Source organism: Cryomorphaceae bacterium 1068, assembly GCA_027214385.1.
In the GTDB taxonomy this organism is placed as follows: Bacteria; Bacteroidota; Bacteroidia; order Flavobacteriales_D; family Cryomorphaceae; genus JAKVAV01.
The window spans coordinates 1-54933 of the sequence record JAPVXR010000005.1; the positions used below are offsets into that span (position 1 = coordinate 1).

The window sequence follows — 54933 nt, forward strand, 5'->3', positions numbered from 1 at the left end:
CTTCTTACCTTCAGATGGAGTCAAAGAATTACTAGACAATGAAATAGAAAAAAGAAATACGCTTGCCATCAAAACCTAAACTGCATTAAAACGCATTTTACATTCAACGTTAGCCTGACTGTCTCCAATCAGCTCAGCCCTTCAATCTACCCCCTGCGAGCTACGAACCACGCCCTACAAAATACACCTTGGCTGAATACTGAATAACACCTGCCACCGACCACTGCCCACCCACCTGATTTCAATACAACCGAATTTCCATTAAATTTGGATATGATCAACCGGACACAATCGGTTTAATGCCAAATAAGCGCCACTAAGCCGAGCGTTCTCACGGGAGGCAACGAACTTTATTCAATCGCGAGCCACAACTAACTAAAATGCGAATAGCTTTAGCCATACTGATCGGAATACACGGAATAATCCATCTATTCGGATTTTTCAAAGCGTTTGGCATCGGCGATTTTAATGCCATTCTACTGCCCGTTTCAAAAACGTATGGCCTACTGTGGCTCCTTGCATTTTTGCTTTTTGCCGGTACGATCTTTTCGATGCTTTTCCATTCCGGCTATTGGTGGTACATCGGTTTTTTAGCCGTGATACTATCGCAGGTATTGATTTTCAGTTTTTGGTCTGACGCAAAATTCGGTTCACCGGCAAACGTGATTATTCTGTTGGCGATCATCATAGGGTATTCTGGTTTCAACTTCGATCAGAAAATTGAACGAGAAAGAATAAGCCTCTTTGAAAATGCTCAACTCCCGAGCCAAAGCATCGCCACCGAAGAAGAATTGATTGGTTTGCCATCAATCGTTCAAACATGGCTGACCAATAGCGGCGCAGTGGGCAAACAGGCCATAGCCAATGTGCATTTAGTTCAAGAACTACGGCTAAGATTGAAACCCGAGCAAACAAGTTGGAACGAGGGCATAGCAGAGCAATATTTTACCACTCAACCACCGGCATTCAATTGGAGTATCCGCACTCAAATGAACGCCATATTAAGCGTAGTAGGCAGAGACAAATTTGAAAAGGGCAAAGGTGAAATGAGCATAAAGCTTTTTTCACTTATACCCGTGGCAAATGCAAAAAATGACCAAAAGGTAGACCAAGCCACTTTGCAACGCTACTTGGCCGAAATCGTTTGGTTTCCTACAGCGGCTTTGAGCCAATATATAGAATGGGAGCGTATAGATGCCTATACCGCCAGAGCCACTATGAAGTACAATGGAACCGAAGGTTCTGGCGATTTTTACTTTAGTAAAGACGGAACCTTTGAGAAATTCGTGGCCATGCGTTACCGAGATTCTAATGATGCCGAGCCTACCGAATGGTCTGTTATGGCGACCAAAACCGAAGAAAGGAATGGGATAAAAATACCCGTTGAGTGTGAGGCCGCTTGGACCATAGACGATGGCAAACGGACTTGGTTAAAATTGAAAGTCACCGACATTCACTACAACGTAAAAGAAATGCCGGTACCCGATCAGGGAGATAACGAATAAGCCAATCATCAGCACTCCTAAGCGTCTACCAGCCCATGGCCGTTTCCCTTGTTTTCAATAGAATCAAAATTCTCCACCCTAAGCCCCACACCCTAAAAATCACGCCCTACACACTACCCACTACCCACCACTAAATACGCACTACGCCCTACGCCCTACGCTCTACGCACTACGAAATACGCACTACGAAATACGCACTACACACTACGCCCTACGCCCTACGCCCTACGAAATACGCCCTACGAAATACGCCCTAACTTAATACCACCAACCATCGACTATCGACCATCGACCACAAAACCATCTACCACAGACCAACAAAAAACCCCGACATCTTTCCGACATCGGGGTTTCAATCATACATGCTACACATATCTCCGTTTTGTTTTAATAATAAACCGTGTACTTAAGGGGATACATGTTACCAACTCACCGCTGGCAGAGGAGTGGTTAGGCCGCCATTACCAGGGCTACATCGCTGTAGGCGCTCGTCATATCGCCACTGATGGCCATTACACGAAACCAGTACATCGTGCCGCGCGTCAGGTTTTGCACCGTACCGCTGCTCTTTGACGTTACCAAGGCTACCGTCCATTGGGGCTCGGCCACCGCAGGATCGGCAGTGCTTACCTCTACCTGGTAGGCCTTGCTGTAGCTTACGGCTTTCCAGTTTAAGATTACCTCACCTTCCTTCTTGCTGCGCTCGGCCAAGAAGTCGATGGGTTGACCCAAACTCGTAGCAGGCTCACGCTGCTTGCGCACTTCAAATCCCGAGCTCTCGATCACCTCACCATCGCCATTGGCTACAAAGGCTACATATTGCCCCAATTGGCGCATCATGGCTGTAAAAGCCCGCTGCCCGTTGTTGCGGCTGTTTATCGCGCGTCTGTCGCCGAAGGCAGCCGCCTCTACGCGGTCTTCAAAAGCGTCAAGCGCGGTTTGCAAATCTGCCAGCGACGGTACAGGATCAGGAAAGCTGGCATTTCCCGTCATGTTTGCAATGATCAGACGGCCCTTGGCGAGCAAGTCTGTCGGTTTTAGGCCCGTGAGGCCCAGTTTGATTTGATTTTCCATAGTATTTAAATTTTATGGATAAATGGCTGTCCACTTTGGCGCAGCTCACAGACCTATACTAAACTGCAAAAAGAAAGTTTCAAGAAAATAGAAAATTAACATATATAAACAGACGACACGAAGCGGGGGCTGCGGCCTTAAACTATTGAAGATGAGAGAATCAGAAGGCCTTGGTCGCTATTCGAAAGATAAGAAAAAGATCCAAAAAAAGAAGACGACCAAGTGGGGCAATGATGGTCTTCACACGACGAAAGAAGACCATCACACGACGGAAGATAGGCATCAAGTGGGGCAATGAGGGTCTTCACACGACGAAAGAAGACGATCACACAACTGATGATAGGCATCAAGTGGGGCAATGAGGGTCTTCATACGACGGAAGAACACCTTCACACGAGGAAAGAACCCCTTCATGGCACGCGTTAATGCCATCAAGTGGGGAGACGGTCTGTGGTCGATAGTCGATTGACTAAGTTACAGGCCTGGTGAAACGAGCAGCACGGGAGATTTCAACTTTTATCAACAGGGTAGAGGAGGTGAAAGGGGAATTTGTATTTTGTGGGGGAATTAAGGTTAACCAAATGGAGAGACAGCCCATAGATTAGAGAATAGCTCAACCTAGTAGATAGGTCTGGGAGCACTCTGTCTTCTTGGTTGACGGGAAAAAATAAAACGACTATGAAAAAGTTACTTCTGATAATGCTCATCTCGATACCTGCGCTGGTCGTGGGGCAGGAAACGGTGAAGTATGATTATATGACAATCGTTCAGCGGGGTGACATCATCGCGATTAGTGAAGGGGAGAACTATGAAATCATCAAGATTAAAAAAGAAAAGGAAGGCGCTGATGATTATCGGCCTATTTTAAAGATGGCAGAAGCGTTTGAATTGGAGAGTTGGCAAGTTTATGAAGTAGATATGGGGGAAGCATACGGTTATGTCAGATTAGCTTTTATAATGAGGCGGGAGAAGGGATACGCAGGTAATGAAGATAAATAGAAGTGCCGCAGGGTTGCAAACCCGGCGGAGCAGATTTTTGAGTGAAAAATCGATTTCTAAAGCCTCACGTTTCTTAGCTTAGCGTTGTGCTTCACGCGAAAATGAAAAATCTTCACCTATTCATATATACGACTTTGTTAATGACATGCTTTCAGTCATGTAAAACTTTTGACGCTACAGTTGAAAGCAATGACACATGTCGAGTTCATGAATGTAAAATGAAAGTTGCTCGGACTCCGATAAAATACGGACGAGGTCCGATGAAAACTAAAATTGAATCTGACTTTTTCGATTACCCCAATACGAAGACCGACCACTATGGCGGATGCATTATAGATAAGGATCGACCTAAAATTTACAAATATTACTATTGCCAAGAATGCCAACAATTAGCGAAAAGAGAAAGAAAAAAGCACGAAGCACAACAATCGCTATAAAAACATGCCCTTCGGGCCACGTTTCATAGCGGGAATATTACCCAGCGGAGCAGATTTACCGGGCAAAGCATGGCATTAAAAACAGAATAAAATGAGTTCAACTGTCCCCACCTTTCGACAAGTCGCTTGGATCTCACTGTTCCCTCATCTGCTGGTCATGGGAATATTTATGTTGATCTGGTATCAGTTTGATACGTCCGCTTTTATTCTCTACGGAGCAGCCACTTACTTGATCCTTTCGCAATTCTTAAGACAGACCATTGCTAAGGAACATAGAAAAGGAATGGCCAGTGTGAAACGCGAAGATTTTAAAAATGCCATTCCACACTTTGAGCAGAGTTACGCCTTTTTTAAAAAGTATGACTGGGTAGACAAGTATAGATTTCTAACTTTATTGAGTTCTGGCAAGATATCGTACAAAGAAATGGCATTGAACAACATCGCGTTTTGTTATGGGCAAATGGGAAACGGAAAAGCCTCGAAAGAATACTACGAAAGAACGTTGAAAGAATTTCCCGAAAGTGGAATAGCCAAAGCCGCATTAAGGCTTTTGAACTCAATGTCCAATGAATAAATGTGCTCCGCTCCTCGGGGTATGTCACCCAGCTGAACTAAAACAAATACCGTAGTTTACATACCTAGCGGGCAAATATTTATAATTCAATAAAAATGAAAGAAGTCTTTTTTTTAATCCTTTTTGGCCTTATTTGCATGAGTGGTTTCTCGCAAGTGGTATTCGACTTTGACAAAGATGAGGCCCTATTTGAGAGAGTCATTGTAGTAGATACAATCTCCAAAGACGATCAATACAAGAGGGCTCGATTATGGATGGCTGAAAATTTGAAATCCTCAGATGAGCAAATACTGGCCGATGAGGAAAACCACGAGTTCATAATTGGAACGGGAAATGTCTTTCTCCCCGATCAGACGCTTCTAAGAGAAAAGGTCGTGAACTTCAAAATGTCCATTTACTTTCGGGAAGGCAGGTATAAGGTAATTTTCAGCGAATTGGTTTATTCATGGGTAGCGGTCAGTATGGACATGACAACGCGCACTCCTGGTATGCTAGAGCTCAATGAAAACTACAAGAAGCTTTATTCGAAGAAGAAAATTAAAAAAACAAAAGTGGAAGAAGAGATCGATACCGCTTTTGAAAACTTGCTGGATGATTTGAATGACGCAATTACAGGCGGTTCAGAAAATCATTCAGATGACTGGTAGTAAAACGGAAAATCAGTGTTACCCTTTCCTCGCTCCACAAGGCAGCAATCAGGGGAGAAGGGCTTTTTCCGCGTTTTAGCAACCAAAAAACTACGATAATGCACGCAAAGTGAAATTTTTAATATGACAGGACATATTTTCTTTTACTTGGGACTTTCACTAATGGTGATACACGAGATGGATGCAATTCGATGTAAAGAGTGGCGAATATTTCCGGGCTTATCAATGCTGAGTGACAAAATTGGACATATAGTCTTCCTCTTTTTACACATTCCCCTTTTTTACTTTGTGTTTTGGAAGCTATCGCAGAGTCAAGATGTTGAAGCATTTATCTATGGATTCAACATATTTATGATTGTGCATTTAGCTCTTCATATACTTTTTCTAAAACACAAGAACAACGAATTCAAGGATTGGATTTCTTGGTCTATAATTATTGGAGCGGGTCTATGCGGAACTCTAGACCTGTTGATTTAACCGCTACGCAGGGTATCGCACCCGCTCCGCTGGGTTTGCAACCCCCAGCTCCGCAGGATTTGCAATCCTGCGGCACTAACCTAAGTACCTCAACTCTCTGCACCAAACGAAGCCGCAATTCACCACGAAATGAAAAACCCCGAAGCAATCGCCGAAATACGAGAGTATCCACCAACGCAAATCTTGTTTCGCGTCGTATGCGTGGCTTGGATGGCTTTCGCGATGTACAAGTTCAGCATCAATCCCGTCTTCTTCGGGCTCAGTATTCTGGCCGCCCTTACTGTCTTTTTACTCATTACCCGAATGGCGATAACCGTTACGGAAAATGCGGTGAGAATCGAACACCAAAGAATACTGCCATTCCTCTCCTTAGTGCTGGTATACCCGCTGGATGAAATAGAAGAGATACAGCTCGATATGGCCGATATGAGCATAGCTCCGCGCGTGCCTACGGATATCTCCGTTCTCTTTCCAAATGCGCGGGTTATCAGGCCCGAGTCACTCAATATCAAACGAAAAGATACACCATGGAAGAAGTTCAGACTCGTCGGTACCAATGAACAATACAAAGACTTGGTCGGAATCGTACAGTCTATGATGGCTAGTCGGGATAGTAGATAAGCACCCGCTCCGCGAGGTATGCCACCCGTGCCGTGAGATTGTCAACTCGGCGGAACAGTTAAATTGTGCATGGCATCCTTCGAACCAATTTTTCTATAAATTTGAAGGGTATAATGTGGCAAAAGCAAAAGTAAAATGAGAAAAATAATGACTGGTAAGATTAAATTTCAAATTGTGTTTTTCTGTCTTGGTGCAATACTTCTTGGGGGTTGTTCAAAAGATGAAGATGACGACAATGTTGGTAGCGGTACTTGCAGTGATGGTATTCAGAATCAAAATGAAACCGACGTAGATTGTGGCGGTATATGCAGTCCGTGCAGTATGGTGCAACCCAACACGCTAAATGTAAGCAGTCAATCATTTTCTTTTGGTTCATCAAGTGGTTCGCGATCCGTATCCATAACCTCAAACGTTGATTGGTCAGTTTCCACTTCTTCATTTTGGATTAGCGCCTCTCCATCCAGCGGCAGCGACAATGGATCTATATCAGTTTCGGTAAGTTCCAATTCATCGACTAGTTCACGCAGCGGTGTCGTGACTGTATCAGGTGGTGGATTGACAAGAAATATTTCTATTTCTCAGTCGGGTGAAGATGATCCGGAGCCCACTCAATACGGTACCATATCATTTTATCGGGCAGTTGGAAACGGACCGTTTGAGTTTTACTTCGAAGGTGACTACTTAGGTACAATATACAGCACCTACTATACGAGCAATCCAGGCTGTTTTCCGAGCGGAGCAATGTACAACACGGATCTTTTGCCTTATGGGAACTATTCTTATAATGCCTACATTTTAAATGGGCTGGGGGAGATAGTATACAATTATAGCGGAAGTGTATACTTGGATAATCCATGTGAGACCGTTGGAGTAGGGCCGTGATAAGATCATCTGCTCTTTATTCCCCGCTCCACAGGGCATGCCACCCTGGGGAACTAATAAAAACCGCAGGGTATCATACACGGCGGAGCAGGTAAGACTTTTGAAAGTGGATCAACATCTTTTCTTTGGCAGGAAATTGCATCTTGCAGGGCAGTGATTAAATTAAAATGAAAACAAGACTTGTATTATTTGCCTGCTGCTTCTTCCATTTCTCAGAAATTTACAGCCAAGATGTTGAATTCCGCAGCATTATTGAAACCTGCGCACAATCAATGAATGAATTTTGGGCTGATAATGATATTGATAGGCATATCACGTATAGCGACAGCTCGAGGATCATTGGCTTTGACGAAGGGTCTGAGAAGTATGTTTTACGCGATATTGATCACGATGCCGTTTGGACTATTCAGTTTACCGAAGATTCGAGGGACTCGCTCTACTTAACCTTTGATAATGAAGGAACATGGCGGCACGTATTCCGACTTATCAATGAAGATGACAGTTGGACAGTAGTCGAACACCTGATGACTATTGCGAAAGATAAACCCGATTCAAGAGATGCTGAACGTTTCCAGGAGTTATTAGATTCTCATGAAAGCGAGAAGGCAAGAGGAAATAAGAAAAACTAAGCCCCGCAACGAAGGGTGTGCCACCCAGCGGCACTATACGCTCACTTCGGAGCCAGAAATTTAATTCGCCACCTCTGTCGTTAAATGTCAATTTATGTCGTCCTACGTATAAAAATACACCAATGAAACGCCATATAGCATTCTTCATTTTCCTGTTTTCATATTCTATCGCTACCGCTCAAGAAGTAGATTTGACCGACGAGTTTCTCCAATTGGAGGAATACCTAACGGTTATGGACTCCTTAAACGAAAGCGTTTCACAAGCTCCGGTCAAATGGCATTTATTGCACTTGCTACAAGTCATCAATGGAACGATGGCTACAGCGACCCACTCAGATCCGGATGGGTTTGAGTCAAAATCGAGTTTCGAATGGTTTTATGTTTCGACAACCGGAAAAATTCCAAGAGGAGTAGGGAAAGCTCCCGATGCGGTAAACCCAAGTTTTGACATTAGCGAAGACGACATTAGAATCGAATTGGAAGCCGCTAAGCTGAGCTTGATGCAATGGAGTGATTTGGATGACGACAACTATTTTAGACATCCCGTATTTCTTGACCTGAATAAACGTAAGCTAAAGAAGTTCCTCAAGATTCACACGCGCCATCACTTGCATATAGTGGAAGATATAGTCGAGCTTTAAAAGGAGATTGCGTTATAGGAACATATTTCATTTAGATTATGTCACCGCTGCACAGGGTACGCCACCCTGTGCTAAGTTGCAACTCATCCATGCTTCGGTTTTCACTACCGAATTTTATAGCCCTTGGCAGGTTTTGCTTACTTTTGGGATGCGAACGTAAAACCCGTAGGGCAAAATAGGCAACGCTGCGGTGCAGAGGGACAAAAATTCGACCTGAACAATCCCAAAAATAAAGTAAGGCATTTGAGCAAATTAAATTTAGTATGAAAAGAGTATTGAGACTGGCGGTCATTGTAATCGGACTTTCAACATTTTCTAGTTGTGCCATACACACCGGATATATGAACAACTCGGCATCATTGAGTCAGGCTAATTTTAGCTATACGCAAACAAGTATCTCCGGCACTGCATCTACTTTAAAGGTTTTTGGATTTGGTGGGCTTGCAAAATCGGCACTTGTGGATGACGCGAAGAAAGATATGTTGGAAAACCATCCTCTTCAATCCAATCAAGCGCTTGCCAATATTACGGTAAATTGGAAAACGGGATTCTTTATTTTTGCACAGAATCATCAATGCACGATTACTGCTGATATTGTTGAATTCAACTAATGGGAGATTGATGAAAAGAGCCGTTCTCATATTTTTGATTTTCGTTCCATTCGTGTCTTGAAAGAAGGACGACGGATGTGTGGATGAGCGTAAAAAGGGAGATTACTATTGTTTGACCGTTTACGACCCCGTATGTGGCTGCGATGGCAAGACCTATGGAAACTCTTGCGAAGCCGAAAGAGAGGGTGTGACTTCTTGGACAGAAGGCACCTGTGATTAAAGCCACACGATGCGAAGCGATTTACCGGTAGGCTAATCAATAAGGCCATGTCGGGAGCTATGCGCAAGTTCTCCGCTCCCGAGATTTTACCTTCGGTGTTATTGTTCGTTATTACTGCTTTTCAGACAGTTAGGATCTGCCTCGCCTTGGCAGCTTTTCCGAAGGGATAGGTTTAGAATTTATGTAGAAGATTGCCATGCAAGAGGATTCTAGCGTCGTATAGCAGCACTTCACCACTCTCAATTCATCTCTTCCAGTAGTTTATTGATCAGGGTGTGCGTATTCTCCAATTCCCAATCGTATTGATCGGTATCTTCTTCAATTGCCTTTTTGAATAGTTTGAAGGCTTTCAGTCTGAGTTTGGCATACTTGAGCAGAAGTGCGTTCTGTTGTATCAAATCATCAGGTAGGTCGGCCATCTCATTTGTCTTTTCTATGATTTGGATATTCTCTTCCCATTTGGGAATGATTTTTCTGTCCAGTTCGCGCAGCAGGGTATTGCTTTGTTTGGTGCCCAAATGCTCATAGAAAATCATTGTTTCCGTCTCGTTCTGAAAGAAGGTCTCCATCTCGGCATCGTATTGGTCGTAAGCTTCCGCCTCAGGCGATAAGAAGGCATAGCTCAAAAGGCCTATTGCCATTACTGCTAGCGAGATAAGTCCGATGCCTGCCGCTTTCCATGTCGAGTAGAATTGGTTTTCATGCTCCTTGTGCTGAGTCAATACCTTGCCCTGAATCTTCTCCACGATCAAATAGATAATGAGGGTGTAGACGGCAGGGATAATTTGATTGGGCACCTTATCAATGATGGATTCGGGAAGCGAGAAAATGACAATGAAGATGACCGCCGTAGCAACGAATCCAAGAATGAATGCACTTCGGCCCTTATCCGGTTGGTCCAATGAGCGGTAATTCTCTCTGATCAGGTATCCCGATGCCATAGGCCCGCCGAGGAAAGTAGCGATTCCGATGGATTTTTGAGAATAGAACTTAAGCTCCTTGGTGTCGTTTTCGTTTTCTGCCATTTCTGCGTTTTTGATGTTGCTCAGGACGTCAATTCTCTGTTTGTCTCAATTCTTCCCAAAAATAGCCAACCTTCCGCTTTTTGCAAGAGTTCTTCCAAGATCTGGACATACACTACAGCCGATTTCCTTGCTTCGCTGCCTGAGACCTCTTAGCTTAGCAAGAGCTATTATAAAGTTTAAAACACACCTATCTCAACATTCGCTATCATGGATAAACAAATAAAAAGAAAAGCACTCATCCTCTTGGCGATCGGCCTATTGATCATCGCAGCTTCGCAAGTCGTATCTCATTACATCGTACTTCCCGATTTCGCCAATGGCGTCTTGATAGGAACGGGCGTTGGCTTGTTGCTGATCGCTTTGATCTTTGGAAGTTTCAGAATGGCGAAATAGTGAATCCGCTCCGTATAGAGGCAGGCGCATCGCACACATTGAGAGACACAGATCTTAGTGGCTCCGGATTCTTATAGAAGAATGTTCTTCAAGAGGATTCGGGATGCGAACGTCAAACCCTCCGAGCTCATATTTTTGATTTCGCCCGGCAGGCTATCCCTTCGTTGAAGCAGATGCCGCCGAGATCAATCCAAGCTGGATTTGCTCAAAGAAATCTCCTGCGTATCGGGAGATTTTAGGTCTTGTTCAATATTGAAAGGGATACCGAGTTTTTTGCTTGCCCAACCCTCGCTGGTGTACATCAAGAAAGTAGAATCATCAGTGCGAACGACATCAAGCAATTGTGCAAAAGCTGCCACTCTGGGCGAATCCATCAAAAGTGCTACACGGCCTGTAGTTGTCAGCTCCTTGTTATCGGCTAAAGCTTTAGCAATTTGCTTTGTTTCTTTTACTTCCATTAACAGGGTTACACCCCTCAGGTCAACCAAAATGTCTAGGGCAGGATGGTAATCAGGGTCTTGCCATATCTTCTCTGCCCCGTTCATCCACAATGAGAAGGTGAATTCTCCCGTAAATTGTTGAATCATGAGGTTTCTCTCCTTTATAATCACATACCGCATTTCCATGGCTTGTTTTAAAACGGGCGCAAAGCTAATGGAATTTGGTAGGCGTGCATAACAACCCCGTGGCTTTTAACATAACTTGTTAATTTCCCTCTCTATGCCGGGTATGCCCCCTGTACATGAGTCACATCATTGTTAGGAGGGTATAGTCTCAATATAGTTGAGAGATAATAAGGTCACCCGCTCTTATTTCAGATGGAAGATGGAGTGCCCTTCATCATGGCACGGCCTTCTGTTCCACCGCGTACGTTTTGCGCAAGCATACCTTCTTAAAGCAGCAGAATCCCTATTTTGTGGGGAGTATAAAAACTGATCAAAATAGATTTATGGCTAAGTATTGTCTGTGGTCATGTGCAGGTATGTACCTTTATTTGAAATAAGCATAGATTTTGAAATCAAAAAACAAAAAGTATTTGGGCTTGGCAATGGCACTTGGCGTGGCCATTGGTGGTATTGTTTCGTTTGTTACAGAAGGTGGTGCCTGGATTGCGATAGGCCTGGCATTGGGAGCAGTTATAGGTGCTCGGATGGATGCCCGTGAACGAACCGGTGAGAACAACCCAAGCAATTGAAAACCCTCTCCGATAGGCTTTTCTCCGGAAAGAAGTCTCAACCAAAAAACCAAAATCCATGAAGCTCAAAGCAAGTGCTTCCATTCAAATTCAAAAGCCCGTAGAAGAAGTCTACGAAGGGATCGTAAACCCCGACGCGATGACGAAGTATTTTATTTCGGAGAGCAACGGCCGACTTGACTCGGGAGAGGACTTGCTGTGGAAGTTTCCCGAATTTCCCGACAGGTATCCCATCACAAGTACCAAGGTTGAAGCCAATCGCACGGTCTCCTTCGTTTGGGACCCTGAAACCGTGGTCACCATTGCGCTGGAAGCTCTGCCCGGCAGGAGCACCGTGGTGCGCGTAAAGGAAAGCGGCAAGGAACTGAATGAGGCAAACCTCAAGTGGGTGATTGAAAACTCGGGCGGATGGTCCAACTTTCTGGCCTGTCTGAAAGCCTATTTGGAGTATGGCATCCAATTGCGAAAAGGGGCGTATGATTTTATGTGCGTGAAATAAGTGAGCTCGCTTCCACTTTAACGTCGCCCGTATTCACTTATGCCAAATAAGTGTATATTGAAGGAGTATAAAGCACTAGATCTCACTCTCAAATATCTTCGCCATGACGGAAACATTGGACAACAAAGAGCAGACGAACACGGCCCGAAGCAATCAATCGCTGGAGGTAAGGGATAAGCTATACTTCGGCATGGTTTGGTGGGGCGTGCAATCCTGGTCCCTTGTAAACGGCTTTAAAGCCGACGGCTTCAGTCGGAAATACAAAGAAGCAAGAAAAGCCATGCGTACGGGAATGACTATATACGCGATTGGTGCGGTGGTGTTTATTTTGGTGCTCCTGCAGCAGGGGTAGGAGGTATCCCATTTGTGCACTAAAGCTGCTCCTTAAGTTTTTTGAAAACCATTTTACCTATGTCGTTTGAGTAAATTCGAAAGAGGATGAAAGTCTCGGATAAATCGGTGCGAGTTATAAATGTGGTATTAATCTTCTGCATTCTGTTTATAACGGCCGGGCGCATTTTGGAGGCAAAGGATATAAGCCTGTTGCTGTATCAGGTTTTTCATGAAATGCTGTACATTCCCATCGTCTTTATACTCCCTTTTTTCTGTTTACTCCTCTTTATAGCATTGCTCTTTAAGCGCCCAAAGTCGCGCCCTGTCTATCTCTGTTTGGTGCTGAGTTTTGCCATTTGTGCGCTGTTCGCCCTCAAATTGTATTACTTGGTTTACGAAGAGGCATTGCTCTTTTAGTTAGGTGATAGAGTTGCCAAAGGATTGATCGCAGAGCTTTCTTTTATAATCCCAACCTTTATTACCTTGCGCATGCTCAAAAGCAATACATCTTATGAAAAGAATTCTCCTCGGGCTATTGGCCCTTACGCTCACCTTTGCCGCAAAGGCACAAGAAGATGAAAAACCAACCGGCCCTTGGGATGCCAAAAACTTTGAAGGACTGAAGATGCGCAGTGTCGGTCCCGCCTTTATGTCGGGTCGAATAGCCGATATTGCTATTCATCCACAAGACGAAAGCACGTGGTATGTGGCCGTAGGTTCAGGTGGCGTTTGGAAAACCGAGAATGCGGGGATCACCTTTACACCCATCTTTGATGGAGAGGCAGTTTACTCTACTGGTTGCATCACTATCGATCCCAATAATCCGTCTACCCTATGGCTCGGTACGGGCGAGAATGTAGGTGGCCGTCACGTCAGTTACGGCGACGGAATCTACCGCAGTACCGATGGTGGAAAGAAGTGGAAGAATATGGGACTGCCGGATTCTGAGCACATTTCCAAAATAATTGTTCACCCGAGCAATAGCGATGTGGTGATGGTAGCCGTGCAAGGCCCGCTATGGAGTAGCGGCGGCGAGCGCGGTTTTTATAAAACTACCGATGGCGGCGAGTCTTGGACGCGCACTCTCGGAAATGGCGAGTGGACAGGCGTAACCGATATTGCTGTAGATCCGCGAAACCCTCAAGTGGTGTATGCCGCCACATGGGACAGGCACCGCACCATAGCTGCTTATTTGGGCGGTGGACCAGGCACCGGTCTGCACCGCAGTACTGACGGCGGCGATACGTGGGAAGAGCTGAAAGGCGGATTGCCCGAAGGCAATATGGGAAAGATCGGCTTGGCCATCTCTCCGCAAAATCCGGATGTGCTTTATGCTGCCATCGAGCTTAATCAGCGTGAAGGGGCCGTGTACAAATCAACCGATAGAGGTAGCACTTGGACCAAACAAAGCGATACGGTATCGGGAGCTACGGGGCCGCATTATTACCAAGAGCTCTATGCGAGTCCGCACAAGGAAGACCGCATCTACTTGATGGATGTTCGAGTGCAAATTTCAGAAGATGGCGGGAAGACCTTTCGGCGAATGAATGAAAAAAACAAGCACTCCGATAATCACGCAATGGCTTTTAAGATGAGCGATCCCGACTACTTGCTCTTTGGAACCGACGGTGGGCTTTACGAATCGTTTGACTTGGGCGAAAACTGGCGCTTCTTCTCCAATCTGCCTCTCACGCAGTTTTACAAATTGGCGGTAGACGATGCAGAGCCGTTTTACAATATTTACGGAGGTACGCAAGACAACAATACCCAAGGAGGCCCTTCGCGCACAGACGATTACCAAGGCATTCAAAACAGCGATTGGAAAGTGGTGCTCTTCGGCGATGGACACCAGCCTGCCACAGAGCCGGGCAATCCCGATGTCGTTTATGCGCAATGGCAGCAAGGAAATCTGGCCCGAGTTGATATGACTACGGGAGAAATAGTGGGCATTCAGCCCCGAGCGGGCGAAGGAGAGCCACATGAGCGCTTCAACTGGGACTCACCCATTCTGGTTAGTTCGCACAAGCCCACGCGCATCTACCATGGCTCATACCGGCTATGGAAGTCCGATGACCGCGGCGACAATTGGACCGCCATCAGCGGCGATCTAACCCGAGATCAAAATCGACTAGAACTTGAGATTATGGGCCGCAAGCAGAGTTACGACAATGCATGGGACCTCTATGCCATGTCGACTTTCAACACCATCACTTCGATAGCTGAGTCGCCACATGACGAGAATGTGATCTACATCGGCACGGATGATGGCCTGATGCACCGTACCGACGATATGGGCGCCAATTGGACCAAAATGGAAGTGAGCAGCATAGCAGATGTGCCCGCAACGGCTTACGTCAACGATATTAAGGTAGATCTCCATGACCCCAATACGGTATATGTAGCGCTCGATAACCACAAACATGGAGACTTGAAGCCCTACCTTTTCAAAAGTACCAATAAGGGTAAGTCGTGGACGAGCCTTACCGCCGATCTTCCTGAGAAGACGACGGTTTGGAGAATCGTACAAGACCACGAGCAGGAGAATTTGCTCTTTATCGCCACAGAGTTTGGCATCTACTTTTCAGTAAATGGCGGTGCTAAATGGACCATGATCAAAGGTGGAGTGCCCACCATCTCCTTTCGGGATATCACGATACAGCGACGCGAGAACGATCTCGTAGCTGCCAGTTTTGGTCGTAGCTTTTACGTCTTTGATGATATGAGCGTTTTCCGCGAACTCACCGAAGAAGGGATGAAAGAAGAAGCGCAGCTATTTCCCACCCGCAAAGCTTGGTGGTACATCCCGCGTCCCGATCTTGAATTTGAAAAAGGAAGGGGCTCACAAGGAGCTTCGCACTATATCGCTGACAATCCGCCCTTCGGAGCGGTATTCACTTACCACCTCGCCGAAGGCTATAAAACAGCCAAAGCCGAGCGAATGGAGGCGGAGAAAGAATTGGACAAAGAAGGGGAGGACATCCCATTTCCGGGATACGATCAGCTGGATGCTGAAACCAATGAGATGCCTGTGAGAATTTGGCTCGAAGTAGCCGATGCTCAAGGAAATCTCGTTCGCAGAGTCAATGCTCCCACTGAAAAAGGATTTCACCGAGTAGCCTGGGACTTGAGGCTTCCACCAAGTCAGGTGGTTTCGAAGGGCCAAGAAAAGATCGGCGACGATTCGGGATTCATGGCAATGCCCGGCACCTACCAAGTGCGAATTGTGAAGGAGACAGCAGAAGGCCTTATCGCTTTGACCGAATACCGCAGCTTTGAGGTAGTTCCTCTCCACAAGCAGGGCACATTGAAGAATCCTTTGGCGGATCAAATGGATGAGTTCTGGCGCGAATTCGAGAAAATCGGCACGAGCAATTCCGTAATGAACAAGCGCAAGAATACCTTGGGAGAGCAAATCAAAGCGATGGGAGTGGCCCTGGCATACGTGCGTAAAGGCAATGAGGACTTAATGGCTGAATACCGAAGCCTCCGTGACGATTTCTACGCTTTCAAAAACCGAGTTGATGGCAGCCCGTCGATCAATAAGATAGGAGAGAAGGCACCCCCGACTGTGAACGAACGGATGTGGGAGATTTACATAGCTGTAGGCTATTCTACTTATGGACCTACCGGAGCTGCAGAGCAAACCATGTCTATCTTGAAAAAAGAGATGGCGGAGCTCATGCCACAACTTGAAGACCTTGAGGCCAAAGCCGCAGCCATGAACTATAAGCTGGTAGCAGCGGGAGGACCTCCCGTGGAAGGATTTTAAGTAGAGATAACAAAATCTGAAATTACAAGACAAAAAAAGAGGCTCAATTAAGAGCCTCTTTTCACCATCAACTCGAATCCAAACGGATTCTTCAAAGCACTTCAACCTAACAAATTGAATGAGTGTGCTTAGCTTATTCAGCCATTGCTATGGCAATCTTGTTTTTTAATACTCTCGATACACCTGACTTATTGAAGTATTGGTCGAGCGTGTAGGTGTACTCCTTACAACGATTTTCTGTCAAACACTTTCTCTCAATCACTTGTGAGCCATCTTCGCTTAGGTAAAGTTCTACAATGCTCTTGGGGTTATTAATGGTATCAACTAATTTCATATATCTTTAAATTTTGGCTTACTAAAATAGATGAGGATATTTCTAGGAGCCACCTTTTAAAGAGAATTGCATTTATAATTGAAAGAATTGTAGATTTGGAATTCAAATTATGTAAATGTGCTAGAATATGCCTAAAAAGATTGACCATATAGATTCCGAGATCATTCTCAAACTAATTGACAATGCGCGAAAACCTTTTACCGAGATAGCGAAGGAGCTTATCGTATCTACGGGTACCGTGCATCAACGGGTTAAGAAGTTGGAAAACAAGGGGATTATCAACGGCTATTCCATTTCGATCAATTACCACAAATTCGGGTATACTCTTACCGTTTATGCGGGCATCTTCGTATCGACAGGCTATAGTGCCATGCAGATCATCGACGAGTTGAATGCTATTCCTGAAGTAACCGTAGCGGATTTAGCCGCTGGAACGTACAGCATCTTTTGCAAATTGAGGTGCAAGGATACCCTTCACGCGAAGGAAGTCCTATTCAGAATGCAGGATATAGAAGGGGTGAAGGGAACCGAAACCATGATCATGCTCGAAGAGCGCCTGAATGACAATAAGCGATTACTTCGTTCTATCATCGGCGATATGAAAGAAGAGATGCGATCTTAAGCTTCTCCGAGCTTTCCTTTGAGCTCTTCCACTCGATTGATCTCCGTTTGAAGATCTCTCATCAGCTTCGTTTCTTTTTCTCGAGTTTTGCGCTTGTGCTCATCAAACTCTCCTTGCAGCTGACTGAAGTCTTTCTTGGCTCCTTTAGTAGTCTTGTTTGCCGATGAGAATCGGAAATACAAAATCAACACAGCCAAAATCAGCACAAATATGATCACCCAACTAAAGGTAATGTACCCGCCTTTGGTCATATCTATTCCCAAGAAGCTCATGTGCTCTATTTGATAAGCTTGATTAGAAAGGCTGCTGTCTCTGTCGGCCAAGTTGGTCTCCAGTGTCGAAACAGTCTTTTTCAAGGAGCTTACTTCTTTATCTAGACCATTGATCTCAGCACTGTTTTCGTTCAGAGTATCCTCTACTGCCGACCAAAATCCGTCGAGCATCATCTTATCAACTACCTTATACTGCTGGTAGCTATTCGATTTCTTTTTAAGATCGATGAATTGATTTTCGAGCGTATTGGGCTTTTCAGATTCTTCATCTGCTTGAGCAAAGCCTGCAAAGGGAAGTGTAGCAAGTACTGCAATAAAAATTAACCGGCGATAAAGCATGTTTTGTTCTTTTATTCTGAGCGTAGTATAACGAGCAAAGGTAAACGACTTTTTGGCTCAAGCTGCGCTTTTACCTTGTTGATTTGTTCACAATACGAAGTAAGGACTATCAAGTTGTCAATTCAATGATTTTCTTCAATTATCGAAGTCATATAGAAATTGCTGATGCTACATAGATGAGGCTTTAGTCAATTATATATGTAGGTACATTAAATTTGTACTCACATTCGATTCCACATAATTAACCTAGAAGATAAGATCATGAAAACAGTTATTCACAAAGCCAACACCAGAGGACATGCCGACCATGGTTGGCTCAATACACATCATAGTTTCAGTTTTGCCAGCTACTTCGATCCCGAGCGTGTTCATTTCGGGATGCTAAGGGTACTGAATGATGATATCGTGACAGGAGGGAAAGGCTTTGGCACACATCCTCATGAAAATATGGAGATCATCAGTATTCCGCTAGAGGGAGATTTGGAGCACAAGGATAGCATGGGCACCAGCGGAGTCATCCGTAAAAATGATGTTCAGCTGATGTCAGCCGGAACGGGTGTTTTTCACAGCGAGTACAACAAGAACGCCGACGAACCGGTTAACTTCTTACAACTTTGGATTTTTCCTAAGTACAAGGACATCGCGCCGCGGTACGATCAAAAATCTTTTGTTCCGAGTGAGAGGAAGAATCAATTTCAAGAAATCGTTTCTCCCTTGGAATCATCTGGAACAGGAGTTAAGATCAACCAGAATGCCTACTTGCACATGGCTGATTTGACTGAAGGAACAGACCTGACTTACCAAGTGAAAGGTGAAGGAAACGGAGTCTATGTATTTGTATTGAAGGGGGACGTTACCATAGCAGGTGAACCACTTCAAAAACGCGATGGAATGGGCATTTCTGATATTGGCAGCTTTACGCTTGAAGCCAATACAAATGCAGAGTTACTACTAATCGAAGTACCAATGAACTAGGAAATCATGGAATTAAAAAAGATCACTCAAACACTACCGGCTTTTGAATTGGATATGGGCGGAATGCCGGTCTTTCAGCCCTTTCCCACAAATCGATTGGAGCAAATCGATCCGTTTTTACTTTTTCACCATAGTCATATTAAAGTGGAAGAAGGAGTAAACCCGCTTCATGCAGGGGTAGGGCCTCACCCTCACCGTGGATTCATGCCTGTGACCTACGTTATCGAGGGTGAACTTCATCACAGAGATTCATTCGGAAACTCTTCAGTAGTTAGGCCGGGCGGCGCTCAATGGTTGAGTGCCGGAAGAGGAATCGTTCACAGCGAGCGACCTTCGGCTGCGCTTGCAGCGACAGGAGGCACGGCAGAAGTGATCCAGCTTTGGATCAATTTGCCAAAAGCTAATAAAATGGAAACGCCCAGCTATTTGGGTATCCAACCCGAGGAAATGACATCTGTGCCCATCTCGGATGGTATGACCTTGGATGTGATATCGGGAGAGTATGATGGAAACAAGGGTAAAGCCAAATCCCCTTTTTCCGTTTTTCTGGCAGCTCTTAAATCCGAAGGAAAACAGAACGGAAAGCTGACCCTTCCCGAAGGAATGGACGGTGGTTTCTATGTGATAAGAGGCAAAGGAACGGTGAAAGGTCATGGCTTAATTGAAGAGAAAAGCTTTTACCGAACGAGCAAGGAAGGCGATGGATTGGAATTCGAATTGGAAGCAGGATCTTTAATTCTGATTCTTTTGGGACAACCGCTAAACGAGCCTTTGGCGACTTACGGCCCCTTTGTAATGAACACTCAAACAGAAATAATGGAGTCTATCCGAGACTACAACCAAGGTAGAATGGGGATTTTAATAGAAGAATAATATGGAAACGACAGTAGAAAGATTGACAGGAGAAGAATTGATTTCAGCCTTGAATTGGCGATATGCGACCAAGAAGTTTGACCCTGAGAGAAACCTCGATGATCAGCAGGTAGATGTACTTCTTGAATCGCTTCGGCTCAGTGCCTCTAGTATGGGCCTACAGCCATATGAGTTTATCCACGTGAAAAATCCGGAGATACGAGAACAATTGAAAGAACATTCACACGGTCAAACTCAAATTACGGATGCGTCTGAACTGATTGTATTTGCTGCAAAAACAAAAATAGGTGAGGAACATATTGAAGACTATGCCCGATTGGAAGGCGAACTCAGAGATCGATCAGAAGATCAGATTCAACGAAAAATTGCCGGAACGCTGGACTATGTAAACCGCATGGATAAAGAGCAGTTGTTCAATTGGAACAGCAGGCAAGTCTATATAGCTATGGGTACTTTACTAAGCGCCGCAGCCTTGATGGGAATTGACGCCTGCCCGATGGAAGGCATCAAAGGTGAGGACTACGATAGGATTCTTCAATTAGAAGCGCTAAATTTACGAAGCCTTGCGGTGGTGACATTGGGTTACAGAAGCAGTGATGATTCGTATGCATCTCAACCAAAATTTCGTTTTCCGCGAGGTCGAATCATTAAGACCATTTGAGAACATGTCTGAAACTGAATACGAGTTTGAACACGACAAAGAGCGTCAAACCTTTGGCGTCAAAGTAAAAAGAGATTGGGTAGAGTTGGAGTATCGTGCCAATCGTGAAGGGAAGTTTTTCATTACAAATCTGGAAGGTCCTCCTGAATTATTGGAGAATGGTCTGGGAGACAAAATGCTAGAGCATGCCTTGAACTACATAAAGGAAAACGACTACCGTCTCATCCCATCTTGCAAGGCTATCAAGGACTACCTGAAAAGGTATCCTGAATATAAGGAATTGGTAGCAACGGGAATCCGATTGGGTTAAATTACTTTCCGATATGATGAAGAAAGAATACCAAAACAGTGGCACCACTGTAGTGTGGAAACCCGAGCTTTGCTATCACTCTAAAAACTGTGTGAAAAACCTCCCTAAAGTTTTTGACCCAAATCGCAAACCATGGATTGAAGCGGCAAACGCTACTGAACGGGAACTTAGAGATACCATTGACAAATGCCCTTCGGGAGCTTTGTCATATAGGGTTAAAGGTGAAGAACAAAAATCAGATAATATGGCGACAATAGAACCACTTAAAAACGGCCCCGTTTTGGTTAAAGGCAAGCTAAGCTTGAAATCAGTTGATGGCGAGGAAGTGTTGGAGCAAGAAGTTATAGCCTTGTGCCGATGCGGTGCTTCCGGTAAAAAACCTTATTGTGACGGTAGTCATTCCAAAGTTAATTTCGAAGCTGAATAGAGAAACAATATTGACAGTAATGCGTTATTATGTCAGCTGAAAGGAATACAGTTTAAACCAATGTTTGTGGGTGGCCCCACGCCGAAAATCTTTGGCAGGGCCTGTTGGATCATGGTTGATTAGGTTTTGGTTTAAGTTCCTTCCGGTTTCACCGGAATATACAGGTCCTGATAAAAAAAGGGAGTCTCATATGAGGCTCCCTTTTCTTTTGTTCAAATTTGATTTAGCTATTCATCATCATCTTCTGTCGCTTCAATTTGGAGATCCAAAATTTTCTCCATTACCTCAAGACTCTCTTTATCGATTTTTGAGTCTGTCTTGGCTTGCTTTTTCATAAAGCGGAACATGGCATTTTTCTTTATTTCGTAAGCAATGTATACCGTGTACTGTTCACCGTTGTAATATTTCTCCTCACCAATTTTTCTCAAGTCAGCCAGTCCTGTGTTCATCACCTGTCTGGTTAGGCTTTGAAATTTGTCGGCTACGTCTGCACCCACGGCATTATCCGTTTGACCCAAATATTGGTCTGTTACGTTTCGCATATTCGTGCTTACCTGACCCGCCAGTTGATTCTTGGCTTCGATGTCTGCTTTACCGCGAGCGATGTTGTCTTTTATGCTCGATCCTTTTCCCGTAGCTCGAAAATAACGGTTATTCGACTCGTATTTGGATCCTGTAAAGGGCTCTTTTACTTTTTCACCCATGGGTGATTGACTTCCGCATGCAACAAGAATTGCAGCGGCAAATAGAGATATGGCAATTCGAAATTTCATAATTTCTAAGTTTTAAGCTTTAGGAGTAAAATTCATGCCAAAATAGCGTAAATTAGATTTCGAAGGATTAAGAAGAATGACACAGACGAAAAACACGGATTTGAATTGGGGCTTGGCTCTAAGTGGTGGCGGGGCTCGAGGGCTTGCTCAAGTTGGTGTTCTCCAGGCTATTGATGAGTGCGGTTTGAAGCCGTCTTGTATCAGCGGCGCCAGTATCGGAGCTGTGGTTGGTTCCCTTTATGCAGCAGGCATGAAGCCAATGGCTATGCTCGATCTCCTTTCGGGAAAAGGCTTTTTGAATTTGTTTCGGCTCAAGCCCAGTTTATCGGGGCTTTTGGGTATGAAATATTTGGAAGAGGTGTTGGATAAAAATCTTCCTGCTACTTTCGAAGAACTCTCAATTCCACTTCACGTCTTTGCTACAAATTTGGCTAAAGGCGATTGTATCGATTTTCACAAAGGTGAATTGAGAAAACCAATCTTGGCATCTGCGAGTATCCCTATTCTATTTGAACCGATTGAAATCAAAGGTGAGAAATATGTAGATGGCGGAGTGTTGAACAATTTACCCTCAGGTGCATGTGTCTCTACTTGTTCTTACGTTTTAGGAGTTGAGGTGAACAAAGGAAAATTCACCCAAAACCTGAAAACAATGAAAAATGTCGCCCTTGAGGTATTCCATTTGGTTGTAAACCGCAGCAGTGAGGAGGGAATGAAAATGTGTGATCACGTGTTAAGACCTGAAATGGAAGCATCATTTGATCTTCTTGACTTTTCCAAAGCTAAAAGCCTGTTTGACTTAGGATACAAAGAGGGAATGGTTTGGGCGGAAAAGTTTAAAGCCGATCATATTGATCAAGCAGTTGAAAATGTAATTATTAAATAATGAAAAGGATTCTTATAGCCGTTGATAATGAAAACGGTACTGATGAAATGCTGGACTACGCAGGAAAGATGGCATCGCTCTATGATGCAACTCTTTACATATTGCACATCGCACGACCCGAACCTGAATTCGTAGGTTATGACGTGGGCCCCGAGTATATTCGGCTTGATGCAGCCCGCGAATACAGGGATGAACATCGGTGGGTACAGGAATTAGCAAAGCGTTTGGATTCTCAGAATATTGATGCCAGAGCATTATTGATACAGGGTTATGTGGCTGATGAGATCTTGAAACAAGCTGATGACATCGAAGCAGATTTGGTGATTTGCGGGTCGCACAAAAACGGATTTTTCTACAACCTGTTTCTAGAAAACATTGCGGTAGAGCTCAGTAAAAAATCCAAGAGGCCGCTGCTCGTTTATCCAATGCCTGATTAGGAGTAAGCCGTTTAGGCTTTTTGCATTTTGTCCGATGAAATATTGAGGAACAACCCGGTAGCCACTACAATAGAAAAGGCACCCAGCACATACCAGAGAAAAGTATATCCGGAGTACTTGATTAGAAAAGTACCCACCGCAGGAGCTGCGATAAAAGCTATACTGTAACCAACGGAGTACATCCCCAGATACCGACCACGAGACTTCTCATTTGCCCTTTGTACGGTATAGGTAGTCATAAAAGGCATGGCGAGTATTTCAGAGATGCTCAATAGAATCATTGATAAAACAAGAATGACCATGCCTTCAGCTACATTGAGCATGATGAGTCCTAAGCCGGCAAACACAGCGCCCAAACTTACCACCCGCTTTATGGAAATCTTGTTTCCAAGTTTTGCGACCAAAGGCATTTCAATGGCAAACACTATAAATCCATTCAGCGCCAGGAGCCAGCCAATCTGGTTTTCCGGCAAGAAGTAAATTTCTCGATAATAAAGCGGGAGACTGATAAACAGCTGGAAAAACACGGTGCCATACCCTGCTACCAATAAGATGAAAGCCATAAACGAAAGATCCTTCCATGGAGGAAGTGGTTTCGCTTTTGGTTCAATCAATTCCGTTTGTTTTTCCTCTTTATTCTTCGGGAGATTTAAAAAATAGAGAGCAAATAAAATTCCAGCTCCTATGCAAGAAAATCCGTCTACATAGAAGAGTAGGTCGTAATTTTTTGCTGCTAAAAAGCCTCCGATGGCTGGTCCGATCGTGAACCCAAGGTTGGTTGCCATCCTATTCAGCGAGTAAGCTCTGGTAAGATTTTCCTTTTTGGCGTACTGAGCTACGGCTGTAGAATTGGCCGGGCGCAGTGAGTCTGTAACTACAGTGGTCAGAAAAAATCCAATTGCCAAGCCTTCAAAGCTTTCGATATTTCGTAGAATCAAAAAGCAAACTCCGCCGCCAATCAAAGCTCCTGTTTGCACCGCAAAAGATCCTACTCGATCCGTAAGCCACCCGCCTAGAAAAGAACCAACAAGAGATCCGGCTCCGAATAGTGAGAGTATGATTCCTACCTCTTCTAATGTAAGTCCTCTCGCCTCACGCAAATAGATACTCAAAAAAGGCAGAACCATGGTCCCCGTTCTATTTATCAGAATGACGAGCGCCAAAAGCCAAGCAGGTTTGGATAAGCCGCTATATGATTTCGAATAGAGTTTTAAAATGCGCACCTTTAAGAGTCAACTTGAGCCAAAGGTAGATTCATTTCAGTCACGGTGTTAAAAGTGATTTTATTATCATCTTTGAACCAAAGTAATCTGATTTTGAAAGTAGCTTTCCAATCGGTTTGTCTGATCGTTCTTTTTCTTGTACCCACATTCGGCTTTTCCCAAAGTGTCGAAGTAGGAAACGTTGGCAATACAGAAACTTTAGATTACGATACGACTTATATCCAAACCTTTCCTGGGTTTATAACAGGTAGGTTTTACCTGTCCCAAAAATTCACCAATCTGGAGTTTTTCGATGACATTCAAAACAGAAATATTTACTACGAACCCAATACGACCCTAAACCTGGGTATCGGTGTAACTGTAAAGGGGTTTACCCTGAATTTGGCATATGGGTTTGATTTTCTAAACCCCGATGTGGGACGAGGTAAAACGAAGTACTTGGATTTGCAATCGTATACCTATACCCGGCATTCGGTAATAGATTTTTATGGACAATTTTATAATGGGCTTTACATGGATAATACATCGGATATTATCCCTGAATGGGAAGATCCGTTTTATGTTCGATCCGATATGCGGCTCAGGCTCTTTGGCCTTTCCTATCTGCACCTTTTCAATGGTGAAAAGTTCTCATATGCTGCACCTTTTGTTCACAACGAGGTACAGAAAAAGAGTGCTGGCTCGTTCCTGCTTGGGGGTGAAGTGGCATTGGTGTATGCAGATGGAGATAGTAGCTTGATTTCTTCGCTGGTCAACGAAGATCTTTTTGTTCCCTTGAAGGGAATTAGAGAAATAGCTTTTTTCGATATCGGTCCCAAAGGGGGATACTCTCACACATTCGTTTTCATAAAACATATGTTCCTGACGCTTTCACTCAACTTTCGACTGGGAATAGGGCCAACTCGATACACATACGATGACGGAACGGAAGAATCGGAGTGGCTGGTAAACCCTTCTGCAGATTTTCGCTTCGGTTTCGGATACAATTCCCCTGAATGGTATCTTGGACTAACTGCCGTTTCTTCTACCTTTCAAAATGCCGTGAATGAAGCAGAGAATGGGATGGTTTTCGGCGTGGGTAATGTACGTCTAAACTATGTCAAACGATTTCTGATGGGACCCAAAGTAAAACGTGTGGTAGACAAGCTCCCGCTCTGACAAGTCATTCTTTTCCTAGCTAACTGATTTTCAGAATTTGACATCTATCATTTTAAAAAAGACAGCATAAGCTGTGTGTTTTTGCAATTTCCTTTTTGACAGCATGTTCGAGCTGACAACTTCTACGCTGCACTCTTCATCACAAGAGGATTCTACTAAGATTATGGGAATTGAAAGCCGCGCTACTTCGGCTAATTGAGCCAATTCAATTTTATAAACTGAAAAGCCATTTTCGTTGTGAATGGGGTCAGAGCTGAACGAAATGGCGTCTGTGTTTTTCAATGCTTCAACTGCTACGATGTGCAGTCGGCCCTCTTCAGGAATGGCGAAGCGATGGACAAAGCAAGAATCACTTTTGTAAATATCTTGTCCGATCCAGCCCGTGGGTAGCTTTACATTTTTCCAGGGTTGCGCTGGTTCTTCTAGGCTAACTGTTACCCCTTGCAGTGTGAGGTAGAGTATGGGGTTGCAATGCCGATGAAGCGCTGTAGTGTCTCCATTGGAAGCACGAACATTGAGCACCCTTAATTGATCATTTTCAAAAATGGATTGATGAAATTCTTCTTTATGAACTAAAGGGTATTTATCAGATTGAGAGAAGGCATTATTGCTTGAAAATGTGATAACAAGAAAAAAAATAAACGGCATTCTAGTATTTTCCGGCATGGTTCTTACATTTAGGGACACCAAAATTTAAAATAACATGAAAATTAAGCTAATCCTAACTGCCTTTGCATTTGCCATCGCATCTTTTTCTTTTGCCCAAACAGATAAAGCTGTTTCTATGGAGGATAAAGTGAAGCAACAGGCTACTGAACTTACAGAACAAATGACAACGTACCTCGACTTGAATGAATCTCAAGCTCAAAGAATGTTGGGAATGAATATGTCCATGTTTAAGAGCAAAGCGGCGATGGAAAGTATGGACCTTTCTGATGCTGAAAAGGCTGAAAAGATCAAGGCGTACGAAGAGCGAAATAACGAGACTGTGAAACAAGTTCTGACTGAAGAGCAATATGAAAAGTTTAAAGCAAAGTACACCCAGACCAAAATGAATAAGGCTGAAAAGTCTAAAAAGTAAAAGACTCAATGTTGAAAGGGTGCGCGAGCACCCTTTTTTAGTTTATACCCATGAGAAAATATATTGTCATTATTCTATCACTTGTTCTGGTCTCTTGCTCTACAGTTCAGAAAGCATCTGACGGGTCTTCTCTTTTGTCCGATTTGATAGGCAATGAATGGATATTAAAGAGCCTAAACGGTGAAGATGTAAATGAAGCCGACTTTATGAAAGGGCTTCCTACTCTTACCTTTAAAGAGGATGGCGCAATGCAGGGATCAACAGGCTGCAATTCCTTTTCAGGCAAGTTTTCTTTAGGAGAAGTTATGAAACTCGATCCTGGAGCTATGACCAAAATGCATTGTCCGGGTTCGGGAGAAACTGATTTTATAAATGCTTTAACAAGCGCTACTTCCATAGATGTAGTAAAGAATGACCTCGTTTTGAAAAAAGCATCCGATGAACTTCTTCGTTTCACTACTGCCAAAGAATAGATTATGAGTGATATTGAAATTGCCAATTCATTTCAGCCCAAGCTGATTGAAGAAATAGCTGAGAAAATAGGAATCGCGAGGGAAAACCTAGAACATTACGGTAAGTACAAGGCGAAAATTCCCGCTCATTTGGGTGGAAATCCCAATGGAAAACTGATCTTGGTTACGGCTATGACACCTACACCTGCAGGAGAAGGGAAAACAACTGTTTCTATTGGCCTGGCTGATGCCATGAACCACATTGGTGCCCAAACTACCTTGGCACTCCGCGAGCCTTCTTTGGGCCCCGTCTTTGGAATCAAAGGTGGCGCTACCGGAGGAGGTTATAGTCAGGTGATACCTATGGAGGAGATCAACCTTCATTTCAATGGAGATTTTTCTGCAGTGGAAAAAGCCAACAACTTATTGGCCGCACTTATTGACAATAATCTTCAGAGCAAAAACCGAAATCTTGATCTCGATCCGCGCACCATTCGCTGGAAAAGGGTCATGGATATGAATGACCGAAGCCTCCGAGACATTGTTATCGGTTTGGGTGGAAAGACAATGGGAGTGCCGCGAGAAGCAGGCTTCGACATTACTGCGGCTTCTGAGATTATGGCCATTCTTTGTTTGGCAGAAAATCTGGAGGATCTCAAGAATCGATTTGCCAGAATACTGGTGGGACTAAATCGAAAGGGAGAACCCGTCTACGCTCGTGATTTAAACGCCCAAGGAGCGATGGCCACCTTGTTGAAAGAGGCCATCAACCCCAATTTAGTGCAAACACTCGAAGGAACTCCTGCTTTGATCCATGGCGGACCGTTTGCAAACATTGCCCAAGGAACGAACACACTGATTGCTACAAAAATGGCGATGACACTTAGCGATTTCACGGTCACTGAAGCTGGTTTCGGTTCTGATTTGGGAGCTGAGAAATTCTTGGACATCAAGTGCCGGTCGGGAAATATTAGTCCATCTGCGATCGTGATGGTAGCCACCATTCGCGCGCTCAAGTACCATGGTGGTGTAGAACTCGCCGACTTACAGAAACCTGACGTTGATGCTGTAAAGCGGGGAATACCCAACCTCGAAAGACATTTGGAAAACGGAAAAGTCTACGGAGTTCCAACTATTGTGGCAGTCAATCGATTTACTTCCGACTCAGATGATGAGGTACAAGCCGTTATCGATCATTGTAAGGCACAGGGTATTGAAGCCTATTCAGCTGATTATTGGAAAGACGGAGGCAAAGGTGGAACAGAATTGGCAGAAGCCGTTGTCAATCAAGTCAATGACTTTTCGGGTTCATTTACCCCTGTGTACAATCTTGATCAATCAGTAGAAGAAAAGGTGAATGCCGTCGCAAAGAAAATCTACGGTGCGGGTCAAGTTGATTTTGCGGGTCCTGCAAAAGCCGATATGCGACTGATCGAAAGGCTGGGACTATCCAATTTACCCATCTGCATAGCCAAAACACAAAGCTCGCTTTCGGATGATCCCAAAAGAAGAGGCCGCCCGGAAGGTTTTGGAATTGAGGTGCGCGAAATTGAAATAGCAGCAGGAGCGGGATTCCTCATTCCAATTACAGGAAAGATGATGCGAATGCCCGGACTTCCTGAAACACCCGCTTCAGAAAATATAGACATTGATAAAGACGGTAAGATCTCCGGCCTTTTTTAGAAGTCGGTCTCGTTGATTTGATAAGACCAGAGTTTTTCGCCCGTGGCACTTTTGATTTCAATATTGACCACACGTGCTTTTCTTGCACCTGAGATGTTGATTAATCCGAAGTTGTGCTGATTAATCAATGATCCTTCAATACGATTATCGTTCTTTTCGTCGCCTGGGTTGTGCGTTCCCGATGTAAGCGGCGATACGGTAAGATCGTAAATCTTGATTCCGTCAATTTCCACTTCGCTCATTTCGGTGTGGTGTCGATCACCCGTAAGGAAAATGACTCCGGTGATTCCTTCTTGGGCTATGCGATTCAAAAGCATCGCTCGTTCCTCTTCATAGTTGGCGTAATTTTCATAAACCGCTGCGGTGCTCAATACTTGACTGCCGCACGCTACGAACTTGAAGGGAGCACGGCTGTATTTCAAGAGCTCAATCAACCAATCAATCTGCTCCTCGCCAAGCATCTGCTCTTCAATGGTCGCCATATTGTATTCAGAGCGGTGCCAGCGGTTGTCCAAAAAGAAGAAATGCGCGTCGCCGTATTCGATAGCTGAGGTAATGCCTCCAAGGTTGTTCACTCCATAATTGTTGTTTGCCCAGAAGAGCTTGAATGCATCCAGCGTTTCTTCCTTGTATGGGAAAGTGCGTGTGGCGTCATTTGGCCCGAAATCGTGGTCATCCCAGATAGCGTAGTGATTGGCTGCAGCCAAAAGGTTTTGCATCTCGGGCAATGATCGGGTGTGGGTGTACCTTCTCAAAATTCCCGTTCGCGAAAACCAATCGACTTCTCGCAAGTAGATGTTGTCACCAAGCCAAAGCATCATATCCGGATTTTCATCGGCTATGGTTTCAAAAATTCCATAGGTGCTTCCGTATGACTTTCCCGGTCTATCGTACTTTTCTTCATTGATATAAGCGCAACTTCCGATTGCAATCTTTAACTCAGGAGGGGCTGTTCTAAATTGCCATAGCGATTGAGTGCTAAAAGTCAGTTCGCGATCTGAGGTTTGATTTTCACCATTGGCATAAATGGAATAGCGGTAAGTAACTCCGGGTTCCAGACTATCGGCAATCAAGTGCACTACATTGGCATTTTCGGGTGCTGCTGCTTTTGCGAGCGAACGAAATTCGCGCTCTGGCAGTGTATCGGGCCAATAGACCAGCTCCACAATACAAGCTTCTTCCATCTGAACCCAAATCAAAGCTTCGCGCATTTCGGCATAGCCCTTCATTGGGCCTGACTTAAGTAGATCCTGAGCCGAAAGTAGGAGAGGAGCGAGCAAAAAGAAGATCGAGATGAGCCTTTTCATTGAGACAATTTTCTACAAAGAAAGGGTCAATTTTCAAATGAGAAGTCAAGGCGACGTTTTATTGCACGATGACTTTCTGATTTCGAGAAGATTTATCAGTATACAAGACGGTAAAGAGATAGGTACCTTTTGGCAAAGAAATTATATCGCCTGGTTTTGGTTTTTCGATGAGTCTTCCTTCCACGCTGTAAATAGCAATCAGATCAATCTTTTCATCAGAAGGCAAAGTGACTGCTCCATTTGATGGATTTGGGAAAATAAAGGGCTTTTCATTTTCCATTTGGGAATAGTCTGAAAGGGGGGAGCATTCCAGATTTGAAATCAATTCCCAAAGCTCTACGTCAAATGCAGACGCTGCGGCCTCCAACCCGAAGGCCGCATCTCCTTGTCTCGTAACTACTAGTCCTTGGGACGGCACCACATATATCTTTTGATCATTGGCTCCCAAGGCCATGTACATATCATCCGGACCACTTGGTATCATCGAACCTTCATATTGAACGGGGTCCAGCGGAAACATGTGATTTGATTGACCATTGAGCCACCACAGGTAGCCATAGGATTGATTCATCAGTTGAGAAGGCGTGGTAAGTGCTTGAATGTATTCAGGAGCGGTCAGAACGGCCGTGCCATCCCACTCAAAACCGTTCATCGCCAGCCAGCCAAACCTTGCCATATCTCGATGCTTGCTGAAATAGAGATTGTCGACCCAGAACCCTGTCATACCTGTTACTTCTTCCACAACCGAGTTGGTGTAATCGTTACGATCTATTCCCGTAGCGGCCTCAACTACCTCGATAAGCCGTCTGTAAACGGCATTGTGGTAATGCCACTCTGTTCCTACCTCTGCATCAGTACATTGATAGCATCCGGGTTCCGTACAGTCCCAGAGAAAAGGAGAATTGTTGAACGAAGAGCTCATGGTCAGTTGATGAAAGATGGTTCTTTCGTATTCATCGATGGAGTCACAACTCGTCCACCCTGTGCCGATGTATTGAGATACGGGATCATCTAAGCTCAGCAGTTCGTCTTCCAGTGCTTTTCCTGTAAGAGTGGCAGTGATTGTTTTTGCCGCTGATGCCCAGTACCAAAGGGTATTTTCGTCATGTCCGTTGAAATAGTTTTCTAAAACGATACGACCATCTTTCAGGATAATGAATGCCCTGCTGTTCTTTTCCTCCAAGTAATTGAACAACGTATCAATGTTCTCTTGGCACCAATTCAACTCGCTCGGCTCCATGGTTTCCCAATCATTTCCTTCTGCAGGTGGAAAGTAGGTTTGAGCGCTTGTTGTAACAAAGAGCAGTGAAGAGACAAAAAAGACAAAACACTTCATAGGGATTTGACGAGATTCAGAGTATAAGGTTTAAATTCTAAAAACCGCTTGACACGAAATTAAACCATTCCGCATTAATCCCTGACTCAATTTGGAGTGAGGCACTACTTTCGTAATAAATCTACACTATCATGAATCTGTCAAAGACCGCTAAAATCCTGATCGGGATATTCACTATTCTCCAGCTATTCGCTGCTCTTGGCTTTGTAGTATGGATCATTGCAGCTGTGCTTCCTGAAGCAATCGCCTTAAAAGATGACATGGGTCCTGAGTTTGCGCTGAGCTTGTTTGGAGGAATGCTCGCATGGATCATCTTCCTGAGTGTCTACACGGTAGGATTCATGATCTTTTATTTGATACACGCAGGTACCAACAAGGAAACCAGCACGGGTGTCAAGGTATTGTGGATTGTCTTGATACTTGTATTTCAAGTATTGGCCGAGGTGGTTTACTATTTTCTGGAAATTCTTCCTGAGAAATCGCTTACGGCTAAGCTCGAAAACTGATTTACGGTTCGTCGTAGTCCACGACCATCTTCGCAGAAGTAGGGTGTGATTGGCAAGTCAGGATATATCCGTCTTCCACTTCCTTATCCGTTAGAGCGTAATTTACATCCATCACGGCTGAGCCTTCCATGACCTTTGCACGGCAAGTGCAGCAAGAACCACCTGTACATGCGTAAGGCGCATCGAGACCTGCATCTAAAACCGCGTCCAATATATTGTCGCTAGCAGTGACCGTTATTTCCATCTCTTCACCGTCCAAAACAACGGTGACTTTTGATTCGGCTACGGGTGTATTCCCGCCCTCGTTATTGGAGATGCTTTCTGCCTCTTCCGTTTCAGCGGGAGGAGTGGTGAACAACTCAAAATGAATTTTTTCCTTGGCAATCCCTTTAGCAGTAAGCGTTTCATTGATGCTATTGATCATGTCAAAAGGCCCGCAAATGAAGTATTCGTCTGCTTTTTGAGTTGCTTCAAAACGTTCCATAAGTTCAGAACATTTATCTGCAGACATGCGTCCGCTAAAAAGAGGATCTTCCGTTTCTTCACGGCTCAATAGATGAGCCACTTTAAGTCTATCGGAGTATTTCGTCTCCAGCTCGTCGAGTTCTTCTTTGAATATAATATCCGCAGTGCTCTTGTTTCCATAAAACAAGCTGAAGCTGTTTTCGGCATTTACCGCTAAAGCAGTTTTAAGCAAAGATAGGATAGGAGTGATTCCGCTTCCTGCAGCGAACGCGACATAATGCTTCGGTGAAGATGCGGGCATCTCCGTGTAGAAGTTTCCCATCGGCTTCATTACTTCAAGTACTTGGCCTTTTTCAATTCCATTGTTGAGGTAGCTGCTCATGCGTCCGCCCTCCACTTCTTTCACGGCGATGCGGAGATCACTGTCGGAGATAGGGCTTGAACAAGCAGAATACGAACGTCTCAATTCCTCGCCATTAAAATCTCGGCGAAGTGTGATGTATTGACCTTGTTTGTATTGGAATTCGCTTTTGAGTTCTTCGGGGATTTCGAAAGCGATGGAAACGCAGTCTTTGGTCTCTCTGCGAACGTCTTTGATCTTTAAGCTATGAAATTTGGCCATTTTGGGCTTTGAAATTTGCGTGCAAAAATAGGATTCTCAGGCCTATCGGCCAAGTGTCTGTTTTAACGCCGATAAATAATGAATGTTTATGCCTCTTTTCAAAAAGTGCTGGTGAAAAACTAATACACTAAAAGATCGTTTAGCGCTTTTTCTACTTTTTGGGCATTTGGTATCATCGTTTCCTCTAAGGTTGAATTTAAAGGGATGGCAGGCAAATCTTCCGATCCGATCACTTTTATCGGCGCATCTAGTTTTTCAAAACAATTTTCTTGAATCGAACCGGCGATACCTTTAGCGAAGTTGCAGCCCAAAGGCTCTTCCGTTACGATCAAGCATTTTCCATGAAGACGAACTCGCTTGTAAACTAAGTCCTCATCCCAAGGAGATACCGACCTGAGGTCTACGATTTCTACCCTTCCGTCAAACTGCTTTGAAGCTGTTTTCGACCAGTAAACGCCCATTCCGTAGGTGATGACCACCAAACTTTCTCGGCTTTCCACTTTTGTGGTGGAGGCCTCTTGGGCAATTCTTCCTTTGCCAATAGGCACGACATAATCGCGGTCAGGAAGCTTTGATTTGGCTTCTTCCGTTCCTTTGATCTTACTCCAGTAGAGACCTTTGTGTTCCAGCATTACCACTGGATTAGGATCATAGAAGGCGGCCTTCATAAGTCCTTTCATGTCAGCACCGTTAGAAGGATAGACCACTTTGATCCCTCTGATATTGGTTAATACTGATTCTACTGAAGATGAGTGATAAGGGCCACCACTTCCATAAGCTCCAATGGGAACACGGATCACAGCCGATACTGGCCATTTACCGTTTGAGAGGTAATAACTTCGACTCAATTCGGTGAAAAGCTGATTGAGTCCAGGCCAGATGTAATCGGCAAACTGTACTTCCACAATTGGTTTTGCACCTGCAGCTGCCATACCCACTGTGCTCCCAACAATAAAAGCCTCCATAATCGGAGTATTGAAAACCCGATCATCTCCAAATTTCTGCGCGAGTGTGGCGGCTTCTCGAAATACTCCACCTAGTCGACCACCAACGTCTTGACCGTAAAGTAAAGCCTCGGGGTGATCCTCTAAAATTTCTTGAACGGCGAATAGCGCGCAGTCCACCATCAGGGCAGTTTCTGCTCCTGAAGGCGATCTCTCGCCTTTTTCTTCCAAAATCGGAGTAGGAGCAAAGTCGTGGGTGAAAAGGTCTTCTGGTTGCGGGTCTTCGGCTTGCAGTGCTTCCTCATAATCATCCGATACCTTTTGAGCAGCTTCGTCGAAAATAGTGTCCAAATCTGCTTCACTCTGTCCCGCATCGATCAGCTCAGCTCTTAGCCTGTCCCATGGGTCTCGGCTTTTGTGCTCTTCCAGGTCGTCACGGTACCATTCCATTCGCACGCCGGAGGTGTGGTGACCAAGAAGTGGCACTTTGGCGTGCACCAAAAAAGGTCTCCGCTCTTCGCGAACGGTTTTAAATACTTCCTGTAGGGTATTCCAGCTTTCTTTTATGCTCGCACCGTCGATGCTTCTCGTCTCAATTCCTTTAAAACCGCGAGCATAATAGGCTGCGTCGTTTGCGCGCACTTCATCGGCGCTGGCAGATATGTCCCACTCATTGTCCTGAACCAAGAATACCATCGGAAATTGCTTCAAGGCAGCCATCTGTAGCGCTTCGCTGATTTCTCCCTCGGTCATCGCCGCATCGCCGATGCTGCACACTACGATCGGAGCATCTTCAGTCTCTTGCAGAAGACCTTGCTTTTCCATGTATTGAATACCCATGGCTACACCTGCTGAGGGAATGGCTTGCATTCCCGTTGCACTTGAGTTGTGGGGAATTTTAGGCATATCATCCCGCTTCAAGCTCGGGTGTGAATAGTATGTTCTTCCTCCCGAAAAGGGGTCATCTCTTTTGGCCAAAAGCTGGAGCATGAGCTCATAAGGCCGCATACCGATTCCCAACAGGATACTGTCATCACGGTAATAAGGAAATACGTAGTCCTGAGGGTTCAGTTGTAGTCCACAGGCCAACTGTATGGCTTCGTGTCCGCGAGAAGAAGCATGCACATACTTGGCCGTCACAGCCTTGTTTTCCTCGTACAATGCGGCCATGGCTTTTGAGGTGCTCATCAATTCCCAAATTCTTAATAAAGCCTCTTTGGGGATAGTTGTTTCCTCCATATTTTCTGTTGCGGTGGTCATCTTGTTAGGTTGAGCGGCAAAGTTAACAACTTAGACAGTGTTTTGATTTTTCAACGGGAAGCGGGCTTTCTGAAAATTTCAAATATATTTGGTGAAAACCACGACTATGAAGTATCTATCCATTGTAATCGCATCATTTTTATTGTTTTCCATATCAGACCTAAAAGCTCAGAAAGATTCTGAGAAACCATCTACCGTCATTTTTACTGCCGGTTGGAGTTATGCTGATTTGAATCAGGGAGATGAGTCCACTGATTCGCGAAATGGTCTTCATATCGGATTGAGAAAAGATATTAAGCTTTTTCCGACGATGCACTTGGAAACAGGGGCACTCTACGTGCAAAAAGGGGCAACGTTTGATCTTGAGGAGCTAGGCACTTTGGAGTATCAGCTCGATTACATTGATATTCCCGCCGCACTTAAATTCAAGTTCGGAGGTCTTTATGCCTTGGGTGGAGTTTCAGGAAATATCAGGATCAAGTCAGAGGTAGAAGGAGAAAAAGTTGATAATATCAATCCTTTTTCGCTGTCCTCATCGTTGGGCGCAGGGTTTAAGTTTCTGATGTTTTCAATAGATGCCAGATGGAACCACACCTTGACTGATATTGTAAAGGACAATGACGGAGACAAGATCTACAACTCATATTTCTTGATCGGATTGAGTTTTCACTTGCAACGCAAGTAGAAATCTATGTAGCTCAGCAGCAGTTCTTCATTTCTTTTGTACTTCTTGACTACTTTTGTAGAATGATATTACCAATAGTCGCCTACGGCGATCCTGTATTGAAGAAGGAAGCCGATGACATAGATAAGGACCACGAAGGTCTGGATGAGTTGATTGACAATATGTTTGAGACCATGTACGGTGCTCAAGGCATAGGGTTGGCTGCACCGCAAATTGGAAAGTCCATTCGGCTCTTTATCGTTGATGCTTCTCCTTTCGGTGAAGATGAGGAAGATCCCGAAGCTCAGAAAGTAAAGGATTTCAAAGAAGTCTTTATCAATGCTCGTATCGTTGAAGAAAAGGGAGAGCCCTTCGTTTTTCCGGAAGGGTGCCTCAGCATACCTAATATCCGGGAGGACGTAACGCGCGATGACACTATTGTGATTGAGTATTACGATAGAGAGTGGAATTTTCATCGAAAAGAATACGACGGCTATGCAGCCCGAATTATCCAACACGAATACGACCACATAGACGGTATTCTATTTACCGACAAATTAAAACCGCTGAAAAAGAAATTACTGAAGCGCAAGTTGACGGATATTTCCAAAGGAAATGTAGAGGTGAATTACCGTATGCGATTTCCACAATTAAAACTTAAGAGATGATTAGGACAGTAGGATTGGCAGTTTTTGGTGCATTGGTAATGGTATCGTGTGCCTCTGAAGAGACAGGGTCGGAAGAACGTGCAAAGACCCATGCTGAACAAAGGTTGGAACTATCTATGCGCATTGATTCTCTTGAGACGATCATGGAGGAGAAAAACCTCCTTCCCGGAGATGAACTGATGGGGGAGCTACTGAAAGATTACATTGAGTACACGGAAAAGTTTCCAGGTGATATGGACAAGACGCCCGAGTATCTCTACAAGGCGGCGGCCATATCCAGAGCGGTAAATCTACCGGTAAAAGCCATTAAACTCTACGATCGTATTCTGGCAAAATACCCACGTTGGGAGAAAGCACCTGAAGTGGCCTTCTTGACGGCCTTCACTTACGATGAAGATCTGGGCGAACCTGAATTAGCAAAAGAGTCTTACGAAAAGGTAATCGAAAAGTACCCCGGCGACCTATGGGCTGTGCAAGCCGAGCAGCGATTGGCTACTGTAGGAATGAGCGACGATGAGCTTCTGGAGTTTTTAAAAGAGAAGCAAAAGGAAGCCGAAGCGGCTGAGGATTAATCCTCACATCCATCCACTTCTTCCACTTCAATCTCATCCAGCGTGAAATTGAAGTTGCTGTTCTCCAATTGCTCGGATGTAAAATTCTCTGGAACAAAGTAGATTCCATTGAGCTTTCCCACTCTGGATTTCAATCCGGGAATGCACTCGCCTTCGATTCGCCCTGACTCTCTCAGTATTCCTTCGTAGTATAGATTGATGTCCATAGCCAAAGTCACCGCACGGTCTGCGGTGTTTTCTACTTTTAGCAAAAGCGCATCCTTTTTTACTCCGTCCGCATCTTTTGCTTGTCCCCACTTGGTGGAGATTTCCAATCCGTTTACTTTTTGGTATTCAGTGTATCCTTTTTGAGCTTGTAGTGTTCCGCAAAGAAAAACGGTGATAAATAAGCCAATGCAATTCTTCATATTTCTTGCTTTTGCACAAAGTTGATTAAAAAAATCATCACTGATTTGAACTTACCCCAAACTTCCGTGTACCGAAGGGAAATCAACAGCAATGAATTTGGTTTCCACAATTACTCAAGAGCGCAACGACCCCAGGTATCTTCAGATATTCTTATTGGGATCTTTTTTGGCCTACGGGCTTCTATTTCTTCAATGGTCGGCAAGGCTCGATGTTTTCGCCGCTGCCTTTGTTTCATCCCTTGTTACCCAGATCATTTGGGCCAAATGGAAAGGGCAACCCCTTAGTTCTATTAAGAGTGCTTTGATAAGCGCTTTGGGTCTCTGCTTGCTGCTGAGGGTAGATTCCGTTTGGGTAATGGCCTTGGCAGGAGTCGCGACAATCTCTTCAAAATTCCTCATTCGACACAAGGGCAAGCACGTTTTCAATCCCACCAATTTTGGGATTATCCTCGCTATTCTGACCGGGCACGCCTGGATATCACCGGGCCAATGGGGCCACGGTGAAACAGGGATGTTGCTTATATTATTGGGTGCCACGGGCATTCTGCTCCGAGTAAAGCGTTGGGATCTCTCTTTGACTTTTCTCACGGTGCTGTTTGGTTTGGAGTCGTTGAGGCTCATTGCCTATCTCGGTTGGGATTGGCCCGTGGTTTTCCACCGCTTCAATAGCGGAACTATTCTGCTTTTCGCCTTCTTCATGATTACCGATCCCAAGACGACTCCAAATAGCCGAAAAGGGAGAATTCTCTGGGCGAGTATGATTGCCTTACTCAGCTTTTTTCTTGGTCAGTTTTTCTACCTGTACCAAGCCCCGCTTATTGCATTATTTATCATTTCATTCACTACTCCACTCATCGACCAGGTGTTTAAAGCCGAGCGATTTAAGTGGATACCTAAAACCCAAAACATATGAAAAGGAGAATCACCGCCATTTTTATGGCTATGCTGATTATCAGCACCGATGTGTCAGCCTTCTGCGGATTTTACGTCGCAAAAGCTTCGACCGATTTATTCAATGAAAAATCAGAAGTCATTCTGGTAAGAGACGGCGATCACACCGTCATCACCATGAGCAACGACTTTAAGGGCGATGTCAAAGACTTTGCGATGGTAGTGCCCGTGCCAGTCGTTCTCAGAGAAGACCAGATCAAGGTTGTTGAGCGAGAAATCTTTGACCGGCTCGATGCCTATTCTGCTCCACGACTTGTGGAATACCACGACGCCAACCCTTGTCAGCCGATTGTACAGCGTGATATGGCGATGAGCAAAATGGCCGTGCCCGAAATGAGTATGAGAATGCAAGAAGAAGTCATGGAAGACGAAGACAAAGACTATGGAGTGACCATCGAAGCCGAGTACACCATCGGTGAGTACGACATCTTGTTGTTAAGCGCCGAAGAGTCTGATGGTTTGGAGACATGGCTTACGCGCAATGGTTATCAGATTCCTGCCAAGGCGGCTGAAGTATTAGAGCCATACATCCTCAGCGACACCAAATTCTTTGTGGTTAAGGTCAACTTGGATAAGCAGCAGAAAAATGGATTCGACTACCTCAGACCGATTCAAATCAGCTTTGAGAGCGACCGATTTATGCTTCCTATCCGATTGGGTATGGCCAATGCCAATGGTCCCCAGGATTTGATTGTATACGCTTTTACGCGCACGGGAAGAGTAGAGCCCGTGAATTACCGAACGGTGAAAATGCCCACGGCCAATAAAGTTCCACTTTTCGTAAACCGATACTTCGGTGAGTTCTATCAAGACCTTTTTCACCGTGCTTACCACAAAGAGGGCAGGAGTGCAGTATTCTTGGAATACGCTTGGAATGTAAGTCCAATGCAAGGGGTAAAGTGCGACCCTTGTGTGTCACCACCACCTGTATTTGGAGATTTTGCTACCGCAGGAGTCAATTGGGTTACGGGGATGAATTACGAGAGTCAGGTCTTTTTTACCCGTTTACATGTGCGCTACACTAAAGATCGATTCCCACAAGACTTGCAGTTTCAGGTTACTCCGAACGCCGAGCATTTTCAGGCCCGTTACGTTATCACTCATCCGGCCAAAGGAGACTTGAATTGTGAGGCAGGAGATCGATACGTTCGTGATTTGGAAAACAGAAGAAGTCTGGAAGTAAAGGAGCTTGCTGCTCTTGCGGGTTGGACCAACCCCAATTATGCCGACTACGTAACAGAGTACTCAAAACGCTTCAAGCCCGATAAGTATGCACCACAGCGAAATTCATTCTTGCCCTCAGCGATTTTGCCCGGAGGTGATGATGATGGTGGATCATGGGCCAAGTGGTTGTTTCCGCTAGCAGTAATATTAGGGGTCACCTTTTTGCGTCCCAAGCGAAAGCGAAAAGACGCCTGATGCAACCTTATAAGTTCTTCTAACGTCATTAGGGGTGAGCGACCAATCGTTCACCCTTTTTCCATCCAGACCGCCTTATAGTTGATGAAGTTTCTTAGGAGATAACTCCTGAGTTTACAGTGAATTAATTATATTACAAGCTATAAGTTATGGCAACAAAAAAAATACTTCTACTCGCCTTTTTGTTCGCGTGTTTCTCAGTTACCGTGAATGCCCAGAAATCATCAGGTGATGATTCTCTGCCCGACAGTCCTTTGGATATTTTTATCCCCAATGCTTTTACACCCAATGGTGATGGATTGAATGATTCTTTCAGAACCCAAATCACAGGGCCCGAACTCGATCTTTATGAGTTTATGGTTTTGGATCGAAACGGTAAGGAGGTATTCTACACTACAGACCCGAATGAAAATTGGGATGGAACAATTAAAGGGAGTTCTTTTACTTCAGGTACTTCCATGTTCATTTATATCCTGAAGATTAAATCAATAGAAGATAGAGGGCCAATGACATTAAGAGGTCATGTGGTATTGATTCGCTAGGCAAAAACGGGTTTTCTCGATTCAGCGGCTTTTTGAATCTTGAGCAGAAGATCAACTGATGAATTTCCGTTCAACCTGATTAGGCCCACTCTTCTGGCAGCGGCCATACTTGCTTCTTTTAGGAAATTATCGCGACATCCGATATTGATCATGGCCTTGTACATAGCTTTTCGCACATGTCGGGGCTCATCTTTGATGCATCCTGAAATTGCGTTGATGTGATCGATAAAAAAGTCCTCGCCTAAAGTATTCTTTTGCTTGGCTACAGATGCCAATGTAGAATACGCGTAGCAGCGTTTATCCGCATCCTTACTCTTTTTCCATACGTCTATAAAGTGAACGGCATATGGGGACTTAGCCACAACGTTTTCGCAAAACTTATCCGAAAAAGGAGAAGGGTAGACCTGCTCAATTCTATCAGACATTTCATCTATGGTGTAGCTCTCGCCATCATCAATGTAGGTTCCCAGTACTTTGAGATCGTGGTTGTGACTCGCATAGAGCTCATCGGCTAGAACGGCGTCAGTTTCTAGCTGTTTCGCGATTTTTTGAACGGTGGTGAAGTTCAGTCCGAAGGTATCGTCACCATTTGTAATCTTTTTCGACCAACCGTTCTTAATGTCGTTTGAAGGAATAGTCTTTAGTTCTGCGGTAAGTTCATCTAAAGTCATAAGGTCTAAAATAGTAGTTGGTAATCGAAGATAGACGATATTTTCTGAAAGAGAAAAGAATGTGCCTAGTAATTCATTTACATCACTATGTTCATATACCATCTGGGATTGATAAGTGCAATGCTTGTTTTTTTAATTAAATGCACCCCATGCCAGAGCATAGCGACGGGGGTGATTTACCTTTTGTATTGGCCTTTTAACGGTCTTTCACCGTAATCAAAGGACTTACATTTGGTGGGCCTAGTTTCATAAGCACATTACCGCTGAGAGATTCCAGGCTACTGTTTAAGTTGATATGATTGAAAGAAAATTCCGAACCAATTAAGCTTAAAACGGTTTTTTCATTAGGATATCTTAGAAGCATTAATCAATGATCTATTTCTCACCTGATTTCAACGAATTCTTTAAAGAACTCGCTGCCCATAATCACAAAGATTGGTTTGATTTAAACCGAGACCGCTACCACAAAAACATCAAGGAGCCTTTTGAAATTTTTGTGTCAGACTTGGTGGACGAACTGAAAAAAGATGACCCCAGGTTGAATATAAACCCGAAGTCGGCCATATTTCGCATTAATCGAGACATCCGCTTCAGTAAGGACAAGTCTCCATACAAGTTGAATCGATCTGCAGCTATTGCTCCTGATGGGAAGAAAAGTATCGCAAAAGGTGGAATTTATGTTGAAATAGGCCCCGGAAGGGTGATGGTGGGCGGAGGTGCCTTTCAGCCGGACAAAGAAGAGCTACAGAACCTCAGAGAAGCAATAGCTGCCAATCCGAAGAAGTTTAGAAAGGCAGTAGAGGATGAGCAGTTTCTTAAGGTTTATGAAGAAATTCATGGAGACGAAAACAAGCGACTACCAAGCAAGGCGCTATTGGAGGCTGCCAAGATCGAACCACTGATTTTTAAGAAAAGCTTCTATTATCTCTGCGAGTCACCTCCTGAAATGGTTACTTCAGATAAATTGATTCAAAAAATTGTAGGACAGTATAATGCGGCTAAACCCTTGCGTGATTTTATCTCGAAAGCTGTAAGCTAATATTCCCCTTTGATTTTATTCCAAGTGCTGTAGAGATTCTCTTGATTGGGGCGGTTTTCCTCTTCTTCAGTTAAGGATGTGGTCGGCTCTAGCGATTGACGACATTCTTCGGGGAGGGACTGATAAAGCGCGGTTCCTTTTGTTTTCCATGCGATCATTTCATCCGATACCTTCTTGATCACCTTACCCGGATTTCCAACGACCAAACTCCTTTCGGGAATATCCTGACCGGCAGCTACGAAGCTCAGCGCTCCTACAATCGATTCTCTGCCAATGCAGACATCGTCCATAATAACGCTATTCATGCCTATAAGGCAGTTCTCTCCGAGATGAGCACCGTGGATGACAGCTCCGTGACCTACGTGCGCTGAGGGCTCTAAAATCACGGTTTTTCCAGGGAACATGTGGATCGTGCAATTCTCTTGAACATTGCAGCCATCACCGATTTCAATTCTACCCCAGTCTCCTCGAATAGCCGCTCCGGGGCCAATGTAAACTTCTTTTCCAATGACCACGTTCCCTGTCACCGTAGCATTAGGATGAATGAACGCTGTGGGATGAACAACGGGAGTGAAACCCTTGAAGGAAAAGATATTGCTCATATATCAGATATTGGGGTTTTCGAGAATCATGGCGTAGCCTTGACCCACACCAATGCACATCGTGCAGAGCGCATAGCGTTTGTTCTGAAGGTTTAGTTCCAGAGCTGCAGAGTAGGTGATTCTGTTTCCGGACATTCCCAGAGGGTGACCTAAAGCGATGGCGCCTCCGTTTGGATTGATCCGCGGATCATTGTCCTGCAGGCCAAGCGAACGCGTGACGGCCAAACTCTGAGCAGCAAAGGCTTCGTTGAGTTCAATCACGTCCATATCATCCAAGGTGAGTCCTGCTCTTTGGAGGGCTTTTTTGGTCGCGCCGACAGGCCCAATTCCCATTATTCTCGGTTCTACGCCTACCACTGCGCTGCTAACGATTCGAGCGAGTGGTGTTAGGTTGTGTTTTTTAAGTCCTTCTTCAGAAGCAATAAGGGTCGCTGCTGCACCGTCATTAAGACCTGAGGCATTTCCGGCAGTTACGGTTCCATCTTTGCGAAAAGCGGGTCTAAGACCTGCTAAAACTTCGGCAGTTGTGCCTTTTCTAACAAACTCATCCTGTGCAAATCGGATCGGATCTTTCTTTCGCTGAGGAATAATCACAGGCAGAATCTCTTTTTCAAGTCGTCCGTTTTCCTGCGCTCTTGCTGCTTTTTCTTGGCTCCAAGCTGCAAACTTATCCTGGTCTTCACGTGAAATCTTGTGAATGTCAACCAGATTTTCAGCGGTTTGTCCCATCGCATCAGTTCCATAGATCTCTTCCATTTTCGGATTGATAAATCTCCATCCGAAACTGGAGTCATAGAGTTTGCTGTCTTGGCCGAATGGTGCTGAAGCTTTAGACAGAACCCAGGGTCCGCGAGTCATGTGTTCCATTCCTGCCGCGATGAAGACGTCGCCTTCATTCGTTTTCACGGCTCGATAAGCGTGCACGATAGCGCTCATTCCTGATGCGCATAATCTGTTTACGGTTTCACCGGGCACAGTGAAGGGGAGGCCTGCTAGAAGAAGAGCCATTCTGGCCACATTTCGGTTGTCCTCACCGGCTTGGTTGGCGCATCCCATAATTACATCATCGATTGCATTCCAATCCATATTGGGGTAGCGGTCCATGAGCCCCTTGATAGGGTGTGCGGCTAAATCATCAGCTCGAACTGAACTTAAAGTTCCTCTGAATCTGCCTATTGGCGTTCTAATTCCATCTACGATATATGCTTCTTTCATGTTAGATTTCCCAGTCTTTTGAAGTTCTATAAACACTACCGAAGAAAGATGCCACGACCTCTTCGTCCTGATTGGTAATGGTGATTTGGTAGTGTGCTACCTTTTCGCCGAGGTTGGTCTCGCGGGCTTCAGCAGTCAGCGTATCACCCGAATGAACCTGTCGGAAGTGAGCGATGGATGTTCCCGTTGAAACTGCCATTTTTCCGTGGCCATTGCTGGCAAAGGCCAGTGCGCTGTCGGCTAAGCTGTAAGTCACACCGCCATGCGCAATACCGAAGCCATTGAGCATTTCGTCCTTCACTTTCATTTTGAGCTTTGCGTAGCCCTTGTCCACTACGATTACCTCTATGCCCAGCCATTGGCTAAAGGCATCCTTCTTCATCATCGTTTCGACGATTTTCCATGATGATGGCTTTTTATCGGACATTAATTTTCAATTAGATTTTCGGAATAGAAGGTCTTTTTCTCTTCGACCATCCTTTTGAGTAAAACACTTGGTCTATAACGGTCTTCTCCATATAAATCTTGCAATGCCTCAAGCTGTTTCAGGACTTCGTCAATACCGAGTTCGTCGGCCCATTGGAAGAGGCCTTTCGGGTAATTCACTCCACGGGTCATGGCTAGTTCGATACCTTCGCGTGTAGAAATATTGAGGTAGAGAGCATCGGCTGCCTCATTGATCAACATGACCAAAATTCTGTGAAGCACCTTTTGTCCCAGTTCCACATCTTCATTGGGTTTGGGATTATTTGCCGCATCGCTATAATCGTAATAACCTTTGCCTGATTTTCGTCCCAGCCATCCGGCTTCCATCATTCGCTTTTGAGTGAATGACGGTCTGTATCGAGGATCGTAAAAGAACTCTTTGAAAACGGTTTCCGTTACAACGTAGTTGATGTCATTACCGATGTAATCCATCAATTCAAAGGGTCCCATCCTAAAGCCTCCCAGTTCTTTTACGGCCCAATCAATGGTAGGTACGTCGGCAATTCCCTCTTCTAGTATGCGCAGGGCTTCACCGTAAAACGGGCGTGCTACTCTATTGACGATAAAGCCTGGAGTGTCCTTGGCAATCACGGTAACTTTCCCCCAGGAATCGATTAAATTCCTTGCTTCAACAAGCGTATCACCGGACGTTTGAACGGCAGGGATGATCTCCACTAGAGGCATCAACGGAGCAGGGTTGAAAAAGTGAATCCCCAAGACCCTTTGAGGCTTCGAACAAGCTGATGCTATTTTGGCAATACTCAAACTTGACGTATTGGTTGCAAGTATGGTATTGTCGTCTGCTATTAGTTCTAAGTGGCTGAAAAGGTTCCTTTTAACGCCCAAGTCTTCAACTATTGCTTCAATCATAAGTCCCGTACCCGTCAGGTCTTCTAGGTGATTGCAAAACTCAATTCTGTTGTAGATTGATTCTCCTTCTTTTTGGGTTATCCGTTCTTTTTCGACAAGTCTATCCAGTATTTTTTTAAGCTTCGTAGCAGCGCTGTCCAGTGCTTCACTGTTATTGTCAAACAGGCAGACATCATGGCCTGCGGCAGCCGCAACTTGGGCTATTCCGGCCCCCATTGATCCGCTTCCGATTATTGCAATTTTAGTGTCTTTGTCTAATCTACTCATGTTTTATTCTCCTTTAAACTCGGGTTTCCTTTTTTCTAAAAAGGCCGTTACGCCCTCGTTGTAATCATGCGTACCGCCTGCCCTCGTTTGAAGTTGTTCCTCCAACGCCAGCTGAGATGACAAATTATTTTGCATAGAGCGGTTCAGTGCTTTCTTTGTGTAAGCCAATCCTTTCGTAGGCATTGCAGCTAGTTTGGCAGCAGTAGCTTCAACAGCAGAATCAAATTCATCGTCCGGCACTGCCTTGTAAATCATTCCCATTTCCATTGCATCGTTAGCCGATACTTTGTCGCCGAGCATCATTAGAGCTGAAGCTCTTTGAAAGCCGACTAGCCTTGGAAGAAAAAAGGTCCCTCCACTATCGGGGATGAGGCCTATTTTGCTAAATGCTTGAATGAAGGATGATGATTCGCAAGCAAGAACGACATCACAGGCCAATGCAATATTGGCTCCGGCACCTGCGGCAACGCCATTTACAGCGGCAATCACAGGCTTATCCAAATTCCTGATTTTTTCGATAATCGGGTTGTAGTGGTCACGAACGATACTTGTGAGAAGAGGACCCTCAGGGTCTGTTACCTCCTGTAAGTCTTGCCCGGCGCAAAATGCTTTTCCTATGCCCTGTATCACAACCGCACGAACAGATTTATCGGCTTGACAAGAATCCAAGGCCGCATGCAAGGCAAAGGACATTTCCTTGTTGAAGCTATTGAATACTTTCGGTCGATTGAGCTTGAGAAAGGTTATGCCTCCCTGCTTTTCGATTAGAATTGATTCCATTTTGATCATTGAAATTGGATGAGCGAAGTTAATTGAAAAGATAGAGCCTACAAGAGAACTCAGGCTTCTCCTATGGCTGGATATCAAGAATTAAAATATTGACATCTTCCTATTTGTTTTCGTAGCTTTCGAAGCAGTTTATTCAAAATCTAACCGATATGAAATTTCGTTTAACATTAGTTGCCATACTCATTTCAGCATTTGCATTTTGCCAAAACCTCGAAGGTCGTTGGGTGAATTCAAGTTTTACAGGCGAAGAAAATGTAGCCTATGAATTTTTAAAAGATAACAAGGTGAAGATATTTTATGCAGGGACCCAGTTGACTGAAGGAGCGGTTGAGTATGAAATCAAAAAGAATGGAGATTTATACATCATTATCTTGCAGTACCAAAACGTCTTGAATAATTATAGCGCCAATACCATTGGCTTGGTGAAAGTAATAGACAAGGACAGAATAGAGATGGAGTTTTGGGACAGAAAAGACGCACCAAAAGAGCTGGGATTTAGCGACGAATCTTTGCTTTACACGAAAGAGTAGACCATTTCCATATTTCACAATTGAGGCAATGTATAATTAAATCCAATGATCGATTCTTCGAACTTGTCATCTCAATTTCAAGTACCTACCGATGGATCCTTTGTCTTAAGTGATCATCATTCTACTTGGTCGGCTCCTTTGGGTATTGAAAGTCTCACGGGCAAAGAGCTAAAGAAAGCCGCCAAGAAGTTTTTGAAGGAAAACCTCAAGCAGCTTCAGGAAGCTCAAGAGTTGCTTTGGGCCAGCAATAGACGAAGCATGCTTCTGATCTTCCAAGCTATGGACGCGGCTGGTAAGGATAGTACCATAAAACATGTGATGACGGGCATCAATCCTCAAGGGGTGAGTGTAACCAGTTTTAAGCAGCCTTCGAAAGAAGAATTGGAGCATAACTTTTTGTGGCGGTATTGGAATAAAATGCCCGAAAGAGGACAAATCGGAATTTTCAATCGATCGTATTACGAAGAGGTGTTGGTAGTAAAAGTGCACCCCGAAATACTCGACGCAAGACCTCTTCCAAGGGGGCCTAGAGGAACTGAATTTTGGGAAGCCCGATATGAGGATATCAATACCATGGAGCGGCATCTCTTCAGAAGTGGAAAAGTGATTCTGAAATTTTTCTTGAATGTTTCAAAGGAGGAACAAAAGAAGCGCTTCATTGATCGGCTGAGCATACCCGAAAAACATTGGAAGTTTACTGAAAGTGATGTTCAGGAAAGGCAACACTGGGATCGTTATATGCAAGCCTTTGAAGAAGCCATAAAGGCAACTTCTACCGAATGGGCTCCGTGGCACGTAATTCCTGCTGATAATAAATGGAAGATGAGAGGGTTGGTCTCATCTATTATTACTGAAAAGATTCTTAGTTTGAACTTGGAGTTTCCTCAAGTGAGTGAAGATGAAAAGGCTCGATTGCAAGAGATCAAAAAGAAGCTGGAAAATGAGTAGGAAATCACCCTTAAATTCAGGAATATTCTATTTCTTTACTCACTCAAACCAAAGCTTTTTCAAATGAAATTTCCTATACATCTTTTATTCGCTCTTGCTATCTTATTTCACTCTTGTGGAAACGGAGATTCTGCTGAGTCAGACACATCAGAGGCAGATAGTGTCAAAACGGAAAAACATGTAGTAGCTGATCCACACAACAGCCAAAATGCATTAGACTGGACCGGAACCTATTCGGGCGTTCTTCCCTGCGATGCCTGTGATGAACTTCAAGCTGAAATAACCCTCGAGGAGAACGGTCGATTTTCTCGAAAGCTAGTTTATAAGGGCAAATCAAAGACTCCCTTGCTCAGCTCAGGAATCTTCGAGTGGAATGAAGCGGGTTCTGAAATTACATTGAAGAGCTTCAAAGGAAATGGGCAAGTATACAAGGTAGGAGAGAACAGACTCATTTACCAGGTGCCTGAGGGTGGTTCGGTAGAATACATTTTATCTAAAGTGGTTGAGAAGGCCGATGAGCCTGTATGAGATTAAGCTCTCATTCAAGGTCTCTTGATCTAAATAACTGCCGTTTTGATAATTGGGCCCAAAATATCCGCTGTGTTCGGGCTTTTCAGCCAGTGGTGAAGAATTCCGGCGTAGACTTCTCGGAAGTCGGTATTGAAAACTAAGTCGCCTTGATCCAAGTTTTGAAGTGAAGGCATTTCCCCTCTCAATCCGGGTTTTTTCAATCCGCCACTCATCAGCCAAAGGTTTCCTGCCGTCCCGTGATCGGTTCCTCCGCCAGCATTCTGAGCCACACGGCGACCGAATTCGCTGAAAACCATCACCAAGGTATCATCCCAAAGATTGGCTTGTTTTAAATCATTTTTGAAGGCCTGAATGGATTCGTCTACATTCTTGAGCAGGCGCTCCTGAGTTCCTTTTTGATTGGCATGCGTATCAAATCCTGAGATCGATGTGTAAAAGACCCTTGTTTCGGCCCCTGACTTCATCAAATTGGCCACAATCCTCAAATCAGCGCTAAGTGTATTGGACGGGTAGCTGCCATCTCCGGAACTCGGCTTGATGAGGCTCGAAAGGTAATCTGCACCTTCAGTAACTCGAACGGCGGTTTGATAGAGGTAAGAGGCCATGTCGTGATCGTGTTTCTCGCTATGAGCCATGGCTTGCAAAAGTCGATCATCTTTGATTCGCTTGATCCCGTTGAGATTTGAAATTGCCAAGGACTTCCCTTGATTTGCCTTCATAGCCAAACTCAAGTTTTCGTTGATCTCTAAAGACGGGAACTCTGCCTTGCTTTTTTGAGACCAGTGGCCCAGCCATCCCTGATCTGAATAAGATTTTCCATCGGTGGCCGTATGCCAGATATCCATACTTCTGAAGTGTGATCGATTTGGTTCAGGATACCCGACCCCTTGAAAAATAGCCATCTCTCCTTCGTCAAAGAGCGAATTGAGCGACTTCAATGAAGGATGGAGACCGAGTTCATCGGTCAACTTGTTTACTTCGTTTTGGTTGATAGCCAATCGAGGTCTGCTTTTGTAATAGATGTCATTTCGGTAGGGGACTACCGTGTTTAGCCAATCATTTCCTCCCGAAAGTTGTACCACAACCAAACGTTTTCCTGTAAAAGCAGAGGGAGCCGATAGCCTGAATAAGTTGGGTACCATCAATGTGGTTCCTGCTAATCCTGTGGTCTTTAAAAAGTCTCTTCTGTTTTGCATGGCTATTTGAGTTGGTATTCAGGTAGAGAGGCTATAAGAGCCAGAGCGCCTTTGGTTCCTTCGAAACCAAGTAGTTTGATTTCTTCGATCATCTCGTTTTCGTTAAGAACGGTCTCCGGAATCAGCCAATTGGCGATTTGGGTTGTTTTATCGCTATAAGACATATGTCCAAACGCCTCTTCAATTGCTGAAATATTGGATTTGGCCTGTAGTCCTTTTTTTAATCTCTTTGAGAGGTTTTCCGTCAAGTCCTCACCTTGGGCAAAAGACTTATTCGTTTTTACTTCGTAGTCATTCTTTAGCAAAATGGCCCTTGCTAACGAAAGTCGAGTGGGGAGGGTAGAAGCGTCGATCCACCCTTTGCCGGAAGGCCAACCTGCTACATTGGGCGGTTGAAAGAGTACTTGACCTAATCCCTTTTGTATGGCTATACGGTAGAAGTTGTCATCCGCACTTAGGTGGAAGTCTCGCTCCAAGCGTACCAACAGTTCAACAGGTGAGAGCACATCCTGCCCGATGATATCTTCAGAGTTAAACTCATCTGATTCTGCGATGGCAAGCAAGACAGGACCTATTTCATAGTCTGACTCGTAGAAGGTTCTGGTCAAAGTCGATTGTAGATTTTCGCTTGGAGGCCTTCCTAAGAAGTACTTCGCTATTTTTCCGGAGACATATTCAGCAGCAGCTTTTTCTTCGAGGATTCTATCAATTACCTCTTCTCCTGTCCAGCGTTTGGTTTCGCCGAAGAAGGTTTTTGTGCCATTGTCATGCTGGCGTTCGTTCAATTTGAAATGCCTATCAGAATCCACGTTCCATCCTGTAAATGCTCGTGCTGATTCCTTGATATCTTTCTCTGAATAGTTTCCGATCCCGAGTGTGAATAGCTCCATCACTTCTCTGGCAAAATTCTCGTTGGGATGGCCTTTGCGATTTTGCTGATTGTTCAGGTAGAGCAACATCGCAGGCTCTTTAGCAATGCCGTGCAGAAGACTTCTGAAATTCCCCAAAGATTCTTTCCGAATAAGCTCCAGGTAGGAACTTGTCATGTACGAGGTTTTTGGTTTGCAAGCGAAGTGATCGTGCCAGAAGAGACTCATCTTTTCCCGTAGCGGATTCGATGTATTGGCCATTTTAGCTATCCATTCCCCATTGATTTCGATCACCAGTTTTCGATCGGCATCTATCATGGCTTTGCGGTCCGACTTTTCCATTCCCACCATTTCTTTGAAGCGGATGGGTTTCAGTTTCCTTGAGATTTCTAAGGGACTGAAGTCTCTTGAATCCATCTGCTTTTCAAGATTTTTGTGAGCGTCAAATGAATTCGATTCCTTAAATAAAAGCAGGTCTTTAAGGCTTAAGCCGAATCCAAAACGAGAGTGATAGTGCTTTAATTCCTTAAGTGAATTCATAATCTTCATGTAATTAAGACTAGGCTTTTCTGTCTTGGTTTAATACCCTCTTTCAAGAACTGCACCGAAAACCGTTTTTAAGAAAATTGGAACGAAAGTTTGTAAATCTTGTTGTAGAAATGGCGCATGGAAAATTCTCGAACCATAATTGATCGGTCTTTTGGCATTTTGCTCTCTGAGAAAACCAAAAGAAAAAGCGAAAAGGTGATTGTCACCATTGCTATAATTTGCTTTTTTATTCACCTCATTGGGATCTATTTGAAAAAGTTCGGATGGATCAGCATAGACGCTCATCCCGAATTGTTTTCAAGTCCAATAGCGGCGATCTATACGCCTTTTTCATTCATCCTTTTGTACGAAGCGTATCTGCTGGTTTATTATCTCCCCAAGTCAACTTCCTTTTATATAGCAAAGCAATACGAAATCATCACCCTAATCGTGATTCGTAGGATATTCAAAGATTTATCCAATCTTGAATTTACTGAAGATTGGTTTAGCGTGAGTTACGATCTTCAGTTTACTTATGATCTTATCGCTACTATATTTCTTTTTTTCTTGATCTATCTTTTTTACCGTCTGAATGCGAATCAAAATTCACGGAAAGAAGCGTTAGAAAAAACTCCCGAAACCGAGAAGTTTATTTTGAGAAAGAAAATTATTTCCATTCTCTTGGTTCCCATTTTCCTTGTGCTGGCTGTTTACAGCCTGTTTAATTGGGTTTACCGTAGTTTTTCTCTTTCCGAAATGGTGGACACGATAATGGATATCAATGAAATATTCTTTGACGAGTTTTTTGGGATCCTAATCTTGACAGATGTCTTTCTATTGTTGATTTCATTTTTCTACATCGATCGGTTTAGTTTGGTAATCAGAAATTCAGGTTTTGTAATATCTACCATTCTTATCAAACTCTCATTCGGAACGGAGGGAATTCTCAACACAGCTCTTATTGTAGTCGCAGTACTTTTTGGCGTCATCGTTTTATGGGCACAGAATCTGTATGCGCAAATTGAACCTATTGGGGATTAGTATCTCTCTTCAAAGGCTTATTTGTTTTTTTGATTTTGTTGGGATTATCCCATAAAAAAAGGCCGTCACCAATTTGACAGCCCTTTTAATTCTATTAGAGTTTTTCTATTAAGCTATCGCAGGATCCGTTCTGCCTAAATCTCTCAACATTTTAAAATGGCCTTTAACTGCAGCAAAGAATGTATTTTCCATATGATAAGGAATATTGAATTCAGCAGCAGTTTCTTGAACAATTTTAGAAAGCTTCGGATAGTGAACGTGACAAATGTTCGGAAATAGGTGGTGTTCGATTTGAAAGTTCAAGCCTCCCGTAAACCATCCTACGATTTTGCTTTTGGGCGCAAAATTGCAGGTTGTTAAAAGTTGGTGAACCGACCAGTTTTGTTTAATTTCTTCTCCTTCTGCAATAACGAACTCAGAACTTGGAACCACGTGTGCCAATTGGAATGTGATGCTCAATGCAACACCCGCAACTACATGCATGCTCATAAACATGAGGAAGGTCATCCAGATGGGAACATTTACCACAAGCATTGGCAACAACAGAAATACAGAGAAGTAAAGAATCTTACCGAATATGATTTTGGATAGTCTGCCTGCATATTCCTTGTTGGTCTTCAAGAAGCCTTTCTCCTTGTATTTTGCGAGTTTCAAGAAATCTTTTCCCGTAGCCCAGTAAAAGGTACTTACGGCATAAAAGAAAACAGCATAAATGTGCTGATACCTGTGGTACCAGTATCTTGGCTGATTTGGAGAAAAACGCAATAAATACCTTACCTCAATATCTTCGTCACCGTTCTCTACATTAGTGTAGGTGTGGTGCAAAACATTGTGTTGAATCTTCCACATTTTTGCGTCTGCACCTAGTGCTACAGAGGAAAATCCGAAAAGTCGATTGGCTTTCTTTTTGTCAAACATTGAACCGTGCAAGGCATCATGCATAACAGAGGTACCCATGAAAGCCTTACCGACACCCATTACGATCCAAAGTGCAAATAACAACCCTACCGATTCGAATCCTCCAAAAAGGATGACAATGAAAGGGCCGAAGTAGAGAAACAAAGCTGAGAATGTTTTTAGCTTCATTATTGAGTTACCGCTTTTTTCAATTTTATTTTCACTGAAATAAGCGTTTACTCTCTTTCTCAATTCGATTGAGAAATCTTTATTAATCTGTCTTGAAAATTTGTATCGCGTCATTATAAATTATTGAATTGTCTTCTACACCTATCATCTGCACTCGGCGCAAAAATGAGAATAATTGATTGCATCCCTTGCGAATGCGAAACTTTTTCTCAACACCGTTGTAGGGCAAAAGTACGATTAAACGGTGAGGTATTGCTTAAATTGCTTTTTATCAATGCAGTAAAAGTGTAAAGTGTTGGGAGTTAAACTTTGTCATCCTTGTTTACGACAAAAGTAGTGAAGGAACACCAAGATCGATTTAAAGTTTCGAAAAGTCCTGAAAGGATTCTTTACACTATCACAATAAATGATAAATGTCGCCGGTTCTTGCGGCAGTTGTTGCATAATCATTGGGTCATAAGTCGTCTAGCAGATGCATGTAGTCCGCCTGAAGGTCTTCGTGCAAGGATGATAAAGTCTTTTCGATTTTAACCTTCTGCCGTTCGTACATATTCATAAGTACATTACTTCTGTGAATGGCAATCCCCGAATTCTTCATGGCCTGGCAGAAATACAGCCGCACTTCTACCTCAGTTTGTTTATTTCCCGAGTAGCGGATGTTCTTGTTCAATTGCCTGAGAATCTTTTGGATCCCTTTTTTAGCATAATAGATGTGGCTGCTGTTTACTTCAGCCATCATCTCATCTATATCGTACTTAATAGATTCTATATAAGCTGTTTCATTGTTCGCATCAAAAAGCAAATAGGTTAGCAGCTCCTTGTTGTCTTTCTTAAATCTACCAAGACGGAGGCACAATTCTGCTAACTCTTTTGGATCACGAGTTTTTAGCTCTCTTCTGATTTCTGCTAGTGAAGCTGGTTTCATTTCGGATACCGGATAAAGGATAAGTATAATTCAATATTTGCAATTATCAGATTCTTTTAGGCTATTCAGAGAACTTCGTTTTTGAATTAGGAGATTAATGGACAATAGGAATCCGAGCTTTAATGTTTTTCCTCATTGGATTTAATCAACTAATAAGTTGATTTAGCGTTTCTTAGTTTAACCAACTAATCGCCAACCATGAATAAGCTTTTTAAGGGAGCGCTGTTTTTACTTTTTCTGCCTGTTTTTTCAGGGGCTCAAAACTTTGTGGGAAGTGAGTTTAGATTGAGTTTTATAAAAAACCTTAATCCTACATTTAATACTCCTCCAATATTCGATATTTCCATTCACGCTTTGGAAGGTTTAGATGCGACGGTAGAATATGGTCTTCCGACCGATCCTTTTTACGAAACACAAACTATATCAATCAATGCAAACGAAGTGGGAGTGGTGAGTTTCGATCAAGATCAGTTTTTAAATCAGGAAACGCTCAATGTGGTTGAGACCAGATCCTTTTTGATTACAACTACGGGTGAGGCCAGAGTTTATGCTTTTCACAATCGTCTCTATTTTTCGGATTCATCTCCGATACTGCCTACTACGTCCTTGGGAAATGATTATTTGATAACCTCTTTTGAGC

The 54933-nt window shown here is 44.1% G+C and carries 64 protein-coding genes and 1 pseudogene (1 of these 65 only partly in view); 42 read left to right on the forward strand and 23 right to left on the reverse strand.

Features of this window, described 5'->3' with window-relative positions; translation table 11 throughout:
• The first annotated feature begins 380 nt into the window (after positions 1 to 380).
• Entirely contained in the window at positions 381 to 1505 is a 1125-nt protein-coding gene (locus tag O3Q51_08240; GenBank protein MCZ4408793.1) for a hypothetical protein, read from the forward strand.
• A 450-nt stretch (positions 1506 to 1955) separates the two neighbouring features.
• Here the strand turns inward: O3Q51_08240 and O3Q51_08245 are convergent, their stop codons facing one another.
• A complete protein-coding gene (locus O3Q51_08245) occupies positions 1956 to 2498 on the reverse strand; it encodes a fibronectin type III domain-containing protein (protein MCZ4408794.1) in 543 nt (180 codons plus the stop codon).
• 232 nt (positions 2499 to 2730) lie between these two features.
• On the opposite strand from O3Q51_08245, the gene O3Q51_08250 reads away from it, so the two are divergent.
• From O3Q51_08250 to O3Q51_08295, 10 genes are all read left to right on the forward strand, one after another.
• Positions 2731 to 2877, forward strand: coding sequence for a hypothetical protein (locus O3Q51_08250; protein MCZ4408795.1), 147 nt, complete (start codon positions 2731 to 2733; stop codon positions 2875 to 2877).
• A gap of 380 nt (positions 2878 to 3257) precedes the next feature.
• Positions 3258 to 3578, forward strand: coding sequence for a hypothetical protein (locus O3Q51_08255; GenBank protein ID MCZ4408796.1), 321 nt, complete (start codon positions 3258 to 3260; stop codon positions 3576 to 3578).
• 528 nt (positions 3579 to 4106) lie between these two features.
• Positions 4107 to 4589, forward strand: a complete 483-nt coding sequence (locus tag O3Q51_08260; protein ID MCZ4408797.1) for a hypothetical protein — start codon at positions 4107 to 4109, stop codon at positions 4587 to 4589.
• A gap of 95 nt (positions 4590 to 4684) precedes the next feature.
• Complete coding sequence (locus O3Q51_08265; protein MCZ4408798.1) at positions 4685 to 5236, forward strand: DUF4468 domain-containing protein; 552 nt, start codon at positions 4685 to 4687, stop codon at positions 5234 to 5236.
• A 606-nt stretch (positions 5237 to 5842) separates the two neighbouring features.
• Positions 5843 to 6334: a hypothetical protein gene (locus tag O3Q51_08270; protein MCZ4408799.1), complete on the forward strand. Its 492-nt coding sequence runs from the start codon at positions 5843 to 5845 to the stop codon at positions 6332 to 6334.
• A gap of 147 nt (positions 6335 to 6481) precedes the next feature.
• On the forward strand, positions 6482 to 7216 hold the full coding sequence (locus O3Q51_08275; protein ID MCZ4408800.1) for a BACON domain-containing protein: 735 nt from the start codon (positions 6482 to 6484) through the stop codon (positions 7214 to 7216).
• Between the two features lie 167 nt (positions 7217 to 7383).
• Entirely contained in the window at positions 7384 to 7845 is a 462-nt protein-coding gene (locus O3Q51_08280) for a hypothetical protein (GenBank protein MCZ4408801.1), read from the forward strand.
• Between the two features lie 122 nt (positions 7846 to 7967).
• On the forward strand, positions 7968 to 8486 hold the full coding sequence (locus tag O3Q51_08285; protein MCZ4408802.1) for a DUF1569 domain-containing protein: 519 nt from the start codon (positions 7968 to 7970) through the stop codon (positions 8484 to 8486).
• Between the two features lie 263 nt (positions 8487 to 8749).
• On the forward strand, positions 8750 to 9097 hold the full coding sequence (locus O3Q51_08290; GenBank protein ID MCZ4408803.1) for a hypothetical protein: 348 nt from the start codon (positions 8750 to 8752) through the stop codon (positions 9095 to 9097).
• 79 nt (positions 9098 to 9176) lie between these two features.
• On the forward strand, positions 9177 to 9317 hold the full coding sequence (locus tag O3Q51_08295; GenBank protein ID MCZ4408804.1) for a Kazal-type serine protease inhibitor: 141 nt from the start codon (positions 9177 to 9179) through the stop codon (positions 9315 to 9317).
• 239 nt (positions 9318 to 9556) lie between these two features.
• Here the strand turns inward: O3Q51_08295 and O3Q51_08300 are convergent, their stop codons facing one another.
• A complete protein-coding gene (locus tag O3Q51_08300; protein MCZ4408805.1) occupies positions 9557 to 10342 on the reverse strand; it encodes a hypothetical protein in 786 nt (261 codons plus the stop codon).
• Positions 10343 to 10549: 207 nt separating this feature from the next.
• Here O3Q51_08300 and O3Q51_08305 point away from each other — a divergent pair, with 207 nt between their 5' ends.
• Positions 10550 to 10735, forward strand: coding sequence for a hypothetical protein (locus O3Q51_08305; protein ID MCZ4408806.1), 186 nt, complete (start codon positions 10550 to 10552; stop codon positions 10733 to 10735).
• Positions 10736 to 10920: 185 nt separating this feature from the next.
• Here the strand turns inward: O3Q51_08305 and O3Q51_08310 are convergent, their stop codons facing one another.
• On the reverse strand, positions 10921 to 11322 hold the full coding sequence (locus O3Q51_08310) for a hypothetical protein (GenBank protein ID MCZ4408807.1): 402 nt from the start codon (positions 11320 to 11322) through the stop codon (positions 10921 to 10923).
• A 425-nt stretch (positions 11323 to 11747) separates the two neighbouring features.
• Here O3Q51_08310 and O3Q51_08315 point away from each other — a divergent pair, with 425 nt between their 5' ends.
• The 5 genes from O3Q51_08315 to O3Q51_08335 all read left to right on the forward strand — a co-directional run bounded on the left by O3Q51_08315 (position 11748) and on the right by O3Q51_08335 (position 16531).
• Positions 11748 to 11930, forward strand: coding sequence for a hypothetical protein (locus O3Q51_08315; protein MCZ4408808.1), 183 nt, complete (start codon positions 11748 to 11750; stop codon positions 11928 to 11930).
• 58 nt (positions 11931 to 11988) lie between these two features.
• Positions 11989 to 12429, forward strand: coding sequence for an SRPBCC domain-containing protein (locus O3Q51_08320; protein ID MCZ4408809.1), 441 nt, complete (start codon positions 11989 to 11991; stop codon positions 12427 to 12429).
• Positions 12430 to 12532: 103 nt separating this feature from the next.
• Positions 12533 to 12781: a hypothetical protein gene (locus O3Q51_08325; protein ID MCZ4408810.1), complete on the forward strand. Its 249-nt coding sequence runs from the start codon at positions 12533 to 12535 to the stop codon at positions 12779 to 12781.
• A gap of 86 nt (positions 12782 to 12867) precedes the next feature.
• Positions 12868 to 13179 carry a hypothetical protein gene (locus O3Q51_08330; protein ID MCZ4408811.1) on the forward strand — a complete coding sequence of 104 codons (312 nt, stop codon included), beginning with the start codon at positions 12868 to 12870 and terminating at the stop codon, positions 13177 to 13179.
• 94 nt (positions 13180 to 13273) lie between these two features.
• Positions 13274 to 16531, forward strand: coding sequence for a glycosyl hydrolase (locus tag O3Q51_08335; GenBank protein ID MCZ4408812.1), 3258 nt, complete (start codon positions 13274 to 13276; stop codon positions 16529 to 16531).
• 133 nt (positions 16532 to 16664) lie between these two features.
• Here the strand turns inward: O3Q51_08335 and O3Q51_08340 are convergent, their stop codons facing one another.
• Positions 16665 to 16865, reverse strand: a complete 201-nt coding sequence (locus O3Q51_08340; GenBank protein ID MCZ4408813.1) for a hypothetical protein — start codon at positions 16863 to 16865, stop codon at positions 16665 to 16667.
• A gap of 127 nt (positions 16866 to 16992) precedes the next feature.
• Here O3Q51_08340 and O3Q51_08345 point away from each other — a divergent pair, with 127 nt between their 5' ends.
• On the forward strand, positions 16993 to 17487 hold the full coding sequence (locus O3Q51_08345) for an AsnC family transcriptional regulator (GenBank protein MCZ4408814.1): 495 nt from the start codon (positions 16993 to 16995) through the stop codon (positions 17485 to 17487).
• Here O3Q51_08345 and O3Q51_08350 read toward each other — a convergent pair.
• Positions 17484 to 18098, reverse strand: coding sequence for a hypothetical protein (locus O3Q51_08350; GenBank protein MCZ4408815.1), 615 nt, complete (start codon positions 18096 to 18098; stop codon positions 17484 to 17486). The genes O3Q51_08345 and O3Q51_08350 overlap by 4 nt on opposite strands.
• A 261-nt stretch (positions 18099 to 18359) precedes the next feature.
• Between O3Q51_08350 and O3Q51_08355 the strand changes: the two genes are divergently transcribed.
• The 5 genes from O3Q51_08355 to O3Q51_08375 are packed head-to-tail and all read left to right on the forward strand — an operon-like array spanning position 18360 to position 21344.
• Positions 18360 to 19073 (forward strand): pirin family protein, encoded by a 714-nt coding sequence (locus O3Q51_08355; protein ID MCZ4408816.1) that lies wholly within the window; start codon positions 18360 to 18362, stop codon positions 19071 to 19073.
• 6 nt (positions 19074 to 19079) lie between these two features.
• Entirely contained in the window at positions 19080 to 19946 is an 867-nt protein-coding gene (locus O3Q51_08360; protein ID MCZ4408817.1) for a pirin family protein, read from the forward strand.
• A gap of 1 nt (position 19947) precedes the next feature.
• Positions 19948 to 20607 carry a nitroreductase family protein gene (locus O3Q51_08365; GenBank protein ID MCZ4408818.1) on the forward strand — a complete coding sequence of 220 codons (660 nt, stop codon included), beginning with the start codon at positions 19948 to 19950 and terminating at the stop codon, positions 20605 to 20607.
• A 4-nt stretch (positions 20608 to 20611) separates the two neighbouring features.
• A complete protein-coding gene (locus tag O3Q51_08370; protein MCZ4408819.1) occupies positions 20612 to 20917 on the forward strand; it encodes an N-acetyltransferase in 306 nt (101 codons plus the stop codon).
• A gap of 16 nt (positions 20918 to 20933) precedes the next feature.
• Positions 20934 to 21344 carry a (4Fe-4S)-binding protein gene (locus tag O3Q51_08375; GenBank protein MCZ4408820.1) on the forward strand — a complete coding sequence of 137 codons (411 nt, stop codon included), beginning with the start codon at positions 20934 to 20936 and terminating at the stop codon, positions 21342 to 21344.
• A gap of 227 nt (positions 21345 to 21571) precedes the next feature.
• Here the strand turns inward: O3Q51_08375 and O3Q51_08380 are convergent, their stop codons facing one another.
• Positions 21572 to 22117: a hypothetical protein gene (locus O3Q51_08380; protein ID MCZ4408821.1), complete on the reverse strand. Its 546-nt coding sequence runs from the start codon at positions 22115 to 22117 to the stop codon at positions 21572 to 21574.
• Between the two features lie 109 nt (positions 22118 to 22226).
• On the opposite strand from O3Q51_08380, the pseudogene O3Q51_08385 reads away from it, so the two are divergent.
• Positions 22227 to 23003 (forward strand): annotated as a pseudogene (locus O3Q51_08385) (patatin-like phospholipase family protein).
• Entirely contained in the window at positions 23003 to 23440 is a 438-nt protein-coding gene (locus O3Q51_08390; protein MCZ4408822.1) for a universal stress protein, read from the forward strand. The pseudogene O3Q51_08385 and the gene O3Q51_08390 overlap by 1 nt, the downstream one beginning before the upstream one ends.
• An 11-nt stretch (positions 23441 to 23451) precedes the next feature.
• Here the strand turns inward: O3Q51_08390 and O3Q51_08395 are convergent, their stop codons facing one another.
• A complete protein-coding gene (locus O3Q51_08395) occupies positions 23452 to 24603 on the reverse strand; it encodes an MFS transporter (GenBank protein ID MCZ4408823.1) in 1152 nt (383 codons plus the stop codon).
• A 153-nt stretch (positions 24604 to 24756) separates the two neighbouring features.
• Here O3Q51_08395 and O3Q51_08400 point away from each other — a divergent pair, with 153 nt between their 5' ends.
• Complete coding sequence (locus O3Q51_08400; GenBank protein ID MCZ4408824.1) at positions 24757 to 25821, forward strand: DUF4421 domain-containing protein; 1065 nt, start codon at positions 24757 to 24759, stop codon at positions 25819 to 25821.
• Between the two features lie 30 nt (positions 25822 to 25851).
• On the opposite strand, the gene O3Q51_08405 is transcribed toward O3Q51_08400, so the two are convergent.
• Entirely contained in the window at positions 25852 to 26487 is a 636-nt protein-coding gene (locus tag O3Q51_08405) for a hypothetical protein (protein ID MCZ4408825.1), read from the reverse strand.
• A 37-nt stretch (positions 26488 to 26524) separates the two neighbouring features.
• Between O3Q51_08405 and O3Q51_08410 the strand changes: the two genes are divergently transcribed.
• From O3Q51_08410 to O3Q51_08420, 3 genes are read left to right on the forward strand one after another with little or no spacing between them, the layout of a single operon-like run.
• Positions 26525 to 26902: a hypothetical protein gene (locus tag O3Q51_08410; protein MCZ4408826.1), complete on the forward strand. Its 378-nt coding sequence runs from the start codon at positions 26525 to 26527 to the stop codon at positions 26900 to 26902.
• Positions 26903 to 26952: 50 nt separating this feature from the next.
• Positions 26953 to 27375, forward strand: coding sequence for an META domain-containing protein (locus tag O3Q51_08415; GenBank protein ID MCZ4408827.1), 423 nt, complete (start codon positions 26953 to 26955; stop codon positions 27373 to 27375).
• Between the two features lie 3 nt (positions 27376 to 27378).
• Entirely contained in the window at positions 27379 to 29037 is a 1659-nt protein-coding gene (locus tag O3Q51_08420) for a formate--tetrahydrofolate ligase (protein ID MCZ4408828.1), read from the forward strand.
• Here O3Q51_08420 and O3Q51_08425 read toward each other — a convergent pair.
• The gene (locus O3Q51_08425; GenBank protein ID MCZ4408829.1) at positions 29034 to 30344 is read right to left on the reverse strand and encodes an alkaline phosphatase D family protein; all 1311 of its coding nucleotides are present in this window, start codon (positions 30342 to 30344) and stop codon (positions 29034 to 29036) included. The genes O3Q51_08420 and O3Q51_08425 overlap by 4 nt on opposite strands.
• Positions 30345 to 30402: 58 nt before the next feature.
• A complete protein-coding gene (locus O3Q51_08430; GenBank protein ID MCZ4408830.1) occupies positions 30403 to 31680 on the reverse strand; it encodes a serine hydrolase in 1278 nt (425 codons plus the stop codon).
• Positions 31681 to 31811: 131 nt separating this feature from the next.
• Here O3Q51_08430 and O3Q51_08435 point away from each other — a divergent pair, with 131 nt between their 5' ends.
• Positions 31812 to 32186 (forward strand): hypothetical protein, encoded by a 375-nt coding sequence (locus O3Q51_08435; GenBank protein MCZ4408831.1) that lies wholly within the window; start codon positions 31812 to 31814, stop codon positions 32184 to 32186.
• A 1-nt stretch (position 32187) separates the two neighbouring features.
• On the opposite strand, the gene paaK is transcribed toward O3Q51_08435, so the two are convergent.
• Complete coding sequence (paaK, locus tag O3Q51_08440; protein MCZ4408832.1) at positions 32188 to 33273, reverse strand: phenylacetate-CoA oxygenase/reductase subunit PaaK; 1086 nt, start codon at positions 33271 to 33273, stop codon at positions 32188 to 32190.
• Positions 33274 to 33392: 119 nt separating this feature from the next.
• Positions 33393 to 35477: a thiamine pyrophosphate-dependent enzyme gene (locus O3Q51_08445; protein MCZ4408833.1), complete on the reverse strand. Its 2085-nt coding sequence runs from the start codon at positions 35475 to 35477 to the stop codon at positions 33393 to 33395.
• A gap of 106 nt (positions 35478 to 35583) precedes the next feature.
• Here O3Q51_08445 and O3Q51_08450 point away from each other — a divergent pair, with 106 nt between their 5' ends.
• The 3 genes from O3Q51_08450 to O3Q51_08460 all read left to right on the forward strand — a co-directional run bounded on the left by O3Q51_08450 (position 35584) and on the right by O3Q51_08460 (position 37381).
• Entirely contained in the window at positions 35584 to 36162 is a 579-nt protein-coding gene (locus O3Q51_08450; protein ID MCZ4408834.1) for an outer membrane beta-barrel protein, read from the forward strand.
• A gap of 62 nt (positions 36163 to 36224) precedes the next feature.
• Positions 36225 to 36809: a peptide deformylase gene (gene def / locus O3Q51_08455; protein ID MCZ4408835.1), complete on the forward strand. Its 585-nt coding sequence runs from the start codon at positions 36225 to 36227 to the stop codon at positions 36807 to 36809.
• Positions 36806 to 37381, forward strand: coding sequence for a tetratricopeptide repeat protein (locus tag O3Q51_08460; GenBank protein MCZ4408836.1), 576 nt, complete (start codon positions 36806 to 36808; stop codon positions 37379 to 37381). Before def ends, O3Q51_08460 begins: the two co-directional genes overlap by 4 nt.
• Here O3Q51_08460 and O3Q51_08465 read toward each other — a convergent pair.
• Positions 37378 to 37788: a hypothetical protein gene (locus O3Q51_08465; GenBank protein ID MCZ4408837.1), complete on the reverse strand. Its 411-nt coding sequence runs from the start codon at positions 37786 to 37788 to the stop codon at positions 37378 to 37380. The two genes, O3Q51_08460 and O3Q51_08465, sit on opposite strands and share 4 nt — an antisense overlap.
• A 91-nt stretch (positions 37789 to 37879) precedes the next feature.
• On the opposite strand from O3Q51_08465, the gene O3Q51_08470 reads away from it, so the two are divergent.
• From O3Q51_08470 to O3Q51_08480, 3 genes are all read left to right on the forward strand, one after another.
• Positions 37880 to 38701: an RnfABCDGE type electron transport complex subunit D gene (locus O3Q51_08470; GenBank protein MCZ4408838.1), complete on the forward strand. Its 822-nt coding sequence runs from the start codon at positions 37880 to 37882 to the stop codon at positions 38699 to 38701.
• Entirely contained in the window at positions 38698 to 40158 is a 1461-nt protein-coding gene (locus O3Q51_08475) for a DUF2330 domain-containing protein (GenBank protein ID MCZ4408839.1), read from the forward strand. Before O3Q51_08470 ends, O3Q51_08475 begins: the two co-directional genes overlap by 4 nt.
• A gap of 149 nt (positions 40159 to 40307) precedes the next feature.
• Complete coding sequence (locus O3Q51_08480; protein MCZ4408840.1) at positions 40308 to 40700, forward strand: gliding motility-associated C-terminal domain-containing protein; 393 nt, start codon at positions 40308 to 40310, stop codon at positions 40698 to 40700.
• Here O3Q51_08480 and O3Q51_08485 read toward each other — a convergent pair.
• On the reverse strand, positions 40697 to 41473 hold the full coding sequence (locus O3Q51_08485; protein ID MCZ4408841.1) for a DNA alkylation repair protein: 777 nt from the start codon (positions 41471 to 41473) through the stop codon (positions 40697 to 40699). The two genes, O3Q51_08480 and O3Q51_08485, sit on opposite strands and share 4 nt — an antisense overlap.
• A gap of 268 nt (positions 41474 to 41741) precedes the next feature.
• On the opposite strand from O3Q51_08485, the gene O3Q51_08490 reads away from it, so the two are divergent.
• The gene (locus O3Q51_08490; GenBank protein MCZ4408842.1) at positions 41742 to 42410 is read left to right on the forward strand and encodes a DUF2461 domain-containing protein; all 669 of its coding nucleotides are present in this window, start codon (positions 41742 to 41744) and stop codon (positions 42408 to 42410) included.
• Here the strand turns inward: O3Q51_08490 and O3Q51_08495 are convergent.
• Genes O3Q51_08495 through paaG form a run of 5 tightly spaced genes read right to left on the reverse strand, consistent with a single transcriptional unit; the run spans position 42407 to position 46630 of the window.
• Positions 42407 to 43012, reverse strand: a complete 606-nt coding sequence (locus O3Q51_08495; GenBank protein ID MCZ4408843.1) for a transferase hexapeptide repeat family protein — start codon at positions 43010 to 43012, stop codon at positions 42407 to 42409. The genes O3Q51_08490 and O3Q51_08495 overlap by 4 nt on opposite strands.
• Before the next feature lie 3 nt (positions 43013 to 43015).
• A complete protein-coding gene (gene pcaF, locus O3Q51_08500) occupies positions 43016 to 44227 on the reverse strand; it encodes a 3-oxoadipyl-CoA thiolase (GenBank protein MCZ4408844.1) in 1212 nt (403 codons plus the stop codon).
• Position 44228: 1 nt separating this feature from the next.
• Positions 44229 to 44654: a hotdog fold thioesterase gene (locus O3Q51_08505; protein ID MCZ4408845.1), complete on the reverse strand. Its 426-nt coding sequence runs from the start codon at positions 44652 to 44654 to the stop codon at positions 44229 to 44231.
• Complete coding sequence (locus O3Q51_08510) at positions 44654 to 45850, reverse strand: 3-hydroxyacyl-CoA dehydrogenase NAD-binding domain-containing protein (protein MCZ4408846.1); 1197 nt, start codon at positions 45848 to 45850, stop codon at positions 44654 to 44656. The genes O3Q51_08505 and O3Q51_08510 overlap by 1 nt, the downstream gene beginning before the upstream one ends.
• A gap of 3 nt (positions 45851 to 45853) precedes the next feature.
• Positions 45854 to 46630: a 2-(1,2-epoxy-1,2-dihydrophenyl)acetyl-CoA isomerase PaaG gene (gene paaG / locus O3Q51_08515; protein ID MCZ4408847.1), complete on the reverse strand. Its 777-nt coding sequence runs from the start codon at positions 46628 to 46630 to the stop codon at positions 45854 to 45856.
• Between the two features lie 158 nt (positions 46631 to 46788).
• Here paaG and O3Q51_08520 point away from each other — a divergent pair, with 158 nt between their 5' ends.
• The 3 genes from O3Q51_08520 to O3Q51_08530 all read left to right on the forward strand — a co-directional run bounded on the left by O3Q51_08520 (position 46789) and on the right by O3Q51_08530 (position 48645).
• Entirely contained in the window at positions 46789 to 47169 is a 381-nt protein-coding gene (locus O3Q51_08520) for a hypothetical protein (protein ID MCZ4408848.1), read from the forward strand.
• A 45-nt stretch (positions 47170 to 47214) separates the two neighbouring features.
• Positions 47215 to 48117, forward strand: a complete 903-nt coding sequence (locus O3Q51_08525) for a polyphosphate kinase 2 family protein (GenBank protein ID MCZ4408849.1) — start codon at positions 47215 to 47217, stop codon at positions 48115 to 48117.
• A gap of 63 nt (positions 48118 to 48180) precedes the next feature.
• The gene (locus O3Q51_08530) at positions 48181 to 48645 is read left to right on the forward strand and encodes a copper resistance protein NlpE (protein MCZ4408850.1); all 465 of its coding nucleotides are present in this window, start codon (positions 48181 to 48183) and stop codon (positions 48643 to 48645) included.
• A gap of 29 nt (positions 48646 to 48674) precedes the next feature.
• Here O3Q51_08530 and O3Q51_08535 read toward each other — a convergent pair whose 3' ends face one another.
• Both O3Q51_08535 and O3Q51_08540 read right to left on the reverse strand, forming a co-directional pair.
• Positions 48675 to 49844, reverse strand: coding sequence for a DUF1501 domain-containing protein (locus tag O3Q51_08535; protein MCZ4408851.1), 1170 nt, complete (start codon positions 49842 to 49844; stop codon positions 48675 to 48677).
• 2 nt (positions 49845 to 49846) lie between these two features.
• The gene (locus tag O3Q51_08540; GenBank protein ID MCZ4408852.1) at positions 49847 to 51253 is read right to left on the reverse strand and encodes a DUF1800 domain-containing protein; all 1407 of its coding nucleotides are present in this window, start codon (positions 51251 to 51253) and stop codon (positions 49847 to 49849) included.
• A 126-nt stretch (positions 51254 to 51379) separates the two neighbouring features.
• On the opposite strand from O3Q51_08540, the gene O3Q51_08545 reads away from it, so the two are divergent.
• A complete protein-coding gene (locus O3Q51_08545; protein ID MCZ4408853.1) occupies positions 51380 to 52282 on the forward strand; it encodes a hypothetical protein in 903 nt (300 codons plus the stop codon).
• 108 nt (positions 52283 to 52390) lie between these two features.
• Here O3Q51_08545 and O3Q51_08550 read toward each other — a convergent pair whose 3' ends face one another.
• Together O3Q51_08550 and O3Q51_08555 are read right to left on the reverse strand one after the other, a co-directional pair.
• Positions 52391 to 53482 (reverse strand): acyl-CoA desaturase, encoded by a 1092-nt coding sequence (locus O3Q51_08550; GenBank protein ID MCZ4408854.1) that lies wholly within the window; start codon positions 53480 to 53482, stop codon positions 52391 to 52393.
• Positions 53483 to 53822: 340 nt separating this feature from the next.
• A complete protein-coding gene (locus O3Q51_08555) occupies positions 53823 to 54293 on the reverse strand; it encodes a hypothetical protein (protein MCZ4408855.1) in 471 nt (156 codons plus the stop codon).
• Between the two features lie 198 nt (positions 54294 to 54491).
• On the opposite strand from O3Q51_08555, the gene O3Q51_08560 reads away from it, so the two are divergent.
• Positions 54492 to 54933, forward strand: the start of a protein-coding gene (locus O3Q51_08560) for a gliding motility-associated C-terminal domain-containing protein (protein MCZ4408856.1). It continues 2027 nt past the right edge of the window; 442 of the gene's 2469 nt are visible here — the first part of the coding sequence; it begins with the start codon at positions 54492 to 54494; its stop codon lies off the right edge, out of view.

Excerpts from the sequence above, each read along its gene's own strand:
- O3Q51_08240 (MCZ4408793.1), top strand. The coding sequence starts at position 381 with ATGCGAATAGCTTTAGCCATACTGATCGGAATACACGGAATAATCCAT.
- O3Q51_08245 (MCZ4408794.1), bottom strand. The coding sequence starts at position 2,498 with ATGACGGGAAATGCCAGCTTTCCTGATCCTGTACCGTCGCTGGCAGAT.
- O3Q51_08250 (MCZ4408795.1), top strand. The coding sequence starts at position 2,731 with ATGAGAGAATCAGAAGGCCTTGGTCGCTATTCGAAAGATAAGAAAAAG.
- O3Q51_08255 (MCZ4408796.1), top strand. The coding sequence starts at position 3,258 with ATGAAAAAGTTACTTCTGATAATGCTCATCTCGATACCTGCGCTGGTC.
- O3Q51_08260 (MCZ4408797.1), top strand. The coding sequence starts at position 4,107 with ATGAGTTCAACTGTCCCCACCTTTCGACAAGTCGCTTGGATCTCACTG.
- O3Q51_08265 (MCZ4408798.1), top strand. The coding sequence starts at position 4,685 with ATGAAAGAAGTCTTTTTTTTAATCCTTTTTGGCCTTATTTGCATGAGT.
- O3Q51_08270 (MCZ4408799.1), top strand. The coding sequence starts at position 5,843 with ATGAAAAACCCCGAAGCAATCGCCGAAATACGAGAGTATCCACCAACG.
- O3Q51_08275 (MCZ4408800.1), top strand. The coding sequence starts at position 6,482 with ATGACTGGTAAGATTAAATTTCAAATTGTGTTTTTCTGTCTTGGTGCA.
- O3Q51_08280 (MCZ4408801.1), top strand. The coding sequence starts at position 7,384 with ATGAAAACAAGACTTGTATTATTTGCCTGCTGCTTCTTCCATTTCTCA.
- O3Q51_08285 (MCZ4408802.1), top strand. The coding sequence starts at position 7,968 with ATGAAACGCCATATAGCATTCTTCATTTTCCTGTTTTCATATTCTATC.
- O3Q51_08290 (MCZ4408803.1), top strand. The coding sequence starts at position 8,750 with ATGAAAAGAGTATTGAGACTGGCGGTCATTGTAATCGGACTTTCAACA.
- O3Q51_08300 (MCZ4408805.1), bottom strand. The coding sequence starts at position 10,342 with ATGGCAGAAAACGAAAACGACACCAAGGAGCTTAAGTTCTATTCTCAA.
- O3Q51_08305 (MCZ4408806.1), top strand. The coding sequence starts at position 10,550 with ATGGATAAACAAATAAAAAGAAAAGCACTCATCCTCTTGGCGATCGGC.
- O3Q51_08310 (MCZ4408807.1), bottom strand. The coding sequence starts at position 11,322 with ATGATTCAACAATTTACGGGAGAATTCACCTTCTCATTGTGGATGAAC.
- O3Q51_08320 (MCZ4408809.1), top strand. The coding sequence starts at position 11,989 with ATGAAGCTCAAAGCAAGTGCTTCCATTCAAATTCAAAAGCCCGTAGAA.
- O3Q51_08325 (MCZ4408810.1), top strand. The coding sequence starts at position 12,533 with ATGACGGAAACATTGGACAACAAAGAGCAGACGAACACGGCCCGAAGC.
- O3Q51_08330 (MCZ4408811.1), top strand. The coding sequence starts at position 12,868 with ATGAAAGTCTCGGATAAATCGGTGCGAGTTATAAATGTGGTATTAATC.
- O3Q51_08335 (MCZ4408812.1), top strand. The coding sequence starts at position 13,274 with ATGAAAAGAATTCTCCTCGGGCTATTGGCCCTTACGCTCACCTTTGCC.
- O3Q51_08340 (MCZ4408813.1), bottom strand. The coding sequence starts at position 16,865 with ATGAAATTAGTTGATACCATTAATAACCCCAAGAGCATTGTAGAACTT.
- O3Q51_08345 (MCZ4408814.1), top strand. The coding sequence starts at position 16,993 with ATGCCTAAAAAGATTGACCATATAGATTCCGAGATCATTCTCAAACTA.
- O3Q51_08350 (MCZ4408815.1), bottom strand. The coding sequence starts at position 18,098 with ATGCTTTATCGCCGGTTAATTTTTATTGCAGTACTTGCTACACTTCCC.
- O3Q51_08355 (MCZ4408816.1), top strand. The coding sequence starts at position 18,360 with ATGAAAACAGTTATTCACAAAGCCAACACCAGAGGACATGCCGACCAT.
- O3Q51_08360 (MCZ4408817.1), top strand. The coding sequence starts at position 19,080 with ATGGAATTAAAAAAGATCACTCAAACACTACCGGCTTTTGAATTGGAT.
- O3Q51_08365 (MCZ4408818.1), top strand. The coding sequence starts at position 19,948 with ATGGAAACGACAGTAGAAAGATTGACAGGAGAAGAATTGATTTCAGCC.
- O3Q51_08370 (MCZ4408819.1), top strand. The coding sequence starts at position 20,612 with ATGTCTGAAACTGAATACGAGTTTGAACACGACAAAGAGCGTCAAACC.
- O3Q51_08375 (MCZ4408820.1), top strand. The coding sequence starts at position 20,934 with ATGAAGAAAGAATACCAAAACAGTGGCACCACTGTAGTGTGGAAACCC.
- O3Q51_08380 (MCZ4408821.1), bottom strand. The coding sequence starts at position 22,117 with ATGAAATTTCGAATTGCCATATCTCTATTTGCCGCTGCAATTCTTGTT.
- O3Q51_08390 (MCZ4408822.1), top strand. The coding sequence starts at position 23,003 with ATGAAAAGGATTCTTATAGCCGTTGATAATGAAAACGGTACTGATGAA.
- O3Q51_08405 (MCZ4408825.1), bottom strand. The coding sequence starts at position 26,487 with ATGCCGGAAAATACTAGAATGCCGTTTATTTTTTTTCTTGTTATCACA.
- O3Q51_08410 (MCZ4408826.1), top strand. The coding sequence starts at position 26,525 with ATGAAAATTAAGCTAATCCTAACTGCCTTTGCATTTGCCATCGCATCT.
- O3Q51_08415 (MCZ4408827.1), top strand. The coding sequence starts at position 26,953 with ATGAGAAAATATATTGTCATTATTCTATCACTTGTTCTGGTCTCTTGC.
- O3Q51_08420 (MCZ4408828.1), top strand. The coding sequence starts at position 27,379 with ATGAGTGATATTGAAATTGCCAATTCATTTCAGCCCAAGCTGATTGAA.
- O3Q51_08425 (MCZ4408829.1), bottom strand. The coding sequence starts at position 30,344 with ATGAAAAGGCTCATCTCGATCTTCTTTTTGCTCGCTCCTCTCCTACTT.
- O3Q51_08430 (MCZ4408830.1), bottom strand. The coding sequence starts at position 31,680 with ATGAAGTGTTTTGTCTTTTTTGTCTCTTCACTGCTCTTTGTTACAACA.
- O3Q51_08435 (MCZ4408831.1), top strand. The coding sequence starts at position 31,812 with ATGAATCTGTCAAAGACCGCTAAAATCCTGATCGGGATATTCACTATT.
- paaK (MCZ4408832.1), bottom strand. The coding sequence starts at position 33,273 with ATGGCCAAATTTCATAGCTTAAAGATCAAAGACGTTCGCAGAGAGACC.
- O3Q51_08445 (MCZ4408833.1), bottom strand. The coding sequence starts at position 35,477 with ATGACCACCGCAACAGAAAATATGGAGGAAACAACTATCCCCAAAGAG.
- O3Q51_08450 (MCZ4408834.1), top strand. The coding sequence starts at position 35,584 with ATGAAGTATCTATCCATTGTAATCGCATCATTTTTATTGTTTTCCATA.
- def (MCZ4408835.1), top strand. The coding sequence starts at position 36,225 with ATGATATTACCAATAGTCGCCTACGGCGATCCTGTATTGAAGAAGGAA.
- O3Q51_08460 (MCZ4408836.1), top strand. The coding sequence starts at position 36,806 with ATGATTAGGACAGTAGGATTGGCAGTTTTTGGTGCATTGGTAATGGTA.
- O3Q51_08465 (MCZ4408837.1), bottom strand. The coding sequence starts at position 37,788 with ATGAAGAATTGCATTGGCTTATTTATCACCGTTTTTCTTTGCGGAACA.
- O3Q51_08470 (MCZ4408838.1), top strand. The coding sequence starts at position 37,880 with ATGAATTTGGTTTCCACAATTACTCAAGAGCGCAACGACCCCAGGTAT.
- O3Q51_08475 (MCZ4408839.1), top strand. The coding sequence starts at position 38,698 with ATGAAAAGGAGAATCACCGCCATTTTTATGGCTATGCTGATTATCAGC.
- O3Q51_08480 (MCZ4408840.1), top strand. The coding sequence starts at position 40,308 with ATGGCAACAAAAAAAATACTTCTACTCGCCTTTTTGTTCGCGTGTTTC.
- O3Q51_08485 (MCZ4408841.1), bottom strand. The coding sequence starts at position 41,473 with ATGGTATATGAACATAGTGATGTAAATGAATTACTAGGCACATTCTTT.
- O3Q51_08490 (MCZ4408842.1), top strand. The coding sequence starts at position 41,742 with ATGATCTATTTCTCACCTGATTTCAACGAATTCTTTAAAGAACTCGCT.
- O3Q51_08495 (MCZ4408843.1), bottom strand. The coding sequence starts at position 43,012 with ATGAGCAATATCTTTTCCTTCAAGGGTTTCACTCCCGTTGTTCATCCC.
- pcaF (MCZ4408844.1), bottom strand. The coding sequence starts at position 44,227 with ATGAAAGAAGCATATATCGTAGATGGAATTAGAACGCCAATAGGCAGA.
- O3Q51_08505 (MCZ4408845.1), bottom strand. The coding sequence starts at position 44,654 with ATGTCCGATAAAAAGCCATCATCATGGAAAATCGTCGAAACGATGATG.
- O3Q51_08510 (MCZ4408846.1), bottom strand. The coding sequence starts at position 45,850 with ATGAGTAGATTAGACAAAGACACTAAAATTGCAATAATCGGAAGCGGA.
- paaG (MCZ4408847.1), bottom strand. The coding sequence starts at position 46,630 with ATGGAATCAATTCTAATCGAAAAGCAGGGAGGCATAACCTTTCTCAAG.
- O3Q51_08520 (MCZ4408848.1), top strand. The coding sequence starts at position 46,789 with ATGAAATTTCGTTTAACATTAGTTGCCATACTCATTTCAGCATTTGCA.
- O3Q51_08525 (MCZ4408849.1), top strand. The coding sequence starts at position 47,215 with ATGATCGATTCTTCGAACTTGTCATCTCAATTTCAAGTACCTACCGAT.
- O3Q51_08530 (MCZ4408850.1), top strand. The coding sequence starts at position 48,181 with ATGAAATTTCCTATACATCTTTTATTCGCTCTTGCTATCTTATTTCAC.
- O3Q51_08535 (MCZ4408851.1), bottom strand. The coding sequence starts at position 49,844 with ATGCAAAACAGAAGAGACTTTTTAAAGACCACAGGATTAGCAGGAACC.
- O3Q51_08540 (MCZ4408852.1), bottom strand. The coding sequence starts at position 51,253 with ATGAATTCACTTAAGGAATTAAAGCACTATCACTCTCGTTTTGGATTC.
- O3Q51_08545 (MCZ4408853.1), top strand. The coding sequence starts at position 51,380 with ATGGAAAATTCTCGAACCATAATTGATCGGTCTTTTGGCATTTTGCTC.
- O3Q51_08550 (MCZ4408854.1), bottom strand. The coding sequence starts at position 53,482 with ATGACGCGATACAAATTTTCAAGACAGATTAATAAAGATTTCTCAATC.
- O3Q51_08555 (MCZ4408855.1), bottom strand. The coding sequence starts at position 54,293 with ATGAAACCAGCTTCACTAGCAGAAATCAGAAGAGAGCTAAAAACTCGT.